52 protein-coding genes and 1 tRNA gene (1 of these 53 running past the window's edge) are annotated in these 57,671 nt (G+C 70.8%); 19 read left to right on the top strand and 34 right to left on the bottom strand.

All coding sequences use genetic code 11. From position 1 onward, the window contains the following. The 3 genes from ACQEUR_RS11055 to ACQEUR_RS11045 form a co-directional block, all read right to left on the bottom strand. A protein-coding gene (locus tag ACQEUR_RS11055; protein WP_433029117.1) for a phage holin family protein crosses the window boundary here: on the bottom strand, window positions 1–38 show its 5' end (the start). The gene continues 394 nt to the left of window position 1, outside the view; 38 of the gene's 432 nt are visible here — the first part of the coding sequence; the start codon lies at window positions 36–38; its stop codon lies off the left edge, out of view. Window positions 39–70: 32 nt separating this feature from the next. Beyond that, on the bottom strand, window positions 71–457 hold the full coding sequence (locus ACQEUR_RS11050; RefSeq protein ID WP_433029115.1) for a hypothetical protein: 387 nt from the start codon (window positions 455–457) through the stop codon (window positions 71–73). Between the two features lie 227 nt (window positions 458–684). Continuing rightward, window positions 685–1,557 carry an LLM class F420-dependent oxidoreductase gene (locus ACQEUR_RS11045; protein WP_433029113.1) on the bottom strand — a complete coding sequence of 291 codons (873 nt, stop codon included), beginning with the start codon at window positions 1,555–1,557 and terminating at the stop codon, window positions 685–687. Window positions 1,558–1,802: 245 nt separating this feature from the next. Here ACQEUR_RS11045 and ACQEUR_RS11040 point away from each other — a divergent pair, with 245 nt between their 5' ends. Next, a complete protein-coding gene (locus ACQEUR_RS11040) occupies window positions 1,803–4,202 on the top strand; it encodes a serine/threonine-protein kinase (RefSeq protein WP_433029111.1) in 2,400 nt (799 codons plus the stop codon). A 63-nt stretch (window positions 4,203–4,265) separates the two neighbouring features. Here ACQEUR_RS11040 and ACQEUR_RS11035 read toward each other — a convergent pair whose 3' ends face one another. Beyond that, window positions 4,266–4,730: a hypothetical protein gene (locus ACQEUR_RS11035; protein WP_433029109.1), complete on the bottom strand. Its 465-nt coding sequence runs from the start codon at window positions 4,728–4,730 to the stop codon at window positions 4,266–4,268. 96 nt (window positions 4,731–4,826) lie between these two features. On the opposite strand from ACQEUR_RS11035, the gene ACQEUR_RS11030 reads away from it, so the two are divergent. Then, window positions 4,827–5,630 (top strand): hypothetical protein, encoded by an 804-nt coding sequence (locus tag ACQEUR_RS11030; protein ID WP_433029107.1) that lies wholly within the window; start codon window positions 4,827–4,829, stop codon window positions 5,628–5,630. Window positions 5,631–5,640: 10 nt separating this feature from the next. Here ACQEUR_RS11030 and ACQEUR_RS11025 read toward each other — a convergent pair whose 3' ends face one another. Both ACQEUR_RS11025 and ACQEUR_RS11020 read right to left on the bottom strand, forming a co-directional pair. After that, window positions 5,641–5,991, bottom strand: coding sequence for a hypothetical protein (locus ACQEUR_RS11025; protein ID WP_433029105.1), 351 nt, complete (start codon window positions 5,989–5,991; stop codon window positions 5,641–5,643). A gap of 110 nt (window positions 5,992–6,101) precedes the next feature. After that, a complete protein-coding gene (locus tag ACQEUR_RS11020; protein ID WP_433029103.1) occupies window positions 6,102–6,704 on the bottom strand; it encodes a TIGR03086 family metal-binding protein in 603 nt (200 codons plus the stop codon). 189 nt (window positions 6,705–6,893) lie between these two features. On the opposite strand from ACQEUR_RS11020, the gene ACQEUR_RS11015 reads away from it, so the two are divergent. Continuing rightward, window positions 6,894–8,360: a cellulose binding domain-containing protein gene (locus ACQEUR_RS11015; RefSeq protein ID WP_433029101.1), complete on the top strand. Its 1,467-nt coding sequence runs from the start codon at window positions 6,894–6,896 to the stop codon at window positions 8,358–8,360. Here ACQEUR_RS11015 and ACQEUR_RS11010 read toward each other — a convergent pair. Further along, window positions 8,350–11,544 carry an NACHT domain-containing protein gene (locus ACQEUR_RS11010; protein WP_433029099.1) on the bottom strand — a complete coding sequence of 1,065 codons (3,195 nt, stop codon included), beginning with the start codon at window positions 11,542–11,544 and terminating at the stop codon, window positions 8,350–8,352. The genes ACQEUR_RS11015 and ACQEUR_RS11010 overlap by 11 nt on opposite strands. Window positions 11,545–11,671: 127 nt before the next feature. On the opposite strand from ACQEUR_RS11010, the gene recQ reads away from it, so the two are divergent. After that, window positions 11,672–13,510: a DNA helicase RecQ gene (gene recQ, locus ACQEUR_RS11005; protein WP_433029097.1), complete on the top strand. Its 1,839-nt coding sequence runs from the start codon at window positions 11,672–11,674 to the stop codon at window positions 13,508–13,510. 4 nt (window positions 13,511–13,514) lie between these two features. Here recQ and ACQEUR_RS11000 read toward each other — a convergent pair whose 3' ends face one another. Next, window positions 13,515–14,915, bottom strand: a complete 1,401-nt coding sequence (locus tag ACQEUR_RS11000; RefSeq protein WP_433029095.1) for an APC family permease — start codon at window positions 14,913–14,915, stop codon at window positions 13,515–13,517. 230 nt (window positions 14,916–15,145) lie between these two features. On the opposite strand from ACQEUR_RS11000, the gene ACQEUR_RS10995 reads away from it, so the two are divergent. Together ACQEUR_RS10995 and ACQEUR_RS10990 are read left to right on the top strand one after the other, a co-directional pair. Beyond that, window positions 15,146–15,565: a universal stress protein gene (locus tag ACQEUR_RS10995; RefSeq protein WP_433029093.1), complete on the top strand. Its 420-nt coding sequence runs from the start codon at window positions 15,146–15,148 to the stop codon at window positions 15,563–15,565. 149 nt (window positions 15,566–15,714) lie between these two features. Continuing rightward, window positions 15,715–16,041 (top strand): hypothetical protein, encoded by a 327-nt coding sequence (locus tag ACQEUR_RS10990; protein WP_433029091.1) that lies wholly within the window; start codon window positions 15,715–15,717, stop codon window positions 16,039–16,041. A 56-nt stretch (window positions 16,042–16,097) separates the two neighbouring features. On the opposite strand, the gene ACQEUR_RS10985 is transcribed toward ACQEUR_RS10990, so the two are convergent. Genes ACQEUR_RS10985 through ACQEUR_RS10975 form a run of 3 tightly spaced genes read right to left on the bottom strand, consistent with a single transcriptional unit; the run spans window position 16,098 to window position 18,229 of the window. Then, on the bottom strand, window positions 16,098–16,556 hold the full coding sequence (locus ACQEUR_RS10985; RefSeq protein ID WP_433029089.1) for an NUDIX domain-containing protein: 459 nt from the start codon (window positions 16,554–16,556) through the stop codon (window positions 16,098–16,100). Further along, a complete protein-coding gene (locus ACQEUR_RS10980) occupies window positions 16,543–17,676 on the bottom strand; it encodes an MAB_1171c family putative transporter (protein ID WP_433029087.1) in 1,134 nt (377 codons plus the stop codon). Before ACQEUR_RS10980 ends, ACQEUR_RS10985 begins: the two co-directional genes overlap by 14 nt. After that, on the bottom strand, window positions 17,666–18,229 hold the full coding sequence (locus tag ACQEUR_RS10975) for a hypothetical protein (protein ID WP_433029085.1): 564 nt from the start codon (window positions 18,227–18,229) through the stop codon (window positions 17,666–17,668). The genes ACQEUR_RS10980 and ACQEUR_RS10975 overlap by 11 nt, the downstream gene beginning before the upstream one ends. 329 nt (window positions 18,230–18,558) lie before the next feature. Between ACQEUR_RS10975 and ACQEUR_RS10970 the strand changes: the two genes are divergently transcribed. Then, window positions 18,559–18,987, top strand: coding sequence for an XRE family transcriptional regulator (locus ACQEUR_RS10970; protein ID WP_433029083.1), 429 nt, complete (start codon window positions 18,559–18,561; stop codon window positions 18,985–18,987). A gap of 61 nt (window positions 18,988–19,048) precedes the next feature. Here ACQEUR_RS10970 and ACQEUR_RS10965 read toward each other — a convergent pair whose 3' ends face one another. From ACQEUR_RS10965 to ACQEUR_RS10935, 7 genes are all read right to left on the bottom strand, one after another. Then, a complete protein-coding gene (locus ACQEUR_RS10965; RefSeq protein ID WP_433029081.1) occupies window positions 19,049–19,201 on the bottom strand; it encodes a hypothetical protein in 153 nt (50 codons plus the stop codon). A gap of 5 nt (window positions 19,202–19,206) precedes the next feature. Next, on the bottom strand, window positions 19,207–21,420 hold the full coding sequence (gene katG / locus ACQEUR_RS10960) for a catalase/peroxidase HPI (RefSeq protein ID WP_433029079.1): 2,214 nt from the start codon (window positions 21,418–21,420) through the stop codon (window positions 19,207–19,209). 58 nt (window positions 21,421–21,478) lie between these two features. Continuing rightward, window positions 21,479–21,940, bottom strand: a complete 462-nt coding sequence (locus ACQEUR_RS10955) for a Fur family transcriptional regulator (protein WP_433029515.1) — start codon at window positions 21,938–21,940, stop codon at window positions 21,479–21,481. Between the two features lie 427 nt (window positions 21,941–22,367). Next, window positions 22,368–22,793 (bottom strand): hypothetical protein, encoded by a 426-nt coding sequence (locus ACQEUR_RS10950; protein WP_433029077.1) that lies wholly within the window; start codon window positions 22,791–22,793, stop codon window positions 22,368–22,370. Between the two features lie 47 nt (window positions 22,794–22,840). Next, window positions 22,841–24,232: an alpha/beta hydrolase gene (locus ACQEUR_RS10945; protein WP_433029075.1), complete on the bottom strand. Its 1,392-nt coding sequence runs from the start codon at window positions 24,230–24,232 to the stop codon at window positions 22,841–22,843. Beyond that, on the bottom strand, window positions 24,225–25,082 hold the full coding sequence (locus ACQEUR_RS10940; RefSeq protein WP_433029073.1) for a hypothetical protein: 858 nt from the start codon (window positions 25,080–25,082) through the stop codon (window positions 24,225–24,227). Before ACQEUR_RS10940 ends, ACQEUR_RS10945 begins: the two co-directional genes overlap by 8 nt. Beyond that, on the bottom strand, window positions 25,083–25,556 hold the full coding sequence (locus tag ACQEUR_RS10935; RefSeq protein WP_433029071.1) for a WXG100 family type VII secretion target: 474 nt from the start codon (window positions 25,554–25,556) through the stop codon (window positions 25,083–25,085). A gap of 487 nt (window positions 25,557–26,043) precedes the next feature. Here ACQEUR_RS10935 and ACQEUR_RS10930 point away from each other — a divergent pair, with 487 nt between their 5' ends. The 8 genes from ACQEUR_RS10930 (at window position 26,044) to ACQEUR_RS10895 (ending at window position 36,770) form a co-directional block, all read left to right on the top strand. Continuing rightward, window positions 26,044–27,057 carry an ABC transporter permease gene (locus ACQEUR_RS10930; RefSeq protein ID WP_433029069.1) on the top strand — a complete coding sequence of 338 codons (1,014 nt, stop codon included), beginning with the start codon at window positions 26,044–26,046 and terminating at the stop codon, window positions 27,055–27,057. Next, window positions 27,054–27,977, top strand: a complete 924-nt coding sequence (locus ACQEUR_RS10925; protein ID WP_433029067.1) for a carbohydrate ABC transporter permease — start codon at window positions 27,054–27,056, stop codon at window positions 27,975–27,977. The genes ACQEUR_RS10930 and ACQEUR_RS10925 overlap by 4 nt, the downstream gene beginning before the upstream one ends. 60 nt (window positions 27,978–28,037) lie before the next feature. Next, window positions 28,038–29,675 (top strand): ABC transporter substrate-binding protein, encoded by a 1,638-nt coding sequence (locus tag ACQEUR_RS10920; RefSeq protein WP_433029065.1) that lies wholly within the window; start codon window positions 28,038–28,040, stop codon window positions 29,673–29,675. A gap of 73 nt (window positions 29,676–29,748) precedes the next feature. After that, complete coding sequence (locus tag ACQEUR_RS10915; RefSeq protein ID WP_433029063.1) at window positions 29,749–30,435, top strand: DUF624 domain-containing protein; 687 nt, start codon at window positions 29,749–29,751, stop codon at window positions 30,433–30,435. Then, complete coding sequence (locus tag ACQEUR_RS10910) at window positions 30,432–32,489, top strand: beta-galactosidase (RefSeq protein ID WP_433029061.1); 2,058 nt, start codon at window positions 30,432–30,434, stop codon at window positions 32,487–32,489. Before ACQEUR_RS10915 ends, ACQEUR_RS10910 begins: the two co-directional genes overlap by 4 nt. A 99-nt stretch (window positions 32,490–32,588) precedes the next feature. Continuing rightward, entirely contained in the window at window positions 32,589–33,602 is a 1,014-nt protein-coding gene (locus tag ACQEUR_RS10905; protein WP_433029059.1) for a DUF5937 family protein, read from the top strand. 191 nt (window positions 33,603–33,793) lie between these two features. Further along, window positions 33,794–35,080, top strand: a complete 1,287-nt coding sequence (locus ACQEUR_RS10900) for an epoxide hydrolase family protein (protein ID WP_433029057.1) — start codon at window positions 33,794–33,796, stop codon at window positions 35,078–35,080. 199 nt (window positions 35,081–35,279) lie between these two features. Then, on the top strand, window positions 35,280–36,770 hold the full coding sequence (locus ACQEUR_RS10895; protein WP_433029055.1) for a glycosyl hydrolase: 1,491 nt from the start codon (window positions 35,280–35,282) through the stop codon (window positions 36,768–36,770). A gap of 201 nt (window positions 36,771–36,971) precedes the next feature. Here ACQEUR_RS10895 and bioB read toward each other — a convergent pair whose 3' ends face one another. After that, window positions 36,972–38,081: a biotin synthase BioB gene (gene bioB / locus ACQEUR_RS10890; protein ID WP_433029053.1), complete on the bottom strand. Its 1,110-nt coding sequence runs from the start codon at window positions 38,079–38,081 to the stop codon at window positions 36,972–36,974. Window positions 38,082–38,457: 376 nt separating this feature from the next. Between bioB and ACQEUR_RS10885 the strand changes: the two genes are divergently transcribed. After that, window positions 38,458–39,189 carry an alpha/beta hydrolase gene (locus tag ACQEUR_RS10885; protein ID WP_433029051.1) on the top strand — a complete coding sequence of 244 codons (732 nt, stop codon included), beginning with the start codon at window positions 38,458–38,460 and terminating at the stop codon, window positions 39,187–39,189. 231 nt (window positions 39,190–39,420) lie between these two features. Then, complete coding sequence (locus ACQEUR_RS10880) at window positions 39,421–40,329, top strand: hypothetical protein (protein ID WP_433029049.1); 909 nt, start codon at window positions 39,421–39,423, stop codon at window positions 40,327–40,329. Between the two features lie 59 nt (window positions 40,330–40,388). On the opposite strand, the gene ACQEUR_RS10875 is transcribed toward ACQEUR_RS10880, so the two are convergent. The 11 genes from ACQEUR_RS10875 to ACQEUR_RS10825 all read right to left on the bottom strand — a co-directional run bounded on the left by ACQEUR_RS10875 (window position 40,389) and on the right by ACQEUR_RS10825 (window position 49,554). After that, window positions 40,389–41,126 (bottom strand): YoaK family protein, encoded by a 738-nt coding sequence (locus ACQEUR_RS10875; RefSeq protein WP_433029047.1) that lies wholly within the window; start codon window positions 41,124–41,126, stop codon window positions 40,389–40,391. Between the two features lie 183 nt (window positions 41,127–41,309). Next, the gene (ptsP, locus tag ACQEUR_RS10870) at window positions 41,310–43,001 is read right to left on the bottom strand and encodes a phosphoenolpyruvate--protein phosphotransferase (RefSeq protein WP_433029045.1); all 1,692 of its coding nucleotides are present in this window, start codon (window positions 42,999–43,001) and stop codon (window positions 41,310–41,312) included. After that, window positions 42,998–43,255, bottom strand: a complete 258-nt coding sequence (locus ACQEUR_RS10865) for an HPr family phosphocarrier protein (protein ID WP_433029043.1) — start codon at window positions 43,253–43,255, stop codon at window positions 42,998–43,000. Before ACQEUR_RS10865 ends, ptsP begins: the two co-directional genes overlap by 4 nt. Window positions 43,256–43,398: 143 nt before the next feature. Next, window positions 43,399–44,073: a GntR family transcriptional regulator gene (locus ACQEUR_RS10860; protein WP_433029041.1), complete on the bottom strand. Its 675-nt coding sequence runs from the start codon at window positions 44,071–44,073 to the stop codon at window positions 43,399–43,401. After that, window positions 44,070–44,552, bottom strand: coding sequence for a PTS system mannose/fructose/N-acetylgalactosamine-transporter subunit IIB (locus ACQEUR_RS10855; protein WP_433029039.1), 483 nt, complete (start codon window positions 44,550–44,552; stop codon window positions 44,070–44,072). The genes ACQEUR_RS10860 and ACQEUR_RS10855 overlap by 4 nt, the downstream gene beginning before the upstream one ends. Continuing rightward, a complete protein-coding gene (gene nagA, locus ACQEUR_RS10850) occupies window positions 44,549–45,757 on the bottom strand; it encodes an N-acetylglucosamine-6-phosphate deacetylase (protein ID WP_433029037.1) in 1,209 nt (402 codons plus the stop codon). The genes ACQEUR_RS10855 and nagA overlap by 4 nt, the downstream gene beginning before the upstream one ends. Next, window positions 45,754–47,019 (bottom strand): neutral/alkaline non-lysosomal ceramidase N-terminal domain-containing protein, encoded by a 1,266-nt coding sequence (locus ACQEUR_RS10845; protein WP_433029035.1) that lies wholly within the window; start codon window positions 47,017–47,019, stop codon window positions 45,754–45,756. The genes nagA and ACQEUR_RS10845 overlap by 4 nt, the downstream gene beginning before the upstream one ends. After that, complete coding sequence (locus ACQEUR_RS10840) at window positions 47,010–47,741, bottom strand: sugar isomerase domain-containing protein (RefSeq protein WP_433029033.1); 732 nt, start codon at window positions 47,739–47,741, stop codon at window positions 47,010–47,012. Before ACQEUR_RS10840 ends, ACQEUR_RS10845 begins: the two co-directional genes overlap by 10 nt. Next, window positions 47,738–48,568: a PTS system mannose/fructose/sorbose family transporter subunit IID gene (locus ACQEUR_RS10835; protein WP_433029031.1), complete on the bottom strand. Its 831-nt coding sequence runs from the start codon at window positions 48,566–48,568 to the stop codon at window positions 47,738–47,740. Before ACQEUR_RS10835 ends, ACQEUR_RS10840 begins: the two co-directional genes overlap by 4 nt. Window positions 48,569–48,584: 16 nt before the next feature. Beyond that, window positions 48,585–49,304 carry a PTS sugar transporter subunit IIC gene (locus tag ACQEUR_RS10830; RefSeq protein WP_433029029.1) on the bottom strand — a complete coding sequence of 240 codons (720 nt, stop codon included), beginning with the start codon at window positions 49,302–49,304 and terminating at the stop codon, window positions 48,585–48,587. A 22-nt stretch (window positions 49,305–49,326) separates the two neighbouring features. Further along, a complete protein-coding gene (locus ACQEUR_RS10825; RefSeq protein WP_433029513.1) occupies window positions 49,327–49,554 on the bottom strand; it encodes a hypothetical protein in 228 nt (75 codons plus the stop codon). Window positions 49,555–49,595: 41 nt separating this feature from the next. Here ACQEUR_RS10825 and ACQEUR_RS10820 point away from each other — a divergent pair, with 41 nt between their 5' ends. Then, a complete protein-coding gene (locus ACQEUR_RS10820; protein WP_433029027.1) occupies window positions 49,596–49,778 on the top strand; it encodes a hypothetical protein in 183 nt (60 codons plus the stop codon). 582 nt (window positions 49,779–50,360) lie between these two features. On the opposite strand, the gene ACQEUR_RS10815 is transcribed toward ACQEUR_RS10820, so the two are convergent. Next, window positions 50,361–50,957: a hypothetical protein gene (locus ACQEUR_RS10815; RefSeq protein WP_433029025.1), complete on the bottom strand. Its 597-nt coding sequence runs from the start codon at window positions 50,955–50,957 to the stop codon at window positions 50,361–50,363. A gap of 391 nt (window positions 50,958–51,348) precedes the next feature. Here ACQEUR_RS10815 and ACQEUR_RS10810 point away from each other — a divergent pair, with 391 nt between their 5' ends. Next, entirely contained in the window at window positions 51,349–54,759 is a 3,411-nt protein-coding gene (locus tag ACQEUR_RS10810) for a S8 family serine peptidase (protein ID WP_433029023.1), read from the top strand. A 119-nt stretch (window positions 54,760–54,878) separates the two neighbouring features. On the opposite strand, the gene ACQEUR_RS10805 is transcribed toward ACQEUR_RS10810, so the two are convergent. The 3 genes from ACQEUR_RS10805 to ACQEUR_RS10795 form a co-directional block, all read right to left on the bottom strand. Next, window positions 54,879–54,955: transfer RNA gene (locus tag ACQEUR_RS10805), tRNA-Lys, on the bottom strand. Window positions 54,956–55,132: 177 nt separating this feature from the next. After that, the gene (locus ACQEUR_RS10800) at window positions 55,133–56,998 is read right to left on the bottom strand and encodes an exonuclease domain-containing protein (protein ID WP_433029021.1); all 1,866 of its coding nucleotides are present in this window, start codon (window positions 56,996–56,998) and stop codon (window positions 55,133–55,135) included. Window positions 56,999–57,154: 156 nt separating this feature from the next. Then, window positions 57,155–57,671, bottom strand: a 517-nt coding sequence (locus ACQEUR_RS10795; RefSeq protein WP_433029019.1) for a GIY-YIG nuclease family protein, incomplete at its 5' end; no start/stop codon positions are given.

Here is a 57,671-nt window from a genome sequence, read left to right as displayed (position 1 = left end):
TCCACGCTGGTGGTCCTGCCGGTCGGATGATCTCCCATGGCTCCGCTCCCTCGTTCTCGCACCTGGCTGGTCAGAGCTGGTCCCGCAGATCACCGACCTGCCGCTCCAACCGGTCCGCCGCACCCTCGTTGTTCAGGAATGTGGTGAGTCCGATCGCGAACGCCACCGCGAGCAGCACCGCCAGGATGCTGAGCACCAGGCCGCCGGTGGCCACGCCCCGGCCCGTCACCCCCGGGCGCCGGGTCATCTTGAACGCGACGACGCCGAGGATGATGCCGATGATCCCGAGCACCAGTCCGATGGACGCCAGGATCGCCGTCAGTACGCTGAACAACGCGGCGACGCCGAAGACCAGGGCGAAGGTGGCCGCCGCGCTCGTCTTGGCCGACGTACGGGCCGGTGCCGCGCCGGCCCGCGAGCCGGACATCGCCCCCGCGGGTTGGTCAGCAGCAGACATCCCGTTCCCTCCTCGTCACGCCGGTACTCGCCGGCCGTGTCCCCGTTCTGCCCACGGTTACGCCTCGGGGCGGCCAGGTTCGTCGGAACGGGTGGACCGGGGGCCGAACGGCGCGAGCGGGGGCTGTTCCGGGCACGCCGGGCCGGCCGGGGAACTCTGCCGGGGGCGAGGGCCTGATCGGGGCCGGCGCTGGCGCCGCCGCGCTGCTGGGCCCGGGCCTGGGTGGGTCAGAACGCCCTGACGACCGGGATGACCTCGGTGCCGATCCGCTCCAGCAGGTCCAGCCGGGGCGCCTGCGGCAGTTGGCCGATCGCCATGTCGAAGCCGAGCCCGTGCAGCCGGCGCAGTTCGTCGATCAGCTCGCCGGTCCTCTCCCCGTCCTCACCGATGTCGAGCGACTGGTAGACGGTCTTGGTGATCTCGTCGTAGTCGCGGCCCACGCTCTCGCAGTGCCGCCGCAGTACGTCGAGCTTGTGCGCCAGCTCCGGGATGTTGAACAGGTTGCAGGCGTCGGCGTACGTCGCGACGAGCCGCAGCGTCTTCTTCTCGCCGCCTCCACCGACCATGATCGGCGGGCGGGGCCTGGTCAGCGGCTGCGGGGAGTTCAGCAGCCGGTCCGCCCGGATGTGCCGACCGGAGAAGGCGCCGTCATCGTCCGACCACATCTGGTGTACGTACCGCAGCGTCTCTTCGAGGATCTCGAAGCGTTCGGCGACCGGCGGGAACGGGAAACCGAGCCCCCGTGACTCCTCCTCGTTCCATCCGGCCCCGATGCCGAGCAGCGCCCGGCCGCCGGAGAGCACGTCCAGCGTCGTCACGGCCTTCACCAGCAGGCCGGGTTGCCGGTGGTGCGCTCCGGTGATCAGGGTGAACAGCTTGGCGCGCTCGGTGTGCGCGGCGAGGAAGCCCAGCGTGGTGTACGCCTCCAGCATCTCCGCCTCGGCAGGACCGACCGTCTGGATCTGGAAGAAGTGGTCCATCACCGCGAGGTAGCCGAACCCCGCCTGGTCGGCCGTACGCGCTACCGCGGCGAGGTCGGCACCGAGCCCGGCGGGCCCGTTCGACCAGGTGAAGTTGGGAATCTGCAGACCAAGTTCCATGACTCGCGGTGCGCTCCTCCCCGGCCCGGCCCGGCCGAACTGATCCGGGCGCCTCTGACGTCACCCTAGCGGCGCGGGCCGGAAATCTCGGCCGCTCCCGCCGACACCGTCCCGACCGCCCCGCACGGCCGACGCGCCCGAGCCGGACGAGGCCCCCCGTGCGTGCGGACATCGGGCTGACTCGCTACGGTTCAGGCGGTGGCCGGTGAGAGGGCCCGGCCGGGCGCGGGCAGGCGGGGAGGGTCTTGGACACCACATCCGAGCCGTTTCCGGCGCGGCCCGAGCTCATCCGGCAGCTGCCCGGCTACCGGCTCGTCCGGCAGTTGTCGCAGACCGCGATGAGCTCGGTCTACCTCGCCGAGGAGATCGCCCTCGGCCGCCGGGTCGCGCTGAAGATCCTCGGCCCGGAGCTGGCCCGGCAACCGGGCTTCCGGGCACGGTTCCGGCGGGAGACCGAGATGGTCGCCCGGCTCGACCACCCGAACGTCATCCCGGTCTACACCGCCGGCGAGTCGGCCGACCTCTGCTACCTGACCATGCGCTACGTGGAGGGCTCGGACCTGCGCAGGATCCTGCTGGACGAGGGTCCGCTCGACGTCGGGCGGGCGATCGCGATCCTCCGGCAGGTCGCCGCGGCACTCGACGTGGCACACGAGGCGGGGCTGGTGCACCGGGACGTCAAGCCGGGCAACGTGCTGGTGGACCGGCGGACCGGCCAGGTCTACCTCACCGACTTCGGCATCGCCCGGGACGGGGCGACGCAGACCCTGACCCCGGACGGCGAGGTCATCGGCACGCCCGCGTACATCGCGCCGGAGCAGATCCGGAACAGCCGGGTGGACCACCGGGCGGACGTCTACGCGCTGGGCTGTGTGGCGTACGAGTGCCTGACCGGGCAGAAGCCGTTCGTCCGGGCCGATCCGCTCTCCGTACTCTGGGCGCACGCGCAGGACCCGCCTCCCCCGGCGACCGGGCTGCGGCCCGGGTTGCCGGCCGCCGTCGACACGGTCCTCGCCCGGGCCCTGGCGAAGAGCCCGGAGGACCGGCACCCGGACTGCACCACGCTGATCGCCGAACTCGCCGCCGCGACGGCCGCGCCCGTACCCACCGGACCGGTGGCGGCGGCGGCCGGCCGAGCTTCCGTGCCCGTACCGGCGGCGCCGCCCGGTGGTGGCCGGTGGCGCCGCCTGGCGGGCGCGGGCAGCGCGCTGGCGCGGCGGCACCGGACGGTGACGCTGGTCACCGCGCTGCTCCTCGTCGCCGGCACGGTCACCGGCGCGGCCCTGGTCGTCGCGCGCAACGCCGGCACGCCCGGTCCGGACGTCCGCGCGGCGGTGCCGGCGCCGCTGCGGGCCGGCTGCCGCGAGGTCGACGGTACGGGCGGTGGCGCGATCGCGAGCCTGCTCTGCCGCGACGGCGACTACGAGGCCCGGGTACGGGTCTTCGCGGACCGGGCCGGCGTCGACCGGGAGTACCAGCAGGCGGTACGGGAGTCCGGGATCGCCCCCGGCACCGGCGACTGCGCGGCGGCGGTCGGTGCCGAACACCGCTACCCGAGCGCGGGTACGCCGAAGGGGCGGGTGCTCTGTTTCAGCCGGGACGGCCCGACGACGCTGATCTGGACCCATGACGCCGCCCGGACCGTGACCCGGGTCGAGTCCGCGATGGACGGTGCGGCGGTCTACCGGGCCTGGGCCGGCTGGACGGGCTCCGCCCTGCCCTTCCCCACCGCCGACGAGAAGGCGCTGATGGAGCTGGTCGCCGAGGGCGACTGCCGGCGCCCGCCCGCGGGCAGCCTGGACGGGTTCGGCGCGCTGCTGGCCGCGGTGGAGTGCACCCCGAGATACCACGGCGCCCGGACCGTCTCCTACTACCGGTACGCGAACCTCGGCGAACTCCAGCGCACCTTCGACGCCCGGGCGGATGCCGCCGCCGTACCGACCGGGAAGTACTGCGCGGACGGCGAGGCGGAGGGTTTCCGCGGCAACCGCCGGTACGACGTGCGCAGCATCGAGCTGGGCGGTCTGCTCTGCCATCCCGGGCCGCAGAGCACGCTGGTGCTGGAGTGGAGCGTCGAGCCGCTGCTGGTGCTCGGCCGCGCCGTCGGCACCGACGCGGAGGACCTGCCGGCCTGGTGGTCGGCGCGGCGCGGGCCACCGCTGGAGACCGTGCTAGCCGCGGTCAACGCGCAGGCGGATCCGCCGTTCCCCACGGCGGCGGAGCGGGCGCTGCTGGACCGGGTGCCGGCGGCCTCGCGGAGCAACTGCCTGCGCCCGCCGACCGAGCAGGTCCGCAACAACGTGCCGGGCGACACCGAGGTGGTCGGCGTCGTGTGCGGCCCGACCGGGGGCGCCCGCATCGTCTTCTACTACCAGTTCCCGGACGCCGCCGCCATGCGGGCGAACTACCAGGCGGGCGCGGTGCCCGAGTGGCCGGACTGCACCCCGGACGCGCCCGGGTTCCGGGGCGAGCAACCGTATGCGCGCGGCGGGTCGACCGGACGCCTGCTCTGCCACCGCTCCGACGGGGCCGGCTACTACCTCGTCTGGACCGACGAGCGGCGGGCGATCCAGGTGTTCGCGTTCCAGGGCTCGGATCCGGAGGTCCTGCTCGACTGGTGGCGGCACGACGCCGGCCCGCTCTGAGCGCCTGTCCCCGGCCCGCTCCACCGCCGGCCCGCGCCGGCCCGCGCCGGCCCCGCCGACGGGTCAGGCGGCGATCCGGCCGGAGAAGCTCGCCGTACCGGTGCCGGTCCCGCCGCCCCCGCCCTGGGTGACGACCCGGCCGTTGACGCTGACCACGACCTTCAGTCCGCCGCTGCGGTGCTTGATGACCAGGCTCCACTCCTGCGGGGTGCCGGAGGGCAGCTCGATGGTCTTCCGCCACGGCAGTTTCGCCGAGGTCTCCCGCACGGTCCGCCCCTGCACCTCGTAGGTGACGCTCTGCAGCCGGGCCGTACCGGTGGCCGAGAAGAGCAGGATGTTCGGCTCGAAGGACGGCGCCGAGGGCGTACCGGCGGACGGCGACGGCGTGCCGGGCGGGGTGACGGACGACGAGGCGGTGGGCGCGGAGCCGTCACCGGCCTCCGGCGCTCCCGCCCCGTTGCCCGCACAGCCGGCGAGGAGCGCGGCGAGCAGGACGGGACCGACGACCCGGACAGCGCGTGCGTTCATGAGGGTCTCCATCGGATCGATAGCATGGCGTCGTCCGGAGTGACGGTATCCCGCCGGGGCCGGGACCGGTCCCGGCACGGATCCAGGGGAGGCGACGTGGCCCACGAGCAGCTCCCGAAGCACCAACGCACCCTGGCCTCGGGAGTGCCGTCCGCCCCGCCCGGGACCATCTTCGTGCTCGCGGTCACCGGCGGCGTCACGGTACGACCGCAGGACGGGCGGACGGTGCGGTTCGGCCGGAACCTGCCGGACGTGGACGTCTGCGTCGGCGTGGACGACATCCGGGTGAGCCGGCAGCAGGGCGTGCTGCGCCACCGGCAGGGGTTCTGGTGGATCAGCAACACCGGCCGGTCCCCGATCCGGCTGCCCAGCTCCCGATGGCTGTTCAGCAACGACGAGCCCATCCCGTTGCAGCCCGGATACACCCCGGTCTTCGTACGCGGCTCGCGGCACCGGGAGCACCTGCTGGAGGTGTACGTCGCCGGGCCGGACGGCGGCCGCCCGGCACTGCGCCCCGGTGACGTGACCGAACCACCGAGGACGTGGCGACTCAGCCCGGACGAACGGCTGGCCCTGGTGGTCCTCGGTCAGCGCTACCTGCTGCACGAGGCGCACCCGCAGCCGCTCTCCCGGCAGCAGGTGGCCGAGCAGCTGGCCGAGCTGCGACCGGCGGCGAACTGGACGGTGAAGCGGGTGGAGCACCTGGTCGCCGACGTGCGGTCCCGGCTCTCCGCCGGTGGGGTGCACGGCCTGGTCCGGGAGGAGGTCAACGAGCCGGTGGGCAACGCGCTGAACGACAACCTGCTCCGTGAGCTGGTGCTCTCCACCACGCTCGTACCGCGCGACCTCGACCTCCTCGACGAGCCGCCGGAACCCCTCGACGAGCCCCCGGGACGCTGAGGGCGGCGGTTCACCGCGCTCCGGCCATCACCGCCACGAACTGCTCCGGGCTGATCTGCCCCTCGAAGAGCCGGCGGAGATTGGCGTTGAGTTCCGCGCCGACGGTGGGGCTCAACGCCTGGTCCCAGACCAGGGTGAAGGAGGGCGCCCGGGTGGCGAGCCGGTAGACGAAGGTGCCGAACTCCGCGTCCGGCGTGCCGGCCAGCCGGGACTCCGCGTCCCGTACCCCGGGCACCTCGCCGCGCTCGGCCAGCTCGTCCAGGTACGGCCCGGAGGCCAGCGTCGTGAGCAGGAAGTCGACCGCCACCTCCGGGTGGGCGGCGGTGGCCGAGACGGAGAAGTAGTTTGCCGGTACCCCCACGATGTTGTCCCGGTCGCCGACGCCGCCGGCCCTCTGGCCGGTAGACGCCGGGAAGGTCCGGAATGGCTGCGGAACCGACTGTCAGCTAGCCGACACCGGCGGCTCGGTGGTCACGACTGCCAGGCGGGATCGCGGCCGGTCAGCCCCACCAGCCGGTCCAGCGTCGCCGCGCCGGCCGGCAGCGGGATCGACGGTCCGAAGAGACCGGGAGTGCCCTCGCTGCTCGCCTGCTGGACCACCAGCCCGTGCACCGCCTCGACCGTCCGGGTGTCGAGGTCGTACGGCTGCCCGGTCGCGCGGGCGAGATCCCAGCCGTGCACGACCAGCTCGTTGAGGCCGAACAGGCCGATGACCTCGGCCGGCAGCGTCACCCCACCGACCGCGGTCTCGCCCGCCCAGGCGGCCGGCTCCCGCCACGCGGCCACCAGGGCGTCCAGCCGTACCGGCAGTTGCGCCCGCCAGTCGGGGTCGAGGTCGAGGGTGGCGGGGTCACCCGGACCGGCCGCCGCCGGATCCGGCCCCTTCTCGGCGCCGACCCGGAACGCGGTCGTCAGCCCCAGCAGATGAACCAACAGATCCCGGACCGTCCACCGTTCGCACGGGGTCGGCCGGGTCAGGTGTTCGTCCCGCACCCCGGGCAGCAGCGTCCGCAGCGCCCGGGACGCCGGCGCGAAGGCCGGCATCGTCGTGCTCTCCGTCGTCGTGTTCTCCATCGTCTGACTCCTCCGCGTCGGTGTCCGTCCCGGAGGCTATGCGCCGGGACCGACAGGATGAGGGCGGCGAAGCCGTGCGGTCGGCCGATCGGACCCCGGCCGGAATCGGCCATCCGCTTGACCCGGGGCACATGGTTAAGTTGACTCACAATTGATCCACGTCGTCACGTCCGGTCGAGGGAGACTCCGGTGACCGCATCCACCGCGCCACGCCCCGTCCTCGCCGCCGGACTGGCGACCCTGCTGGCCGGCCTCACCGTGCTGACCGCCTCGACCGCGTACGCCGCGGCACCACGGCTGACCGCCGCGTACGCCGAGGACTCGACCTGGAGCACCGGCTACGGCGGCGGCTACACGATCACCAACGCCGGGGACGCCGCCGCCGAGGGCTGGACCGTCGAGTTCGACCTGCCCGCCGGCTCCCGGGTGACCAACTCCTGGAGTTCGGTGCGCAGCCAGACCGGGCAGCGGTACCAGTTCACCAACGTCGCCTTCAACGGCGACCTCGCCCCGGGCGGGTCCGCCGACTTCGGATTCAACGTCAGCGGGCTCGGCCGGCCGGTCAACTGCCTCGTCAACGGCCAACCCTGCACCGGCGGGCCGACCGCACCGCCCAGCCCGACCAACCCACCCGGCCCGAGCACGCCGCCGAGCCCCACGGCACCGCCCAGCCCGACACCGGGCCAACCGGGCGGCCCGACGGTCCCGGTGGCCACCGCCGCGCAACTGCGGGCCGCGCTCGCCGGCGCAGCACCCGGCCAGCGGATCCAGCTCGCCCCGGGCACCTACCGCGGCTCGTTCGTGGCCCAGCGCCCCGGCACCGCCGCCGCCCCGATCGTCCTCACCGGCCCGCGCGAGGCCGTACTGGTCAACGACGGTCCGAGCGGCAGCGGACCGTCCTGCCCGGTGCCGACCGCGGGCTGGGACTCCGGCTACGGCCTCTGGCTGTTCGAGGCCGCGCACTGGCGGCTGGAGGGCTTCACCGTCGCCGAGTCGAAGAAGGGCATCGTCCTCGACAACTCGCCACACGTGACGATCGACAACGTGTACGTGCACCACGTCGAGGACGAGGCGGTCCACTTCCGCCGCTCCTCGTCGGACGGGATCCTGCGCAACTCCCGCATCGAGCACACCGGTCTGGAGCAGCCCGGCTACGGCGAGGCGGTCTACCTCGGCTCCGCGAACTCCAACTGGGCCTGTCACGGCAACACCGGCGGGGTGGACCGCTCCGACCGGATACAGGTGATCGGGAACCGCCTCGGCCCGTCGGTGACCGCCGAGCACATCGACGTCAAGGAGGGCACGGTCGACGGCGTGATCCGCGGCAACACCTTCGACGGTCGGGGCCTGTCCGGCCAGAACTCCGCCGACTCGTGGGTCGACATGAAGGGGACCGGCTACGTCGTCGAGGACAACGTCGGCTCGTACGCCCCGCCGGGCACCTTCGCCAACGGGTACGAGACGCACAACCCCGTCGCCGGCTCCGGTTGCGGCAACGTCTGGCGGCGCAACAGTTCCGACCTCGGCGGGGTGGGCCGGTGGGCGATCAACGTCACCTCGACCTCGAAGTGCGCGGGAAACCTCAACGTGGTGTACGCCAGCAACACCGTCAGCAACGCGACCGGCGGGCTGACCAACATCGCGGTCACCCCCTGACCGGGGCCTCGTCCTCCTCCCGGTCCGGCGGCGGCAACGCCGGGTCCGACCACATCGGCGCACTCCGGTCGACGGTCAACCGGAACAGCTCCGGCGTGCCGAGGACGTCGACCAGCCCCCGGGCCACCGCCGTCGCCAGCCCGCCCAGCATCGGGTCGGTGAGCCTGCCCCGGCAGGCCAGCAGTCCGAGTTCGGCCCACTCGCGCCCGGTCAGCCGGACCGCACGCCACCTCGTGCCGTGCCCCGAGCGCCACGCCCCCTCCCGCAGCCGGCGGTACTGCTCGGCCAGCTCGTCCGCCGCCCGTGCCAGCACCGCCACCGACCACCACCAGGATTCGGCGAGCCGGGCGACGTCCCCGGGATGTGGGGAGATCCCGGTGAGCAGCAGCTCCTGCCGGCACCCGGCGATGGCGCGCTCGACATCGCCGTGCTCCAGGGCGATGCGGGTGCGCAGCGCCGCGCCGACCGGTGCGGCGTGGGCCAGCTCCCCGGTGTACTCCCGGTCCAACAGCTCGTCGAGCCGCGCTCCGGCGGTCGCCAGGTCACCCCGGAGGTAGTGCAGGGTGGCCCGGAACTCGCGGGAGGCCGGTTCGGGCCGGCCGGCGGCGACCTCGGCCTCGATCAGCGCCTCGCACGCCGTCAGCAACCGCTCCGGCGTGGCCCCCTGCCGTACCAGCTCGGAGATCTCGCGGCGACGGGCCGTCACCGCCGGGGCGCGCGGGACCTCCGGCGGCGGGTACAGGGCCAGCACCGCCAGCAGGCGCTGCCCGGTACGCCACCACCGGCCGCCGGCGCAACCGACGAAGACGACCTTGCGCAGCACCGCCGCGAGCAGCGGATCGGAGCCGGGCCGGCCGGCCCGCTCGGCGAGCAGCGTGCCGAGGATGGCCAGCGCCTCGTCCCAGTAACCGGCCCCGGCCAGCTCGGTGGCGAACTCCTCCTGGTGGTGCGCCGCCCGGGGCCGGCCGCCGAGCGCCGCCAGCAGGTTCTGCAGACGATCGTGCCGGAACCGGTACGTCCCGCCGAGGTCGCGCAGCAGGCCGGCCGACGCGACCGCGCTCAGGAACTCCAGCAGCCGGTGGGGTAGCTGGCCGGTTACCCCCAGCACCAGCCGGGCCAGCACGAACCGGACCCAGGCGCCGCCGGACCGGGCCAGGATCCACTGGCCGACACCGACGCCCACACCCGCGACGACCTGCGCGTCCAGCGGTACGGCCGGGGCGAGGCCGGACCGGGACAGGGCACCGAGCAGCAGCACCACGACGACCATGGCGTTGGTCACGGTCGGCAGCAGGGCCAGCACGGTCGCCGACCGGTCGTCCCGGAACACCCGCAGCGGATCCGTCACGGCGAACCGGTCGGCCGGGGCGGCGAAGTCGATCCGCAGCGCCCGCCGGACGGCGACGTAACACCACGAGGCCAGCCCGACCGTCACGGCCACCCGGAGGTCGTCCGGCCACGAGTCGACCGGCACCGCGTACGGGGCCAGGAACGTCACGATCCCGCCGACCGGTGCGTACACCAGGGGCAGCCCCCGGAGGAGTCCGACCCAGAAGGCGAAGAAGAGCAGCCCGTAGAGCAGGCCCCTGCCGAGGGCCCGGACCCCGCCGCGGAAGGCGATCCGGGTCGGTGGCACCCCCTGCCGGGCGTCCCGGCCGCCGTTGAGCGACCAGACGGCACCGGCGACGCCGACCAGGACGGCGAGTGAACCGGAGTGCCCGGTGGCGGCTCCGAGCACGTCCCGCAGCACCCGGTTGTCCGCCGCCGCTGCCAGCGGACGCAGTACGTCGCCGGCCAGGACCAGCGTGATCCAGGCGGCCAGCGCGGCGCGCAGCGCGTCGAAGAGCACCCAGAGCGTGCCCGGCACCTCGGTCGGCAGCCGCCACCAGACGAACTCCCGACCCTGCTGGCCCTCCAGGTGCCCGGCCAGGAACGACAGGTACCGCCGGGTGGCCGCCGGCGACCAGCTCGACAGCCAGCTCTCCCGGTACGGCCGGATCGCGCCCTCGACGGCCTCGCTGAGCAGGCTGTCCTCGACCGCCTGCCGCCCTCCGTCGCGGGCCAGCCCGACCAGGATCCCGGGGTCGTTGTCGGGCGGGTCCGCCTCGGCGGGATCGACCCGGGAGGGATCGACCTGGACCGCGCTGGCCCGCTCGTCGAACGCGGTCCGGGCCATCGCCACCATCAGCGGCGTGGAGAGTGCCGCCGTCAGCTCGCTCTCCCCGCCCCGGAGGATCTCCTCGATCACCGGCCGCCACCGGGCGACCTGAGCCAGCGGGGCGGCGTCCAGGAGATAGTCCGCCACCTTCGCCGGGTCCAGCGGTTCGATCGCCACCACCGCCGCGCCGCGCAGCTTCTCACCCTGTTGCAGGTACCGGTTGTAGAAGCCGGTACGGCAGGTCAGCACCAGCCGTCGCGTCGGCAGCTCGTTGAGCCGGCGGAGGCAGAGCGCGGCCCGTTCCTCGGTCGTCTCGTCCAGGCCGTCCAGGATCGGCAGGATCACGTTGGCGTCGAGCAGGTCCCGCAGCGCCTCCGCCCAGCGCGGGTGGGCCGCCGCCAACCGGGGGTACCGGTTGGCGATCTGCGAGACGACCCACCGGTCGAAGTGTGTGCTGGCGGCGTCCCAGGACGCGACGTAGAGCAGGACCGGGATCGGGCCGTCCGCCGACCGCTCGGCGACCAGCCGGCGGGCCAGGCGCATCGCCAGGACCGACTTGCCCGAACCGGCCGGGCCCAGCACCATCATCCGCCCGGACGGGATGCGCCGGAACGAGTCGTGGATGCCGCCGTCCCGGCCACTCAGATCCAGCGGTCCCCCCTCGCTGGAGCGGCAGATCGTCCGCCATGACGGCTGGTGGATCTCCGGCGCGTTCACCCAGGCCACCGGCAGCGGGTACGGCTCGTCGAGGCTCTTCAGCAGCGTCTCGTCGACGGGGTTGCGCCGGACGAGCTCGGCGAGTTCCTCGGCCACGGCGCGCCGTTGCAGGGCCGGCGCACCCCGGTTGGCGTCGCGGTCCCGGACGACCTGGCGGACGACGACGAAGGTGCCGAAGACGCCACCGAGGACGCCCCAGGTCCAGCTGACCTTCTCGAAGTCGTAGCGCAGCCACACCAGCACGGTCACCGCGACCGCGACGGCGGCGGCCGTGCCGGAGAGTGCTCTTCGCCACCACCGCCGGGACACCCCCACGATTGTGTCCGCCGCCGGCAACCGACCTGTCGCGGGTACGGATCGACGGCGTCACCGCGCGGAGGAGGAGACCGGCGAGGCGCGGGTGGGCGTGCGGGCCGGCTCCTCGTAGACTCCCCGGGTGGCTCTCCCGACCGACCAGCGGACCGACGACGCGTTGCGGGTGCTGCGCCGGGTCTTCGGCTACGACAGCTTCCGGGGCAACCAGCGGGAGATCATCGACCAGGTCGTCGGCGGCGGTGACGCCCTGGTGCTCATGCCGACCGGCGGTGGCAAGTCCCTGTGCTACCAGATCCCGGCGCTGGTCCGGGACGGGGTCGCGGTCGTCATCTCGCCGCTCATCGCGCTGATGCAGGACCAGGTCGACGCCCTGACGGCCCTCGGGGTGCGGGCCGGATTCCTCAACTCGACGCAGGATTTCGAGGCCCGCCGCCGGATCGAGTCGGCGTTCGTCGCGGGCGAGCTGGACCTGCTGTACCTCGCCCCGGAGGCGTTGCGGGCCGAGTCGACGCTCCGGCTGCTCGACCGGGGCACGATCGCGCTGTTCGCCATCGACGAGGCACACTGCGTCGCCCAGTGGGGCCACGACTTCCGCCCCGACTACCTGGCGCTGTCCATGCTCCACGAGCGCTGGCCGGCCGTACCCCGGATCGCGCTGACCGCCACCGCGACCGCCGCGACCCACGCCGAGATCGCGTCCCGGCTGAAGCTCCAGGATGCCCGCCATTTCGTCGCCAGCTTCGACCGGCCGAACATCCAGTACCGGATCGCGGCGAAGCGGGAGCCGCGCAAGCAGCTGCTCGACCTGCTGCGCACCGAGCATCCCGGCGATGCCGGCATCGTCTACTGCCTCTCGCGGGCGTCCGTGGACAAGACCGCCGAGTTCCTCGCGCAGAACGGGATCCCGGCGCTGCCGTACCACGCGGGGCTCGACGCGCGGACGCGCGCGGCCAACCAGCAGCGCTTCCTCCGGGAGGACGGCCTGGTGATGGTCGCGACGATCGCCTTCGGGATGGGCATCGACAAGCCGGACGTGCGATTCGTCGCCCACCTCGACCTGCCCAAGTCGATCGAGGGTTACTACCAGGAGACCGGGCGGGCCGGCCGCGACGGGCTACCGTCGACCGCCTGGCTGGCCTACGGGCTCTCCGACGTCGTGCAGCAGCGCAAGATGATCGAGAGTTCGGACGGCGACCTGGCCCGCCGCCGGGTGCTCGCCGCACACCTGGACGCCATGCTGGCGCTCTGCGAGACGGTGCAGTGCCGCCGCGTCCAACTGCTGCGGTACTTCGGCCAGGAGAGCAGCGCGTGCGGCAACTGCGACACCTGCCTGACGCCGCCGGAGTCCTGGGACGGCACCGTCGCGGCGCAGAAGCTGCTCTCGACCGTGCTGCGCCTGCACCAGGAACGCAACCAGAAGTTCGGCGCCGGCCAGTCCATCGACATCCTGCTGGGGCGCGGGACGGACAAGGTCACCCAGTACGGCCACGACAGCCTCAGCGTGTTCGGCATCGGCACCGAACTGAGCGAGGCGGAGTGGCGTGCCGTGGTCCGGCAACTGCTCGCCCAGGGACTGCTCGCCGTCGAGGGCGACTACGGGACGCTGGTGCTCACCGAATCGAGCAGGGACGTCCTGCGCAAGCAGCGGCAGGTGACGATGCGGCGCGAGCAGCGGGTCCCGGCGTCGGCCGGCCGGAGCGCGAAGCCACGCGCCACCGGGGGCGCGTCCGTCGAACTGGCACCGAGCGCCCTACCCGTCTTCGAGCGGCTGCGGGCGTGGCGGGCGGCCACCGCCAAGGAGCAGGGCGTGCCGGCGTACGTCATCTTCCACGACTCGACCCTTCGCCAGATCGCGACCGAGTCCCCGCCGACCCTGGCCGACCTCGGCCGGGTCAACGGCGTCGGAGAGGCCAAGCTGGCCCGGTACGGCCAGCAGATCCTGGACACGCTCGCGGTGTAGCGGGCTACTTCTTGCTCAGGTGGCTCGGGTCCAGCGTGGTGTCCTGGTGCAGGACGAAGCGGTTGATGACATAGGTGATGGCCCACAGCACCACCCCGATGACGAGCAGTACGCCGGCCACCCGGTAGTCGGCGCCCGCCCGGCCCGACAGCGGGCTGGCCAGGTACGCGCACGCGACCGCACCGATCACCGGGATGACGGTCGGCGCCCGGAAGTGCTTGTGCTCCACCGGCTTGCGCCGCAGCACCAGTACGGCGACGTTGACGACGGTGAAGACGCAGAGCAGGAGCAGCGACGTGGTACCGCCCAGCGCGGTCAGGTCGGCGAACCAGATCAGCCCGAAGGCGACCAGCGTGGTGAAGATGATGCCGACCCACGGCGTACGCCTGGTCCGGTGGACCCACCCCAGGATGCGCGGCAGCACGCCCTCGTTGGCCATGCCGTAGAGCAGCCGGCTGGCCATCAGCATGTTGATCAGTGCGGAGTTCGCGACGGCGAACATCGTGATGAACGCGAAGATGGTGATGGGGAAGGCCGGCGCCCCGGCCGCGACGACCTTCAGCAGCGGGGCGTCGCCCTCGCTGAGATCCTCGGGCGAGACCAGGGCGACCGACGAGATCGACACCAGCACGTAGATCAGCCCGGTGACGCAGAGCCCGGTCAGCATGACCTTCGGGAAGATCCGGACGGGGTCCTTGGTCTCCTCGGCCATGTTCACCGAGTCCTCGAAGCCGACCATCGCGAAGAACGCCAGCGCGGTGGCCGCGGTGACCGAGAAGAACGCGTGCTCACCGGGCGGTGAGTCGAACTCCACCAGGCGGGACATGTCACCGTTGCCGCCACCCAACGCCCACGCGCCGATGAAGATGACGATGAGCAGACCGGTCAGCTCGACGCAGGTCAGCAGCACGTTCAGCTTGACGCTCTCCCCCACCCCCCGGAAGTTGACCAGGGCGATGAGCGTCATGAAGGCGATCGCCACCGCGGTCAGCCCGAGGCCCTCGCCGAGCGACAGGTCGAAGGCCTCGGCGAAGTTGCCGGCGAACGCCTTCGACGCGCTGGACGCGGAGGTGAGGCCCGAGCACATCACCGCGAAGGTGACCATGAAGGTCAGGAAGTGGATGCCGAAGGCCTTGTGGGTGTACAGCGCGGCACCCGCCGCCCGCGGGTACTTCGTCACCAGCTCCAGGTAGCTGAAGGCGGTCAGCACCGCCACCGCGAACGCCACCAGGAACGGCAGCCACACCGCGCCACCGACCTCGGCGGCGACCTTGCCGGTGAGGGCGTAGACCCCGGTGCCGAGGATGTCTCCGACGACGAACAGCAGCAGCAGGCCCGGGCCCATCACCCGCTTGAGGGTCGGCTCCCCGCGTTCGGTGGTCCCGTCGCTCGTCCCTGCGTCCACCACAGCCGCGTCCCTCCGACGTTCGCATCCGAGGTGATCATGCCGGCGCAGGCTGGTACACCTCATCGATACGCAGAGCCTCACGCTATGCGAATCGGCGCGCAAGTGCTCCACGGGAACAGTCCTGTATCGACACCCTTGTCTCGGCGCCCCCGGGGGTCGAGCATCAACGCAGGCGCCGCGCGCGGGCGGAAGCCGCTGCCGCGGGTAACCCATCATCGGAGGACGACATGCACATCGTGCTAGCTGCCAACCCGAAGGCCGATCAGCCGTGGGTCGCCGACGCGGTCGCCGACCTGGCCCGGCAGAACGGCGCGTCGGTCGCGGTGGTCGCCGTCGACGAGGTGGAGCTCGAACGGCTGGCCGCGGCGCCGCGCAGCGTCTTCGCGGAGCGGGCGGAGCGGGCCGCCTCGGCGGCGGTGCAGCGGCTGGCGGCGGCCGGGGTCGAGGCGAGCCGGACGGTGCTGCCCGGTCGCCCCCTGCAACGGATCCTGGAGTTCGCCGACGAGCAGCAGGCCAGCCTGATCGTGGTCGGGTCCAGCACCCGGCCGGCGGTGGCGGAGCGGCTGCTCGGCAGCCTGCCGCTCGCGCTGATCGAGAAGTCGCCCCGGCCGGTACTGGTGGTCACGCATCCGCAGCACTCCCGCTGAGCGGGTCCGGGCGGCCCGTTACGGTCCCGGTCTGTCGTCCGGACGCGTCCGGCGAGTCGGTGCCGGCCCTGCCACCCCCGGGCTGGCCCTGATGTGGTCCGCGCCGTTTACCGCCACCGTGGAGCGGACCACTCGACACGGAGGCACCCATGATTGCGATCCTGACCGTCCTCGTCGCCCTGCCGCTCGGGCTCCTCATCCGCAACCGGCTCGCGGCCTACCTCGCATTCGCGATCGCCTTCGGCCACGTCTACACCTTCCAGACCGCCAACCTGGTGATGGAGTGGACCAACGGGGCCACCGCCGCGTTCCCCGCCGACGACTCGACGGCGCTGCTGGACGGCACGCTCAGCTACTTCGCCGTCAGCACGGCCATCTACGCGGCCGGCTTCGGCCTGGTGACCCTCGGCCACTGGCTGCGCAACCGCCGGCGGACCGCTCGGGACGAGGTCCGCCTCGACAGCCACGGCGGCTGACACCCCGGGGTCCGCCCCGATCCGGTACGCCATCGGGCCATCCGGCCTGCCCGGGATCAGACCTGGTCCAACTCGACGTACCGGGTCACGCCGTCGGTGCGGGCCCGCAGCACCTCGGTCATCAGGGCCCACTGCGGCTCGGAGAGCAGCGACCGGGCCCGCTCCACCGGGACGAAGGCGTGCGCGGCGAGTTCCCCGGGATCCAGCACGATCGCCGCCTGCTGCTCCGGGGTGAGTACGCCACCGTCGAAGACGAAGAAGAGCTTCCCGTCCGGACCGTTCACCGTCCAGGCGACCACGAGCAGCGGACCGATCGACGTGTCGAGCCCCAGCTCCTCGCCTACCTCTCTGCGGCACGCCGCCCGGGGTGTCTCGCCGGCGTCGACGCCGCCGCCCGGCAGGTTCCAGAACCTCTTGTACGTCGGGTCCACCAGCAGTACCCGGCCGTCGTGGTCGACGAAGAGCGCCCCGGCGGAGACCCTCGGCCGGGCGGGTGGGTTCTCATGCGTGGTCAAGCTCCCTTGCCCTCATTCCCGCGAACGACCGGCTCACGGCGACGAGCCACGCCAGCTCGTCGCCCCGGACGCCGGGCGGCTGGTCCGGCGGCGCTGTCGCCGGCTGGTACCCGTCCCGGCGGTTCCGGAGGCCTTCGATGATCGCCCTGGCCGCGTCCTCGGACGTCACCGCCGCACCCGGGGTGGAGGCCACCGGCGCCGGCAGGTACGGGCGCAACGCCAGGTACCCGTCCCAGATTTCCACCATGCGCCGGTAGAGGCGGTAGTTCACGTCCCCCACGGCGGCGGAGTCGCCCTCGGCCGGAGAGTGCAGCGCGATCCCGGGAAAGGCGTCATGCAGTGCCGACCACAGCGGTTCGAGCGCGCGGTAGGCGCTGAGTTGGTCGACGCGGGTCTTCGGACCCCAGCCGGGCAGGGTGAGTCCGGTGAAGAAGACGATCTGGCCGACGGTGGCGAAGGGCTGGGCGATGTCGACGAGCGGTTCGACCTGGACACCGGCGTGGACCAGGATCAGGTAGGCACCGCGGCAGACGCAGTACCCGAAGCTGAGGAGCGCGCCGAGGGCGGTGATCCGGAGCCCCCGGCGCAGCCACGGCAGCTGTTCGGTGAGCGTGCCGAACCGCCACGACCGGTACGCGATCGCGAGCAGCCCGGCGCTGAGCGCCACCAGGAACATCACCAGGTACCAGAGCAGCAGGGTCTCTCCGGCGTGGGTCTTCCAGAAGTGGATCGTGTACTCGTCGTGGACCGGTGCGATCACGATCAGCGCCGACATGGCGGCGACGATGGCGAGACCGACCGTCCAGTACACCCGGGCGCGGTGCCGGGCCCGGGCTGCGGGGTACTGCCAGAAGGCCAGCAGGTGCAGGACGCACACGCTGAACAGGACCATGCCGGAGTGGATGAACAGTTTCGTCAGGTTGGGAACGCCCAGGGCGGCGTCGATCGGCCGGTAGACCGGCCCGACGGTGAGGGTGAACGCCACCGCCGAGAACCCGAACGCGGCGACCATGGCGCGCAACGCAGGGTTCGTCCGGTCCTGGCGCAGGTGGTTCAGTTTGTAACCGAAGGCGATCCAGCCTGCGAGCGCCCCGACTCCGTAGATCAGGTCATGCATCATCGGTACGCCGTCCTCGATTGTTCGGGGCCAGGAGGGCCTCTTTCAGCCGGAGGGTGAGCTCGGTGTCTCCGCCGGGGTCCGCCGGGGTCCGGTCCACCCGGCTCAGCAGGAGCGACGCCAGTACCTCCGCCTCCCGCTCCTGTTCGTCGGAGTAGTGGCTACGGCCCAGCAGCGTACGCACGAGCGCCGGGTCCAGGTCGGGGAAGAGCGCACGGGTGTCGAGGCGCCGCTCGTCGCCCAGGACGGAGTGTCCGCAGATGACGTGCGCCAACTCGTGGGCGACGATGTGGTCCTGGTGCATCCGGGTGGTGTTCGCCTCGTAGGCGATGAGATCGGCGTCGGGCAGCGAGAGCCAGATGCCGCACGGCCGCGCCTCGTGCAGGGGCATCGCGAGCAGGCGGATCGGTCGGTTCCGTTGCCGGCCGATCTGGGCGCAGAGGGTGGCCATGCTGGCCGTGTCCGGCAGTCGCAGGGCGGCGAGGCGGGCCGTGCAGCGCCGGCGGAGCCGGCGGAACCGCCAGGCGGCTCTCCAGCGCCGAGCAGGGAGGATCATTCTTGAGCTCTCCCATGGCCTGGCAAGGCTAAAGATCCCGAAAGCGATGTAGCCGGCTCCCACGGGGGAAGGAGTCGGCTACATCGACTAGGAACCATAGGTCATCGCAGCGCGGAGAGCAACGTGACCGGCGCGGGACACCGGCGTTGGCCGGCCAGCATCGGCCACCCCCGTGCTGCCGATGCTGGCCGGCCCGAGTGGACAGCCGATCCACCGTCCACACCAGCTAACGATCAACGCCCACACTATCCGAGACTGCCCACATGTCAACGCGGTGATACGGTGTCCACCATGGCAGATGTTCACACCAGCGAACGCTGGCGATAGCCGTGGCCATTGCGGAGGGTGGTTCGCTGGCCGGCCGGATCGATCATCTGTTCAAGGCGGTGCAGCCGAAGGGGCGCGAGTTCAGCTACGACGAGGTCGCCCGGGGATGCGAGGCCCTGACCGCCGGCACGTTCTCCAAGACGTACGTCTGGCAGCTGCGCACCGGGCAGCGCGACAACCCCACCAAGCGGCACCTGGAGGCGCTGGCCGCCTTCTTCGGCGTACCGGTCGCGTACTTCTTCGACGATCAGGTGGTCGACGACGTCAACTCCCAGCTGGCCCTCGTCACGGCGCTGCGCGACTCCGACGTCCGGGACATCGCGCTGCGCGCCCTGCACATGGACCACGCGACGCGGCAGTCGCTGGCCCGCATCGTGAACGAGATCAGCAACATGCAACGCGGTCGGCCGGACCCGGACGAGCCGGCCTGACCGGTCCCGACTGCCGGATGACCTTCGGCCGGGGGCGGAGGGTGTGTGCGGAGGTACGCGGTCAGGACGCGCCGGTCGCCTGAGGGGCGCCGCCGAAGCCGATCTCGTTGCCGTCGGGATCGCGGTAGATCACCGTGCGCACACCGACGCCGCCGCTGAGCTGGGACGCGCCCGAGGACGTCCGGGCCGGCCGGTGGGCGGCCGACCCGGACACCGGAATCAGACGAGGTCGAACCGGTCGAGGTTCATGACCTTGTTCCACGCCGCCACGAAGTCACGCGCGAACTTCTCGCTCGCGTCGGAGGCCGCGTAGACCTCCGCGTTGGCGCGGAGCTGGGAGTGCGAACCGAAAACGAGGTCGACGGCGGTGGCGGTCCACCTGACCTCGCCGGTGGCGCGGTCCCGGCCCTCGTACACGTTCTCCGCCGACTCGGCGGTCTTCCATTCCGTACGCATGTCGAGCAGGTTCACGAAGAAGTCGTTCGTCAGCGCACCGGGCCGGTCGGTGAAGACGCCGTGCGAGGATCGCCCGGTGTTGACGTCCAGCGCCCGCAGGCCGCCGATCAGCACCGTCATCTCGGGTGCCGTCAGGTTCAACATGAACGCCCGGTCCAGCAGCAGCGTCTCCGGCGACAGCTTCTCCCCGGCGCGCAGGTAGTTGCGGAACCCGTCGGCCCTCGGTTCGAGGACGGCGAACGTCTCCACGTCGGTCTGCTCCTGCGACGCGTCGGTACGACCCGGCGCGAACGGGACCGTGATGTCGTGCCCGGCGTTCCTGGCCGCCTGCTCGACGGCCGCGCACCCGGCCAGGACGATCAGGTCGGCGAGCGATACCTTCTTGCCGCCGGACTGCGCGCCGTTGAAGTCCTGCTGGATCCGTTCGAGCGTCTGCAGCACGGTGGCCAGCTCGGCCGGGTCGTTGACCTCCCAGTCCTTCTGCGGCGCGAGGCGGACCCGCGCCCCGTTGGCCCCGCCGCGCTTGTCGGTGGCGCGGAAGCTGGCCGCCGAGGCCCAGGCCGCGGCGACCAACTGGGAGACGGACAGGCCCGACCCGAGGATCGTGCCCTTGAGCGCGGCGATGTCCTCGGCCGTGATCAGCTCGTGGTCCACCGCGGGCACCGGGTCCTGCCACAGCTGCTGCTCCGGGACCCACGGACCGAGGTAACGCGAAACCGGTCCCATGTCGCGGTGCAACAGCTTGAACCACGCCTTGGCGAACGCCTCCGCGAGCTGGTCCGGGTTCTGCCAGAAGCGCCGCGCGATCGGCTCGTAGATCGGGTCGATCTTCAGCGCCAGGTCCGACGTCAGCATCATCGGGGCGTGCCGCTTCGACGGGTCATGGGCGTCCGGCACGGTGCCGTCGGCCGAGGCGTCCTTCGGCTTCCACTGCTTCGCGCCGGCGGGGCTCTCGGTCAGCTCCCAGTCGTACCCGAACAGGTTGTCCAGGAAGCCGTTGTCCCACCTGGTCGGCTGCTTGGTCCACGCGCCCTCCAACCCGCTGGTGAGCGTGTCGGCGCCCTTGCCGCTGCCGTAGGAGTTCTTCCAGCCGAAGCCCTGCTGCTCGACGGGGGCGCCCTCCGGCTCCGGGCCGAGGTACTGCGGGTCCACCGCGCCGTGTGCCTTGCCGACCGTGTGGCCGCCGACGATCAGCGCCACCGTCTCCTCGTCGTTCATCGCCATCCGGCCGAAGGTGTCCCGGATGTCCCGGGCGGACGCCAACGCGTCCGGGTGGCCGGCCGGCCCCTCCGGGTTCACGTAGATCAGGCCCATCTGTACGGCGCCGAGCGGACCGGAGAGCTCACGGTCGCCGCTGTAGCGCTCGTCGCCGAGCCAGGTGTCCTCCGGTCCCCAGAAGATCTCCTCGGGCTCCCAGATGTCCTCGCGCCCGAACCCGAATCCGAACGTCTTGAACCCCATCGATTCGTACGCGCAGTTGCCGGCGAAGACCAGCAGGTCCGCCCAGGAGATTTTGCGGCCATACTTCTGCTTGATCGGCCAGAGCAGCCGGCGCGCCTTGTCCAGGCTCGCGTTGTCCGGCCAGCTGTTGAGCGGCGCGAACCGCTGGGAACCGCTGCCGCCACCACCCCGGCCGTCGGCGATCCGGTACGTGCCCGCGGCGTGCCAGCTCATCCGGATGAAGAGCGGTCCGTAGTGGCCGTAGTCGGCCGGCCACCAGTCCTGCGACGTCGTCATCAGCTCGAAGAGGTCCCGCCTGAGCGCCTCGACGTCGAGCTTCTTGAACTCCTCCGCGTAGTCGAAGTCCTCGCCCATCGGGTTGGACCGCGACGAGTGCTGGTGGAGAACCGAGAGGTCCAGCTGATTCGGCCACCAGTCCCGGTTCGTCCTGGGCCGGGTCGCCTTGACAGTTGGTGCGGGGATTGCCGGGTTTTCGCTTTCGCTGACGCTCTCGGTCGCGTCTTTCTTGTCAGACACGAGTGTCCTTCCTGTCTTCGTCTGGTGACTGATTGCTCTTGCCGTTGGTCACTTCGGTTCAGGGCTGTGCGGGTCTGTCGTGTCGAGTGCTGGGTGCCGGCGGTCGACCGTCGGGCGCGGCGGGGGTCGCCGCGACACACCTGGGGCACCTGCCCCAGTAGATGACCTCGGCTTCGTCGATCCGGTAGCCCGACTGCCCGGCGGGCGTCAGGCACGCGGTGTAGCCGACCGCGCCGTCGACGTCGGCTATGGCGCCGCAGGATTGGCAGACGAGATGGTGGTGGTTGTCCCCGGTCCGCGCCTCGTAGCGCGCCACGGAGCCCTTCGGCTCGAACCGCCGCACCAGACCCGCGGCGGTCAGCGCGTGCAGCACGTCGTAGACGGCTTGGCGGGAGACCTCGCCAAGATCGTCACGCACGACACCGAGAATCGAATCCGTGTCCGCGTGCGGATGGTGGTGCACCGCGGACAGCACCGCCACGCGGGGACGCGTCACCCGCAGAGCAGCCGCGCGCAGCATGCTCGCGAAGTCCGACGTCGTTGGCACGCCGTGGAGTCTCGTTCATTTTTTGGAACCAATCAAGTATCGACGTCATGTCGGGCGCTACGAGCTACGTAATGTGTATGACACCGGCGTCAGGCGGTCCGAAGCGGTAGCCGGCCACGACCGCGCCAAGGACCGCGGTGGCCACGGGCGCACAGTCGATTCCCGCCCCGCAGATATCATCTCAAATCAACACATCAGCGTTCCCATCGGCCCGTACAGGCTCGATTACGCCGACGTCCGGTATCCCACCACCGGACCAGCCAGACCGGTACCGGCATGTCCCGAACACCAGAGCGGCCCACCCGGCTGACCGGTCGGGCGTACCGCCCAACCGGTCAGCCGCGGTAACCCGGCGCCACCCCCATCGGCCTGGCCCGACAGGGACCGCAGCCCACCGCAGCTATTTCGGAGGGCGTGGTCCGTACCGTTGTTCCAGGTCGGCCTTGTCCTCGTCGGCCGGAGCGACGTAGCGGGTGGTGCCGCGGTGGATGTCGTCGGCATCGGAGACCGAGACGTTGATCGCGCTGAGTGGCTGGAGCCTGCTCAGCCAGAGTAGGCGGACGGCCTCGTCGATGAACGGGTCGAGGTCGGCTCCGGCCTTCAGGAACGCGGTGACGGAGGCGCTGGCGGAGTTGCTTATGTTGTTCTGGTACCCGACCCTCACGCGGACCACGTCCGGCCGTTGCGCCAAAGCTTCCTGTATCTCGGCGGCGATCGCATCTGAATCCGCCTGTTCCTCCGGCGATTCCGCCAGCCCCGAACAGGACGCGACAGCGAAGAGCATGATCATCACCAACCCGAGAACCCGTCCGGTACGGGCCACCACCCGGCATCTCCTCGACCACCCCATCCGCACCCTCCCGTCAACTCGCATCAGTGCATCCTGTGCAGGTCGTAAACCTTCGACTCGACGGCCTCGCCGTTCAGAAACGCGCCGGCGCTGTTCCGGTAGGCCTGCACCGACGGATCCGTGCTCCCGTCCAATGCCTGCGCGGCGGGTAGGTACGCCTGTCTGGTGCCGTGATTGTCACCGATGGAGCCGTTCTGGTCGTCGAAGGTGGCCGTGGTGTGGTTGGGCCGGTCGGGATTTTCGGTGGCGTCAAGGTGCGGCACGATGTCGTGCGCGTTCTCCAGCGCCAGCACCTGCACCCCCGCTGGAATGTCGGTGTTGCCGATCGGGGACCCGGCCGTGACGACGTGGGTGACGTTGTACGGGAAGGCGCCGCTGGCAGTGTCCTGCGCGGCCTGGGCCGCGACCATCCCACCCTGGCTGTGCCCGACCAGCATCACCGGGTCGTCCGCGCTCGCCCCGGCCATCCGCAGCGCCTCAGCGATCGCGTGCTGCCGGGAGGTGGTGTCGCCGCCGAGAACGTGAATGTTGGTACCCATGTCGTTGAGGAACGGGCTGTCGGCGCCCCACGGCATGTTCATCTCCTTGGTGCCGGGAATGTCAACGAGGTACGCCCGGCTGCCGTCCGGATGCATGATCACCCGCACGTCGATCTGATCCGGTTCACCGGCGTCGGCCTCACCGTTGCGGTAGTTGAGCCCGGCGATCAGGTCGCCGAAGCCCCGCGGCGGGTTGACCATCAGGTCCGATGCGTCGGTGTTGCTGCCGGTCCCGTTGATGTCAGGCTCGGTGACCGAGTAGGTGCCGTCGTCGTAGAACTCGCCGAGCAGGTCCGCCGCGCCCGGCACGTCGCCGACCATCGGCGCGCCCGGCAGGCTGCTGATCAGCCCCGGCCCCAGGCCGACGAGGGTGTCGATCATCCCGGGATGGTCGGTGACCAGTTGTTCCCAGTCGACGTCGTCCCCGATGAGCAACCCGGCGGTCAGCGGCGGCACCAACGGCAGCAGCGTCAGCGGGCCAACCGCGGCGGCCTTGATCCCGGTGCCGAGCCCGTAGCCGAGGGCCCAGCGCAGCGTCTCGATCGTCCGGGCTCGCTCCTCGTCGACGGCCTGGTAGGAGGCGACGACGGTGCGCAGTGCGATCGCCCGCTGCCCGAAGCCGACCGACAGCGCGGTCAGCCCCTGCGGGCCGTCCAACGCCCGCAGCAGACCGGCCTCGATCCTCGCGAACCCGTCCGGGTTGAGCACCGCCGAGGCCACCAGGTCCGGATCGGCCAGCATGCCGTGCCCCTGCACGCTGATCCCGGCCAGTTCCCGGGCCAACTCGTCACTGTGCTGGGCCAGCAGGCCGATGTCCTCGTACCGGGCACCGGTCCCGCCGGCGCCGCCGCTGACCTCGAACTCCGGGTCACCCATCGCCGTCCTCCACGAACTGTCCCAGGTACGGGGCCAACCACAGCCCGATCTCCTCCCGGGACACCGGCCGCACCGCCACCATCCGCCGGCCCGAACCATCCGGCTCCGGCCGCAACCCGAGCCAGCCGTCCCCGGTGGCCAGCCAGACCACCTGTGCGACGCCCACCCCGGCACCACGGCGGCCACTCACCACCACCCGCAGCACCCCGGTCGTCCGCGCCTGCACCTGCTCGACCAGCCGCACCTGTGTCGCCGTCAACTCCAACGCCGCCACCGCCTCGGCACGCCCGGCCGCGCCCGCCAGGTCGCCGGAGCGGGCGTACTCGGCCAGCGCCGCCAGCGGCAGCCGCCCGGACACCCGTGAGTCGCTGCCGCCGCCGAGCGCCGGACCGAGCCGTCCCGCCGTGGCCCCGGTCAGGTCCCGTACCGCCGGCACGAGCCGGACCAGCTCCCGCCCGAGCGCCACCGCCTCGAACATCGACAACTCGACCGCGCCGCCGACCAGCCCCACCAGCGCCGCGCCCGCCGGCCCGGCCACCGCCAACACCGCCCGCGCCGACCGTCCCTCGACCGACACCTCCACCCGCAGCACCGCCCGGGCGGCCACGAGGGTCGCGAGGTTCGCCAGCACCGGCCCCACCGGCCGGCACTTCAGGGGATCGTCGTCGATGGTCACCACACCCCGGGCCGCCAACTCCTGCCCGGCGGCGCGCAGGACGTCCGGCTCCGGCTCGTCCAGGACGGCGAACCCGGGCGGCGGAGTCAACCCCGTGCGGCGTACCAGCAACGTCCACTCCGGAGCGGTCAACACCAGCCGGTGTGCCGGTGGCACGGCATTGTCGGCACCCATCTAGAGAACTCCCCTGCCCCGCAGGAAGTCGCCGACCTCCAGCCACCGCCGGTCCCCCGGGGCCGGCAAGTTGCCGGGCTGCACCGGCCAACCCGCCCACGGGGCCTCCACCGCGACCTTCAGCAGCGGCCCGCCGGCCAGTGGCGCCAGGTCCCGCAGCCGCTCCGCAGCCCCGGCGAACCAGTCCCTGACCTGTTCCTCGATCCGGGCGATCAGCGCGATCGTCTCCCGTACCTCCCGGGCGTGCGCCACGATCGCGTTCGCCACCGCGTCCAACTCGTCCGCCACCTGGTCCGCCCGCGCCCGGTCCCGGCTCACCCGATCGCGGTACGCCTGCGCCGACACCGACACCCACCGCGCCGCCCGCCCCCGGCGCTCGTGGTCGGCGGCCTGCTCCCGGACCTCAGCGGCCCGCCGCCGCAGCAGGCCCGCGAGCCGATCCAGCTCGTCCGGATCCCCGTACATCCGAAGCACGCGCCATCCCTCCACCCCAGGGCCACAGCGGGGCCAGTCGACAGACACGCAGGCGCACGATCCATCGCCGTCGGTCGACATGGCAGGGCCAGAGTGCCGCACCCGGTCAACACCCGAAGGCCGGCGCCGCACACGGGCTCGAAAGTTTCGGAACATCCCGTTGGGCTGGGGAACCACGCGGGGGGCTGACGATCCGTCCGCGTCGGCTCCAACGCCGGCTGTCCTCCGGACCGTACTGCACGCGATCAGCGTGGGACCGATTGATCGACCCTTGACACCCCCTGAGGCGGCGCTTAAGTTGCCCGGCACAGGTAGCGCGCTTTTTCCGAAACTTTCGCCGGCATGTTGCCGTGAGCCTTCCGCCGCCGCGAGCATCGACGCGACGTCCGGACCGAGAGGGTGGCATGAGTAGCAAGTTGCCCGCCGACGACGATCCCGCCGCTGGGCAGGCCGCGCCGCTCCCGCGTCCCGCCAAGGAGTTTCAGGGATGAGCACGCCCGACACATTGGATCTGCCACCGGGGACGCGCCCACCGGCGCAGCCGGAGCGTCGCTCCACCGGGCATCCCGGTCCGACGCTCCGCCGCCCCACCCGGCGCCGGAGTTGGCGGCGGGCGCTGCGCCGCGACTGGCAGCTCTACTCGCTGGCGATCCTGCCGCTGCTCTTCTTCCTGATCTTCCGGTACCTGCCGATGCTCGGCAATGTGATCGCCTTCCGGCGCTTCCAGCCGGGCGGCAGCGTGCTCGGCGAGTACTGGGTGGGCCTGCGCTACGTCCGGATGTTCCTCAGTGACCCGACGTTCTGGTCGGTGTTCACCAACACCCTGGTCCTGGGAGCACTGACCCTGCTGGTCTGCTTTCCGCTGCCGGTGGTCCTGGCGCTGCTGCTCAATGAGGTCCGGACCCGCCGGCTCAAGCGGTTCGTCCAGTCGGTGTCGTACCTGCCGCACTTCCTGTCGGTCGTGATCGTGGCCGCCATGGTCATGCAGCTCGTCTCCGTCGACGGGACCGTGAACCAGATCCTCGGCGCCGTCGGCGGCGGCGACCCCATTCCCTTCCTGCAACGGGCGGAGTGGTTCCGGGCGATCTACGTCTCCTCGGAGGTGTGGCAGACCGTCGGCTGGGGCACGATCCTCTACCTCGCCGCCCTCACCGCCGTGGACACCGACCTCTACGAGGCGGCCCGGATCGACGGTGCCAACCGGTGGCGCCAGACCTGGCACATCACGCTGCCCGGCATCCGGCCGACGATGGTGACGCTGTTGATCCTCAACATCGGGACGTTCATGGCGGTCGGGTTCGAGAAGGTCCTGTTGCTCTACAACCCGTTGACGTATCCGACCGCTGACGTGATCTCGACGTACCTGTACCGGATGGGCTTCGAGTCGAGCAACTTCAGCTACGCCGCCGCGATCGGACTGTTCGAGGCCCTGATCGGGCTCACCCTGGTCCTGTCGGCGAACACGATCGCCCGTCGCACAGTGGGGACGAGCCTGTGGTGACCGTCGACCCGACCAGCACCGTGAAGCCGGCCCTCCGGCCGCGGGGACCCCGGGCCACCCGGGGCTACCGGGCGTTCCAGGCGGTCAACGCCGTCATCCTGGTCGCCGTCGTGGTCGTGACGCTGTATCCCATCGTCAACATCGTGGCCCGCTCGTTCAGCGACGAGGCGTACATCATCGCCGGGGAGGTCACCCTCGTCCCCCGCGGGTTCAACCTGACCACGTACCACCTGGTGATGTCGGACTCGATGTTCTGGACCAACTACCGCAACACCGTCGTGTACACCGTCGTCGCCACGTTCATCTCCATCGTGCTGACCACCTGCTACGCCTACGTGCTGTCCAAGAAGCAGCTCCGGGGACGCGGCGCCCTGGTCGGGATCGCGGTGTTCACCATGTTCTTCACCGGCGGGCTGATCCCGAACTACGTGCTGATCAGCAGCCTGGGCATGACGAACACCATCTGGGCCGTCGTCCTGCCCAACGCCATCAACGTCTTCAACCTCCTGGTCATGAAGGCCTTCTTCGAGAACCTGCCGGTCGAGCTGGAGGAGGCCGCCGCCGTCGACGGCCTGAACACGTACATGACCCTGCTCCGGGTCGTGCTGCCGCTGTCGAAGGCCGTGGTCGCCACGATGGTGCTGTTCTACGCGGTGTCCTTCTGGAACTCGTGGTTCACCGCCTTTCTCTACATGGACCAGCAGGATCTTCTCCCGGTCACCGTCTACCTGCGCAATCTCATCGCGGGCGCCACCAGTGCGCAGAACGTCGGCGTCATCGCCGACGCCGACGAGGTCCAGGCAGCCGCCACCCTGCAGGCCGTCACCATCGTGCTCACCACCCTGCCGATCCTGCTGGTCTATCCCTTCATCCAGCGCTACTTCGTGTCCGGGGTCATGCTCGGCGCGGTCAAGGGATAGCCCTGGCAGGCAGGAACGGAACCGCCCGATCCACCGCCTCGCACACCGAAGGGAAGCCCCATGTTTCAACGGATCCACCGCCGAGCAGCGGTGGTCGTCGCCGGTGTACTCACCCTCTCCCTCGCCGCCTGCGGCGGCGACGACTCGACCGACGCCGAGGACCTGTCGGCCAATCGCGCCGGCGCGATGGCCACGTACGGTGTCGGGGACCAGTTCAAGGCCACCGAGCCCGTGAAGTTCTCCGTTCTCTACAACAACCACCCGAACTATCCACTCAAGAACGACTGGCTGTTCTGGTCGGAGCTCAACAAGCGGGCGAACGTCACGCTCGAACCCGTCGCCGTACCGCTGAGCGACTACGAGCAGAAGCGGAGCCTGCTGATCGGTGCCGGTGACGCCCCGTTCATCATCCCGAAGACCTACCCGAACCAGGAGGACGTCTTCGTCTCCTCCGGTGCCATCCTGCCGGTCAGCGACTACCTCGACCTGATGCCCAACCTGAAGGACAAGATCTCGAGGTGGGGCCTCCAGCCCGAGATGAACACGCTCCGCCAGGCGGACGGCAAGTTCTACCTGCTCCCCGGGCTGCACGAGAAGCCGACCCACGACTACTCCCTGGCGGTGCGGACCGACATCCTCGACGAGCTCGACCTCGAGATCCCGAAGACCTGGGACGAGGTGTACAGCATGCTCAAGGCGATGAAGGCGGCCCATCCCGACACGTTTCCGTTCTCGGACCGGTGGCACAAGCCGCAGCCCGGCGGTGCCCTGCTGAACATCCTCGCCCGGTCCTACGGGACTCAGGGCGGCTGGGGATACGTGCACGCGACCTGGGACCCGACCGCCAAGAAGCTGGTCTACACCGGTGCCATGGACCAGTACCGGCAGATGCTGCAGTACCTCAACAAGCTGGTGGCCGAGGGGTTGATGGACCCGGAGAGCTTCACCCAGACCGACGAGCAGGCCCGGCAGAAGCTCGCCAACGGCAAGTCGTTCGTGATCAGCTCCAACGCGCAGAGCCTCGTCAACGACTACCGGGCGGACCTGGCCAAGACCCAGCCGAAGGCGAAGCTCACCAAGATCCCGCTGCCGGTCGGTCCCGCGGGCGAGATCAATCCCACCCTCCGTATCGAGAACGGCGTCATGATCTCGAAGAAGGCCCGGGAGAGCGAGAACTTCGTGGCCATGATGCAGTTCGTCGACTGGCTGTTCTACTCCGACGCGGGGCAGGAGTTCGCCAAGTGGGGCGTCGAGGGCACGACCTACACCAAGGACGCCTCCGGTAAGCGGACCCTGACGCCCGACATCGACGTCGTCGGGCTCAACCCGAAGGGCAGCAAGCACCTCCAGGAGGACTACGGCTTCTTCAACGGCGTGTTCGTCTACGGCGGCACCCCGGAGATCGTGCGGTCGTTCTTCTCCGCCGAGGAGCTGGAGTTCCAGGCGGTGATGGACACCAGGAAGCCGATCGCGGTGGACCCGCCGTACCCGTTCACCGACGAGGAGCGCGAGCAGGCCTCGCTGTGGGAGACGCCGTTGAAGGACTTCGTCACCCAGTCGTCGCTGCAGTTCATCCTCGGCCAGCGCGACCTCGCCGAGTGGGACGCCTACGTGGCCGAGCTGAAGGGCAAGAACATGGACGCCTACATGGACCTGGTCAACAAGGCGCACGAGCGCTACCAGAAGGAACACGGCTGACCGCCCGGTCGGGGTCGGGCCGCTCCAGGCCCGACCCCGGCCGCCGGCACCGGTGGGGCGAACGGGAGGATCGATGAGCAGCGCGGCGGCGTCCCGGCAGTTCGGGGAGGGTCCACTCTCCCGGGCCGTGGCACTGATCTACCGCCTGCTGGTGGTCGAGCTGCTGTTCCTGCTCACCGCCGTGCCCGGCATAGTCCCGCTCGTCCTGCTGGATCGCGACCCCAGCAACCTTCCGCTGGCCGCGGCCTGTGCGCTCCCGCTCGGCCCGGCCATCTCCGCCGCCCTGTACGCGCTGCACCGGCACCGCGGGGATCTCGCGGACCTGCACCCTGCGGCGGAGTTCTGGCGCGGTTACCGCGCCAACTTCCGACCGGTCCTGGGCATCTGGATCCCCTGGCTGGGGTGGCTCACCGTGGCAGGGCTCGGCCTCGCCCACCTCGACGCCGTGGGTCTGCCCGGCTGGTGGGCGGTGCTGCTGGTCCTGGCCGCCGTCTGGGTCACCCTGTGGGCCGCCAACGCGCTGCTGATCACCACGCTGTTCACCTTCCGGGTACGAGACGTCGCCCGGCTGGCCTTCTACTTCCTCGTCCGTACCCGTGGTGTCACGCTGGGCAACGCCTGCCTGCTGGTCGTGGCGACGGGGATCACGGCGCTCACCTCCGAGGCGGTGCTCGCGTTGCTGGGCTCGGTGCTGGCCCTGCTGCTGCTCCGGACCGGCCGCCCGATGACCAACGCCATCCAGGAGGAGTTCACCGCATGAGCGAACGTCGGCGAGGGAACGGGACGGGCCTGCCCGCCACCGCGAAGATCCCGTTCGGCGGGGACTACAACCCGGAGCAGTGGCCGGAGGAGGTGTGGACGGACGACTACCGGCTCTTCGACGCCGCCGGGATCGACACCGTGACGCTCGGGGTCTTCACCTGGGCACTGACCCAGCCGGCTCCGGACGTGTACGACTTCTCGACGCTGGACCGGATCGTCGGGCGGGCCGGCGCGGAGGGACGGAGCATCTGCCTGGCCACCGGCACCGGCGCCCACCCGCCCTGGTTGGCCCGGGCCTTCCCCGAGGTGACCCGCACCGACTTCGAGGGGCGCCGCCACCGGTACGGGCAGCGGCACAACTCCTGCCCCAGCTCGCCGGCCTTCCGCCGGCTCTCCACCGAGGTGGCCCGCCGGATCGCGGCCCGGTACGCCGGCAATTCGGCGGTCGTCGCCTGGCACGTCGGCAACGAGTACGGCGGGGCCTGCTACTGCGACCTCTGCGCCGCCGGCTTCCGCACCTGGCTCCGCCGCCGGTACGGCACCCTGGACGCGCTCAACGCGGCCTGGTACACCACCTTCTGGTCGCACACCTTCACCGCCTGGGAGGAGATCGAGCCGCCGTCGGCGCTCACCGAGCACTGGCGCGGGCCGAACCACACCGCCTTCCAGGGCATCACCCTGGACTACCTGAGGTTCATGTCGGACGCGATGCTCGCCAACTTCCGGGACGAGAAGGCGGCCATCCGGGAGTCCAGCGACCTACCGGTGACGACGAACTTCATGGGCATGTACCGACCGATCGACTACCACCGGTGGGCGGCGCACCTCGACTTCGTCTCGTGGGACAACTACCCGCCGGATGACAGGTCGCCGGCGTGGATGGCGCTGGCGCACGACCTGATGCGCGGGTCGGCGGACGGCCAGCCGTTCTGGCTGATGGAGCAGACGCCGAGCTACACCGCCTCCCGGGACGTGAACCCGCTGAAGCGGCCCGGGGTGATGCGGCTGTGGAGTTGGCAGGCGGTGGCGCACGGCGCGGACTCGGTGCTCTTCTTCCAGATGCGAGCCTCCCGAGGCGCCTGCGAGAAGTACCACGGGGCGGTCATCGGCCACGCGGGTCGCGCCGACACCCGGGTGTTCCGCGAGGTGGCGGCGCTCGGCGCCGAGTTGGCGCGGCTCGGCGGTGCGGTGCTGGGTGCCCGGACGCCGGCCCGGGTCGCGCTGCTCTTCGACTGGGACAGCTGGTGGGCGCTGGAGATCTCCGACGGCCCCTCCCGGTTGGTCCGCTACCAGCAGGTGGTGCTGGCCTACCACCGGGCGCTCTGGGACGCCGGGGCGGACGTCGACGTCGTCGGAGTCACCGCGGAGCTGTCCCGGTACGACGTGGTGGTCGCACCGGCGCTGCACATGCTCAAGGGCGACCTGCCGCAGCGGCTCGAAGCGGTCGCCGCGCGCGGCGGGTCGGTCGTGACGACCTTCCTGTCCGGACGCGTCGACGAGCACGACAACGCCTTCCTGATGGACGTGCCGGGCCCGCTCGCCCCGCTGATGGGCATCCGGATCGACGAGTGGGACGCCCGCGAGCCAGCGGTCGTCAACCCGGTCCGGCTGACCGCCGGGACCGACGAGGTCGAGGTCGGGTCACGGCTGGTGTTCGAGCTGGTGATTCCGCAGGGGGCCGAGGTGGTCGGCACCTACCGGGCCGACTTCTACGCCGGCACCCCGGCCGTCACCCGGCACACCTTCGGCGCCGGCCACGGCTGGTACGTCGCCGCCGGCCTGGACCAGGAGGGTGTCTCCTGGGTCGTCCGGCGGATCCTGGACCAGCACGACCTGCTCGGGCCCTACCCGGACGTGCCCGAGCTCGAAACGGCCGTGCGGGTGGCGCCGGACGGGTCGCGGCTGCGTTTTCTGCTCAACCACGGCGCCCAGCCGGTCACCGTCCCCGCGCATCGCGCCGGGTCCGACCTGCTCTCCGGCGACGGGGTCGAGCACGGCCAGCCGATCACCCTCGACCCGTACGGCGTCATGGTGCTGCGAGAACGCGGCTGACGTGCGACCCTGCCAGACCCCGGGCACGGGGAGCGCGTCGGCCTGACGTCGAGGGTCAAGGGCGGGGGTCTCCGCGTCCGCGACGCCTAGGATGGCGGGGTGATCCGGCTGCGGATGGGGCTGGCCGATGTGGCGAGGATGCGGTTCGCGTTCTCACCTCTTGCCGAGGTGATCGAGAGCCTGTACCAGTTGTCGTCGGGTCGGGTGTCGCCGCTGCACCAGGGCTGGTTGGAGGCGACGCGGGACGGCCTGCGTGGGGTGGACATGGCGCTGCTGGGCGCGGTGGTGCCGGCGCACGCGTACGTTGCCGATTTCCTGTTCGCGGCGGCCACCGACGCCGACACCATCGACGACCAGCTGCGGTTGGTTGCCGGGTCGCCCGTGCCGGCGATCCGCGCCGACCTGGAGATGGTGTGGGGTCGGGGGTCGATGCCGGCGCCGGCGCGGGCGTTGGTCGCCGAAGGGGCGGCGGGTGCCCGGCGGTTGGCGGACGCGCTCTGGCGGTACTGGTCGGTGGCGATCGAACCGCATTGGCGGGAGCTGCGCGCGGTGCTGGACGACGACGTCGCGTATCGGGCTGGCCGGCTGACCGGCGGTGGTGTCGACGCGCTGCTGTCGAGTCTGCACCCGGAGATCAGCGTGCGGGGTGAGATCCTCCGGATCGACAAGCCCCGGCACTCGGTCGACCATGACCTGGCAGGTGACGGGCTGGTGCTGGTCCCGTCGGTGTTCGCGTGGCCGAATCTGCTGGTGGACAAGGCCCCCGGCCGACCCGCGAGCCTCGTCTACGCCTGTCGCGGGATCGGCGCGCTGTGGGGTGGCGATTCCCGGGACGTCGACTACGACGACGACGCGCTGGGTGCGCTGCTGGGCCACAGCCGCGCGGCGATCCTCAGCCGACTGGCGCTGCCGAAGTCGACCACCGACCTCGCCCGTGAACTCGGGCAGAGCGCACCGTCGGTCAGCTTCCACCTGTCGGTGCTGCGCCGTAACGGCCTGGTCACGTCGTGGCGTTCCGGGCGGCGGGTGTTGTACCGGCGCACGTCATTGGCCAGTGGACTGCTCGCCGCCGGTGGTCCGGGGTTCGAGCGGGGCAGCCCGGATCCCGGGTGAGGCAACGACGACGACGGCGGATTCCACCACCGTCGAATCGTTGGTGACCTGCCAGGAGGCCTGCGAGGGTGCGGGGAGGCAAGCATTCGACGTGCCGCGATGCCCGGTCGGGTCGCACCGTGATGTTCATCGCGACCACCGGCGCGGGCCGTCGCTTCTTGTCGACCACTCGGACAAGGAAGGCAGAAATCGTGCGGAACGAAGACACGCTAGGCCTGACCACTCGGCGGACCCTGCTGGCGGCCGCCACGGTCGGCGCCGTCGCGGGCCCGCTCGGGTTGGCGGGACGAACCGCATCGCCGGCGTCCGCCGAACCCGGGGCGACGTTGCCGGCGGCCACGACGGACGTGACACCGTTCCGGCTGTCGGTGCCGGACAGCGCCTTGCGCGACCTGCAACGGCGGTTGGCGACGGTCCGGTTGCCGGAGCGGGAGACCGTTCCGGACGGCTCCCAGGGTGTGCCACTGGAGCGGGTACGCGGCCTGGTCGAGCACTGGCGGACGCGGTACGACTGGCGTCGGGTCGAGGCGCGGCTGAACGGGTTCGGCCAGTTCCGCACCCAGATCGACGGGCTGGGGATCCATTTTCTACACGTACGTTCCCGGCACGCCGGCGCCGTACCGGTGCTGCTGACCCACGGCTGGCCGGGTTCGGTGGTCGAATTCCTCGACGTGATCCGGCCGTTGACCGACCCCACGGCGTTCGGCGGGAGCGCCGCGGACGCGTTCCATGTCGTGGTGCCCTCCCTACCGGGCTTCGGATTCTCCGACCGGCCGGCCACGACCGGATGGAACATCCAGCGCATCGCCAGAGCCTGGGCCGAACTCATGCTCCGTCTCGGTTACCGTCACTGGCTCGCCCAGGGCGGCGACCTGGGCGGCTCCGTAACGCACGAGCTCGCCAAGCTGGGACCCGCCGGACTCGCCGGGATCCACCTCAACTTCCTCCCCGTGTTCCAGCCCCCGGTCAGCGATCCGCCCACGCCCCCGGAACAGGAGGCGCTGGAGAAGCTGCAACGGTTCTTCGACGACGGCGCCGGCTTCATCTACCAGCAGTCCACCCGCCCCCAGACGATCGGGTACGCGTTGACCGACTCCCCGGTGGGGCAGGCAGCGTGGATCTACGAGAAGTTCATGGAGTGGACCGACAGCGACGGCAACCCCGAACGGGTCCTCGGCATCGACCGGATGCTCGACGACATCATGCTGTACTGGCTGCCGGGCACCGCGGCCTCCTCGGCGCGGATCTACTGGGAGGACGCGCGGGCCGCCGGCACACCCGACGACTTCACGGTCCCGGTCGGATTCACGGTCTTTCCCGGCGAGATCATCCCAACTCCGAGGATCTGGGCCGATCGCGTCTACGGGTCCGCGCTCGTCTACTTCCACACGGCTGCCCGGGGCGGCCATTTCGCCGCGTTCGAGCAACCGGAGATCTTCACCGAGGAGCTGCGGCGCTTCGGTCGACTGCTCCGTTGAACCGCCGGCCGGAGGTGGCCCGATTGGCGTGGTTGACCCCGGGTATCCGCCCTGTTACCGTCGCCACGCCACGCTGAGCCGGGACCGGTGGCATGACTCCACCGGGCAGGAGTCGCGATCCCCGATCCGGGCGGCGTGCCGTCGTACCTGGTAATCCTCACCTGAGCGGACGCCGCACAACACTCCTGTGAGGTCATCCATGCCCATCTCCAGAAGACGGGCCGTGCTCGTCACCGGCGCCGCACTGTCCATGCTCGCCGCGACCGTCATCCGATTCAGCCCCGAGGCGTCCGCCGCCGGGACGCTCAGCTACGAGGCCGAGGACGGGGTGCTCAACGGCACCACCGTCGACACCACCGCCGCCGGCTACTCCGGCACCGGCTACGTCAACGGCTTCGACACCGCCACCGACAGCGTCACCATCACAATCCCCGACAGCCCGGGCGGTCTGCACGACCTGTCCGTCCGCTACCGCGCCCCGCACGGGCAGAAGGTCGCCAGCCTGCAGCTCAACGGCGCCGGGTTGGGCGACCTGACGCTGACCGAGACCACGTCGTTCAGCACTGCCGCGGCGGGGAAGGTGCTCCTCGCCGCCGGCGACAACACGGTCACCGTGCTCAACAACTGGGGCTGGTACGAGATCGACGCGATCACCGTCACCCCATCCGACGACCGGCCGCCGCACCAGGTCACCGGCGCGCTCGTCAACGACGCGGCCTCGGCGCAGGCCCGCTCACTGATGCGCTACCTGGCCGACAACTACGGTCGGCACATCCTCTCCGGCCAGCAGGACGCGGCCAGCATCTCCTGGGTCGAGCAGAACATCGGCAAGGCGCCCGCGGTCGGCGGCTTCGACCTGATGGACTACTCCCCCAGCCGCGTCGAGCGCGGCACCACCTCCCGGGAGGTCGAGAACATCATCGACTGGGACGCCCGGGGCGGCATGGCCACCCTGTGCTGGCACTGGAACGCACCCAGCGGCCTGATCGACACCGAGGGCCACGAATGGTGGCGTGGTTTCTACACCGACTCGACGACGTTCGACGTGCAGGCCGCGCTCGCCGACAAGACGTCCGCCGACTACCAGCTACTGATCCGCGACATCGACGCGATCGCCGTACAGCTGCAACGGCTGGAGGACGCCGGGATCCCGATCCTGTGGCGGCCGCTGCACGAGGCGGAGGGCGGCTGGTTCTGGTGGGGCGCGAAGGGTCCCGAGCCCACCAAGGAGTTGTGGCGGATCCTCTACGACCGGATCACCAACATCCACCACATCGACAACCTGATCTGGGTGTGGAACTCCAAGTCCCCGGCCTGGTATCCCGGTGACGACGTGGTCGACGTGGTGAGCATCGACTCCTACCCGCCGCAGGGCGACCACGGCGCGCAGAGCGGCGCGTACGACGAGCTGGTCGGCCTGGGCTCGGACCGGAAGCTGGTCGCGCTCGGCGAGGTCGGCGGCATCCCGGATCCGGATCTGCTGGAGGCCTACCAGGCGCACTGGAGCTGGTTCGTGACCTGGTCCGGCTCGTTCGTGCAGGACGGCACGGTGAATCCGCGCGAGCTGCTGACAAAGATCTACCATCATGAGTACGTCATCACGCTGGACGAGTTGGGCGACTTCAAGAACTATCCCGGCTCCGTACCGTCCCCGACGGCCTCGGCCTCGCCGGTGTCACGGACGGGGTGACCGCCACGAACACGGCCTGGCACGGCTCCCTGTGACACGTCGCCGAGTCCGCGGGACGTCGTCCCGCGGGCCCGGCTCCGGCGTGCACGGCCCTGGCGCCAGCCGAACGAGGCTGAGGTCGCCGGTCCGCGGCGAGTTCCCGGCACGACTCGATGTCAGGTGGCGGGTGTGCGCGACAAGGCGTGAACCGGGCCGGCGGTGTCAGGTGTTCGGCGGCAGGTCGGTACCGGCGCCCCGGCGACGCAGCCGCACCAGGTCGGTAGGCGCAGTCAGGTCCCCGGCGGTGGTCACCGGCATCCCGGCGGCGGCCCGCTGGAGGGGCAGGCTGGGCTCCCCGGCCGCCTCGACGACGAAGCCGGCGTCGTTGATCATGTCGTGGTCGGCGTGGCCAGCCTGGCCCTCGCTGGTCAGGTAGTCGCCGAGGAATATCGCGTTGGCGATGTGCAGGGCCAGTGGTTGCAGCGTGCGCAGGTGTATCTCCCGCCCGCCGGCCAGCCGTACCTCCACGTCGGGGAAGACGAAGCGCACCATGGCCAGGATCCGTAGGCAGCGTTGCGGGGTGAGTTGCCAGCGGCCGGCCATCGGGGTGCCGTCGAAGGGGATCAGGAAGTTCACCGGTACCGAGTCCGGTGCCAGGTCGGTCAGTGCGAAGGCCACCTCGACCAGGTCGTCGTCGCTCTCACCCATCCCGGCGATCAACCCGGAGCAGGCCGACAGCCCGCCGCTCCGGGCCATCTCCACCGTGGACACCCGGTCGGCGTAGGTGTGCGTGGTGCAGATGTCGGGGTAGCGCTCGCCGGCCGTGTTCAGGTTGTGGTTGTACGCGTCGGCGCCGGCTTCGCGCAGCCGGCCGGCCTGTCCGGCGCCGAGCAGGCCCAGGCACGCGCAGACCTCGATGTCGGCGTGCCGGTCCCGGATCGCGGCGATCGTCCGGGCCACCCGGTCGATGTCCCGGTCGGTGGGCCCACGGCCGCTGGCAACCAGGCAGACCCGCTTGGCGCCGGCGGCGACCCCGGCGCTGGCCGCCTCGGCGGCCCGCTCCGGGCTCAGCCAGGTGTAGGAGAGCACCCCGGACTCGGCGCCGAGCCGCTGCGAGCAGTAGCCGCAGTCCTCCGGGCAGCGCCCGCTCTTCAGGTTGACGAGGTAGTTGAGCTTGACCCGGTTGCCGAAGTACCGCCGCCGTACCCGAGCGGCCGCGGCCACCACGTCGAGCAGATCGTCATCGCTGGTGCCCAGTACGGCACGTGCCTCGTCGCGGGTGGCCCGTCCGCCGGCGAGCACGCGTGCGGCGAGCGCGTCGAGAATTCCCATGCCGATCATGCTGCCCAGGTGCACCGTGCGGGTGCGACTGGTCGACCCCCAACATCAGGACGTCGCAGTTGGAGGAAACCTACAAACGAAGTTGTGGGATCTGCTAGGCGGCAGGTCGGATCCGGGTCGAGCCGGTGCGGTGGTACCTGCGTGAGCTGATCGGGGCTGAGCGTGACCACCTTCGCAGCCGGCCTCGGAGCCTCGCGAAAACCTGTTGGCGACCGCGGCGACCCCTGCTACTTTTCCGGAGGCCGTGCGAGAGACCGAGGAGGTGGTACCCGTGAACGTATCGACATGGGTGCTCCCCTGCGGGGTCACGGTCGGGCGATAGGTCGTCCGGGAGCGCCGTTCACGAGCACTCCCGAAAGGCACGACCATGCGATTCACTTCCGAACAGCGCCTCGACGACGGTGTCCTCGAACGCGAATTCACCCTCGGCGAGATCCCCGGCATCCTGTGGACGCCCGGATCCGCATCCGCACCCGCCCCGCTGATCCTGCTCGGCCAGCCCGGCGGACTGCACAAGATGTACCCCCGACTGGTGGCCCGGGCCCGGCACTGCGCGGCGGAAGGCTTCGCCGCGGCCACCATCGAGCTGCCCGGGGGCGGTGACCGGCCCCGTTCCGCCGCCGCCGAGGAGGCCCGCGCCGACCTGCGCCGGGCGGTGGAGGCCGGCGAGCCGGTCGACGACGAGATCGTGGACCGGCTCGTCCTCCCGCTGGTCGAAAAGGCGGTCCCGGAATGGCGGGCCGCCCTGGACGCCCTCCTTTCGCTGCCCGAGATCGGCGGCCCGGTCGGGTACGCGGGAGGGGTGATCGCCATCGGCGTCCGGCTGGCGGTGGTCGAGCCGCGCATCTCGGCCGCCCTTCTGTTCGCCGGGAGTTACGTGCCCCGCACCATGTTCGAGGAGGCCCGGCAGGTCACCATTCCGCTGCAGGTCCTGCTGCAGTGGGACGACGAAGGGAACGACCGGCAGCTGGCCCTGGACCTGTTCGACGCCTTCGGCTCCACGGAGAAGACGCTGCACGCCAACATGGGCGGGCACACCGGCGTCCCGCAGTTCGAGGGGGACGCCGGGAACCGGTTCTTCGCCCGGCACCTGAAGTGAGGCCGGGCCGCCAGGCCGGCAGCTGAAGTGAGGCCGCCGTCAGGCCGGCAGCTGCACAACCGCCCCGACGGCGGCGCGAACCCAGCAGATGGCCCGGCCTGGCGGTCACGCCCTGCCCGTGCGACGTCCATGTCCCCGTACGGGCGGTGATCTGTCCGGAGATCCTTGCCTTCGCCCTCTACAGTGGAACTTCTACCGATAGGCCGACGGTGTGGTCCGACTGCCAAGGACTTGAGCGAGGTGCCGGTGGGTGAACTCTGTGAGTCGGTAGATTGGAACCCGCTCGGCTCGGCCGGGGCACACTCCCAGCTGGCCGGCGTGGTCGCTGGTCTCGTCTTCGCTGGCATAGTCATGCTGATCGACAGGGGGACGCCGAAACGTCCATCGGCCGAGGCATTGACCATGTTCATCGCCGGTCTGGTCACGTTCGCTCTGGACAGCTTTTTCTTCGGCGTCATCGCCGGTGAACGGACCTGCCCCCGGGTCTGGACGCAGACGACGGTGGCGGCTGGGATGCTTGGGGTCGGCTCCCTCACCCTGTTCACCGGCTTGGCGTGGCTGATCGCCGGGCGCAGCGAGTTCGAAGCCCCGCTCCGGTTCATCCGGGTGACCGCGTACGGTCTGTCCCTGGTGATAGTCGGGCAGCTGACGGTGACCGCCCACGACTATCTGCGGGATGTCCGGCCCGAGGGCACGTACCCCTGGCTCGACTGGCTGGTCCGGGCATGGTCGGCACTGGTCGCGCTGGTCGTCGTCGGGCACGTGTTCGCTCCCCGACTTCGTTACGGGGCGCATCGGGCGGTGACCCACGCGGCCTACCTCGGGATTGCCTACGTCCTCAGCTGTGCCGCCATCTTCGGTCTCTTGACCGCCGTCGACCGGAGCTACTGGGCCGACGGGGTCTCGCCAGGCGTATTCATCGCCGCCGCTCTCCTGTCGGTCATGTTGCCTGGGTTGGTGATCGTTGTCCAGCTGATGGCCTTCCCGTCGGCGACGGTGGCGGTCCGACCGCCGGTCGCTCCGGCGGTGCCCGCTTCCCGCCAGCCGTCGCCTCCGTCCGGCGAGCATCCGGCCGTGGAGTCATCGGTTGGCTCCGAGTCGCCGTCTGCGGTTGGCCGACCTGCGGACGACATCAAGTGATCCGCCCGAGCAGCGGCGCCGTGCAATCAGGCGACACTTCGGAGACCAGCAGACAGGGTTCACGGCTCTCCCGCGTCTCGGGGTGACCGGGCACGGGCTCCGCTGCGGTCGCGCATAGTGAAGACGGCCCCAAGTACGACGGTCGCGAGCAGAACGGAGGGGACGAGCGGCGCGAGGAGCCGGACGTGGGTGAGGAGCAGTGCGCCGACGCCTGCTCCGGCCACGAGCCCCAGCAGGATGAAGGCGGGTCGGCGCAACGCTCCGATCGGTCGTCTGGCTGCCAGGCCGGTGACGAGTGTGGTCAGTGTGCCGGTCAGGTAGGTCGTCGACAGGCCGGCGACCCCGAACCGACCGATCGCGGCGCTCTGGATGCCGAGGCCGGCTGCGCTGGTGGCCAGAAGTGCCAGCTGGACTGCTGCCGTCGGGGCGGCTCCAGTGACAAGCCAGACGATTCCGGTCGCGAGGAACAGTCCCAACTCGACGGCGAGTGCGGCGGTCACCCTGGGGGGCCACACCGGGTCGGTCGCAACGTGCTCGCCGGCGATCCGCGCGCCGACGAACGTGCCCGCGACGTATCCGACGATCGCCGTCAGCACGTGGCCCGCGAGCGCGGTCTCCCAGCCGGCCGCCGCCGCTCCCAGCAACACCATGTTGCCGGTCATCACGCTGGTGAACGAGCCACCGAGCCCGAGGAAGCCGAACGCGTCGATGGCGCCGCTGAAGACCGCCAGGATGATGACGTAGATGTCCCGGCGTCGGCGATCCGCTGCCCCGGTTCGGGGATCGCCTGGATCCATTCGTACGTTGGCTGCGCGCAGCTCGCCGACCTGTCGGGCTTCCCCGGGCCGGTGGTGTGTCCGGTCGTCCCGCTGGGCTTCGCGACCGCGTTGCCGATGCAGAGGTGCGGCAGCGGCGGCGTCCCCGTTGGTGATCGTCCTATGGTCATGATTTCCCACTGCGGATCTTTTCTGTCCTCAGGTTCACAGCGCGTCGGCGGCTTCCCGGACCACCGCGCGGGCCTGCGCCGCCGAGCCGGCGGTACGCGCGAGGTCGGCCATCCGGACGCACTCGTCATAGGTGTACCGGCCCAGCGTGGCGCGTACCGCGCCGAGCGCGGTCGGGGCCATCGACAGCGAGCCCACGCCCAGCCCGACCAGCACGCAGGCCAGCAGCGGATCGGCGGCCGACTCACCGCACACGCCGATCGGTTTGCCCGCGCGTGCGGCGGCACCGGCACTGATGCCGATCAGACGCAGCACCGCAGGGTGCCACGGGTCCAGCAGGTGGGCGAGCGTGCCGAGTTGCCGATCGGCTGCCAGCGCGTACTGGGCCAGGTCGTTGGTGCCGAGGCTGACGAAGGCTGCCGAGCTCAGGATCTCCTCGGTGAGCAGCGCCGCGGATGGCACCTCGATCATCACGCCGGCCGTCGCCAGCCCGGCCTGCTGGGCCTGGGCGACGAACCACTCTGATTCGGCCGGTTCGCCGACCATGGGCGCCATCACCCATACCGTGGCGGCCGTGCCGGACTGGGCACGAGCGATGGCGGCGAGCTGGTCGTGCAGGATGTCGGGGTACGCCCGAAGTGCTCGGATGCCGCGCAGACCGAGGGCCGGGTTGGGCTCCTTCCCTACCGGGAGGAAGGCCAGCGGCTTGTCGGCGCCGGCGTCCAGCACCCGCACCACCACCCGCCGATCGCCCAGGTCGGTGAAGATCCTGCGGTAGATCCCCTCCTGTTCCTCGACGGAGGGCGCGCGCTCCGCGTCGAGGTAGAGAAACTCGGTGCGCAGCAAGCCGACTCCCTCGGCACCGGCAGCGAGTGCCCCGGCGACATCGTCGGGACCGCCGATGTTCGCCAACAGGGCCACCGCTTTCCCATCGGCGGTGGCGCCCGCCCCTGCGGCGCCGGTCGACTCGACCGCGGCGGCTGCGGCGGCGCGGGCCGCGCTGACCCTGGCCGGCTCGGGGTTCAGCACGACGACGTCGTGGGCAGGATCGACCAGAACCTGGTCGCCGTCGCGCAGCCGTGCCGCACCGGCACAGCCGACCATCGCCGGAATCCCGCGCGAACGAGCGAGGATCGCGGTGTGGCTGGTTGGTCCGCCCTCCACCGTCACCAGCGCGACGACCTTTGACAGGTCGAGCGTGGCGGTGTCCGCCGGCGCCAGGTCGGTGGCGACGAGCACGTACGGGTGTGACAGTTCAGGCACCCCGGGCGGCGGCAGGCCCAGGCTGGCGGCGATCGCCCGGTTGCGTATGTCGTCGAGGTCGGCGACGCGGGCGGCGAGGTACTCTCCCCCGCCAGCAAGCGCGTCCCGGTAGCCGGCGAAGGCCTCGAAGATCGCCCGGGCGGCGGTCCGGCCGGCCTTCGCGCCCTCGTCCACGGCTGCGGCGAGGCTGAAGTCCTCGGCCATCAGCGCCTGCGCCTCCAGCACCTCCGCCGCATCGCCGCCGGCCTGGGCAGCCCGGTCCCGCAGATCCGCGGCCACCGCGGCGAGCGCCTGCCGGGCTCGTTCCCGTTCCACGTCGGCCGCTTCCTGACTGGCCGCCGCGGACGGCGGTGGCGGCGGATCGGCCATGCGGGCGACCACACCGACTTCGGCGACCTGGCCGATCCCGACACCGGAGAGCTCGGTCTCGGGGCAGGTCCGTTCGATGGTCGGGGACTCGCTCATTCCTGCTCCAGCAGCGTCGCGAGGTCGTCGAGCACGCTGTCGGCCGTCGGTCCCTCGGCGGCAACCACCACCTGGTCGCCCTGTCCGACGTTGAGCGAGAGCACGGCCAGGATGCTGCGGGCGTCGACCGGAGTACTGCCGACCCGCGCCACGGTCACCGGGATCCCGGCGGCCGCGACCGCCTTGACGAAGGCCGCAGCCGGGCGGGCGTGCAGCCCGACCGGCGAGCCGATCGTGACGTTGCGTTCTGACATCGGTAGTGCCTTCCATCTGTTCGTGATCAGTTATCTGTCGGTCGTCAGCGGCCAGGCCGCGCCCGCGCCTCAGCCGGCGCGGCCGGGCGCGGCGTGGCTGCCAGCACAGCGGCCACCGCGAGCACGGTCATCGTCCGGCCGGGTCACGCCTCGGGTCCGAAGCGTTCGGCGAACGCAGCCCCGGTCTGACTGACGTGGTCGGTCATCAGCTCGGCGGCGCGCTGCTCATCCCGATCGGTCAGCGCCTTGAGGATCCTCTCGTGCTGTTCCCAGCTGGCGGGTGCGCGCTTCACGGCGACCACGGCGAAGTACCAGTCGATCCGCTTCTGCAGCCCGGCCAGTACGTCGGTGAGCACGGTGTTCCCGGCGCTTCGGATGATCAGGGCGTGGAACGAGTGGTTGAGGTCGACCAGGACGCGGGTGTCGACGCCACCGGCAGCGGCGGCACCGCGCTCGTACATCTCGTTCAGCTCGCGCAGGGTTGGTTCGGTCATCCGCTGGGCGGCGAGCCGGGCGGCCTGCGCCTCCAGGACCGTACGAACCTGGAACACGTCGTCGATCTCCTGGCGGGTCGGCACGTGCACGTAGGCGCCGCGGCCCTGGCGCAGGTCGACGAAGCCGTCCTGCGCGAGGTGCTGCAAGGCTTCCCGGATCGGTTGACGGCTGACCTGCAGCCGTTCGGCCATGGTCTCCTCCCGCAGGCGTTCGCCCACGCCGAGCACGCCGTGCACGATCATGTCTTCCAGCGTCTCGCGCACCGTTTCACGCAGCGGTCCGGGCCGGCTCACCGGGCGCCAACCGGCGCTCCCGTCGCTCATCCGCGCAGCACGAGGGCGCCGAGGTCGGTACGGCTCTGGTCGGGCAGCCACTGTGCGATCAGGCTCACCCCGGCCTGCGCCAACTCCCGCCACACCACCAGCTCCTCGGGACTGGCATAGACCTCCTTGGTGAGCTTGGTCCGCCCGGGACCGGTGTGCACATTGCCCACGTTCACCGTGTCGAAGGGCAGGCCGGCGCTGCGCAGGCGGGACAGCTCGATCGGCCCGCGGACGATTACCAGTACCTTCGCCCGGTCGAACTCACCGCCGGTGAGGGCGGCCGCCGCCGCCTCGACCGGCATGATGGTGACTCCCACACCGGTCGGCGCCGCCATCCGCATCAGCGTCGACTGCAACGGGTCGGCGCCCACCTTGTCGTCAGCGACAACGATGTGGTCGACACCGAGCGACCGGGTCCAGCCAACGACCACCTGGCCGTGGATGAGCCGGTCGTCCACCCGGATCAGTTGCACAGTCATGTTGTTGTCTCCTCATTGCCAAATAGCGGGATTCCCCGCGCGATCGTGTATCGCAGGGTCAGATCGGCACGCAGCACGACGATGTCGGCGTGCGCGCCGGGGGAGAGAGTGCCGCGGTCGGTCAGGCCGAGCGAGCGGGCCGGGGTCTGCGCGGCCATCCGCAGTGCGTGGGCCGGATCCACCCCGGCGACATCCACCATCAGGCGCACCATGTCGGCGAGGCGGAGCACGCTGCCGGCGAGCCCGCCGGAGAGCGTGTTGGCCCGCCCGTTCTCGACGACCACCTCGGTACCTTCGAACCGGCGGTGCCGCCCGTCGGGCAGCCCGGCCACGTCGGTGCCGTCGCTGACCAGCATCACGCGGTCGGCTCCGGCCACGTCGACGGCGAACCGGAGCATCCGGGGTGCGACATGCAGCCCGTCGGCGACCAGCTCGCAGCTGACCCGCTCGTCGGTGAGCAGTACCGGAATCGGTCCCGGTTCCCGGTGGTGAATCGGCGGTAGCCCGTTGAACAGGTGCGTCACCCGGCGCACGCCCGCGTCGACGGCTTCGGTCGCCTCCCGGTCGGTGGCGGCGGAGTGCCCGAGCGCCACGCGGACGCCGGCATCGGCGAGGCGCCGCACCGCGGCCATGCCGCCAGCGAGTTCCGGGGCGAGGGTCACCACCCGGAGGGTGCCGGCGGCGAGGTCGAGCAGTCGTTCGAGTTCGGCGGTCGTCGGCGCCCGCAGGTACTCGCGGCGGTGCACGCCGCGGAAGGAGTCGTTGAGGAACGGACCCTCCAGATGGATGCCGAGCAGCTCGACGCCGCTGCCGCCGCCGCCGATCGGGCCGGTCAGCGCGGCGAGGCCGGCGATTGCGTCAGCGGTCGTTCGCGGGTCGAGGGTCGCGGTCCCGGCGAGGCAGGAGGTGACCCCGCCGGCCGCCAGGTATTCGGAAATCCGACTGAGGGAGGTGGGGTCGGCGGACATGAAGTTGGCGCCCCGCCCGCCGTGCACGTGCGTGTCGATGAACCCGGGGGCGACGACGCATCCGGTGACGTCCATGATCTGCGCGCCATCGAGCGCGGCGCCGGCCGGCAGGAGCGCCTCGATCCGTCCGCCGCGCACGATCAGCTCGCCCCGGCCGAGGTGGCCGTCCGGCCACAACACCCGGCCGCCGGTCAGCGCCAGCCGGTCGAGCGCTCCGGTACGCCCGTCGTCAATCACCCTTCCTCCAAGGTGCGCAGTTGGTGGGCGAGCGCGGCCGCGACCAGTTCGGCGGCTCCGGGCGCCGCGATCGCGGCCTCGGCTTCGTAGCCGGTCGTCATGTCCGTGGTGGTCAGGTAGCCGATGTAGTCGCCGGCGTACCCGATCGGCAGGGTCACCGGATATCGGCTGGCCGCCCGTACGGTGCGGCCGACCGCGGTGACCGGCTCGCCGGGTAGGGCGGCCAACGCGAGGTCGCCCAACACCATGGTGTGCGCCTCCGCGAGCACCGGTTGCGCCGGCTCGCCGGAGCGCACCCGGTCGAGCCGCCGCCGCAGCCCCTGCACCTCGGTCTCCAGCACCCGCCGCCGGGGCGGGTCGGCCTCGGCCGCCAGCCGTGCCTCGGCAGCGGTCAGCCGCCGCCGCACCGCGGACGGATCGTCGGACGCAGCCGGCAACTCGACCACCTCCCGGCATGTTCTCGGCGGTGCCACCCGCACCGGGCGCCACGGCCCGTGCCATGCCTCGGTGACCAGGCCGGCGAGCCGGCGGAGCTCCTGCGGGGTCTGGGCCCGTCGGGTGAACCGGGTGCTCACGTCACCGGCTGTGCCGTTGACGTACAACACCGGCAGGTCGGTGTCCGCACGCAGCGCGGCCCGGACGTCGCCGGGAAGGTCCGGGGAGATCAGCGTGTTCCGTGCGCCGAGCACCGTGGGATGGCAGGCGAAATTCCACAGGTACCCGAGCGGGTTTCCCCGCCGATCGGCGATCCGGAGCAGGGTGGCGCGCTGGTCCACCGGCCGGGTCGGGTCGTGCCGGTGGGCGGCGACGCCCGATACCTGGCCGGTGCGGACCGACACCTCCGCGGGCCCGACCGAGGCGAGCGCCGCGTCGATTGCGGCCCGGGTGGCGTCGAGGTAACCACCGCGCACCACCGGGTCGACCACCGCCGCCCCCTCGGCACCTCCGGTACGCAACCCGGCCGGCCCGGAGTGGGTGTGCGAGGCGGCGACGAGGACCTGGTCGGCGCCGAAGCCCCGATCGGCCACGGATTCGCGGATCGCGGCGACGAAGCCGCGGTCGACGCCCACCGCGTCCACGGTCAGCAGCAGCACCAGGTGGTCGGCGTACCCGAGGGCCAGGGCGTTGACCTCCAGCGGGCGCAGCACTCCGGAACTGGGTTCGGTGCGCGCCCCGTACCCCGCCATCGGCACCGTCGGCGGCAGCGCCACGACCGCGCTGCCCGCCCCGGCGCGAGCCTCCGGCGAGATGGTCACATCCACCGCAGCTCCGGCAACCGGTCCAGGTACCGGGCGGCGACGGCGGTGTTGTGCTCGTCGCCGCCGGGCAGGTTGCGGCTGCGCCGGATCGGTGGTTGGTGGCCGTGCTCCACCAGCCACCGCGTCGCCTCGACAAGCGTGGCGTGCATCAACGCCGAGCCCGCGACCGTGGAAGCCGGCCCGACCGGTGGGGTGTCGGCCGGGCGGAACAGGGCGTCACCGGCGGGCACTCCGGTGTCGAGGAAGATGTCGACGACCTCCATCAGTCGCTGACCGCTGCTGTGCGTGCTCTCGCCGGCCAGCGAGTGCGCTGCCGAGCCGAGCCCGATCACCGTGGCGCCCCGGGCCTTGCCGCCCAGCGCCACGTCGATCGGCAGCGGGTTGAGGCCGGAGTTGGAGATGACGACGAGGACCTCGCCGGCGCGGATGTCCGAACGCTTCAGCACGATCTCGCCGATGCCTTCGACGCGCTCCACCTCGCAGACCCACTCGTCGGGGCAGATCGCCTCGGAGTTCGTCATGGTCGCCGCGCGTACCGCGGTGTCGATGGCGACGAGCCGGGAGTGTCCGGAGCCGAACAGGTGGATGATGCCGTCGGCGGCGACGCACTCGCCGATCGCCTGCGCCGCCGCCTGGATCTGCTCCGCGCACTGCGTCTGGCGCGACGAGATCACCTCGGCGAGGCGGGTGAGATAGTCCGCGGCCCGTGGTGCCTCGGCGGTCACGCCAGCACTCCGAAGAAGCCGCCGACGAAGCCGACGACGGCTCCGATCAGCACGATGATGGGCGAGACGCGGCGACGCATCAGCATGAAGACGATCAGGGTCGCCGCCAGCGGTAGCGCGAACGGCAGCACCTGGTCCAGCGACTCCTGCAGCTTCAGGGTCGCCTCCCCGTTGTGGTAGCTCAGCGGGGTGGAGACCTTCAACAGCGTGGCGACCAGGGCTCCGGTCACGGCCAGGCCGAGGATGGTCGCGCTGGACTTGAGCCGGTCGATCTGGGCCGGGTCCAGGTGTTCGAAGAACCGGATGCCGTGCCGGTAGCCCAGCGATGTGCCGTAGATGCGGAATGCGAACTGAATGACGAGCAGACCCAGGAAGAAGATGATCGGTCCGGCGATGTTGCCGTTGACCGCGAGCGCCGCGCAGACACCACCCATGATCGGCCGGATGGTGCCGAAGACCATCGAGTCACCGATCCCGGCCATGGCCATCATCCCGACCTTCACCGAGCTGATGGTCTCGTCGGTGAGTTCTTCGGCGCCCGCGGCGCGCTTGCGCTCCATGCCGGCCACCACGCCGAGGACCGGTCCCACGGTCCACGGGTGGGTGTTGAAGTAGACAAGGTGCCGCTTGTAGGCGGCAATCCGCTCGGTGCGGTCGGGGTAGAGCCGGTCGAGCATCGGGCGCAGGACCCACCACAGGCCCAGGTTCTGGAACCGCTCGTAGTTGAACGCTCCCTGCAGAAGCAGCGACCGTCGGACGAGCTGGCGGACTTCTTTGCGATCGGACTGGGCGATAGGCTCGCTCGCCTGCTCCGTTGTTGTCGTCATCGGGGAGGCCTTTCAGTCAGGACGTCTGTGGGGTCGACGGGGTGCGCGGCTGGATCACGAGCAGCAGGGCCAGCGCGAGCAGGGCTACGCCGATCACGGTGAAGTCGGTGTACGCGGCCAGCGCGAAGCCGACCAGGAAGATCGGGAACAGTTTCTTGGTGTAGAGCACCGAGAGCAGGATGCCGAAGCCGACCGCGGGGAGGAGCGCCGCCGCCGCGTTGAGTCCCTTGCCGGTGTCGCCACCCAACGCGTGGCTGATCGAGCTGATCGCGCCGGAGCCGAAGTACAGGGCGATGAACGTCGGTATCGCGTAGGCGAAGAAATGAATGGCGTTGCCAATCCAGACGGTCGTCATGATGCGGCGTGCCGACCCTTTCTCCGCAGCCGCGTCGGCGTGGTGGACCAGGAACGAGCAGCTGCCCTTGGCGAACAACTCGAAGAGGGTGCCCACCACGGCGGCGGGTACGGCGGCCACCAGCGCGCCCTGGACACCCTGACCGCTCACGATGGCGAACTGGGTGCCGACGGCGGTGGCGATCGCGACGTTCGGCGGCACGGTTCCGCCAATAGCCGCGGCACCGATGAAAATCAGCTCCAGTGTGCCGCCGACGACGATTCCGCTGTGCAGGTCGCCGAGGATCAAACCGATGATCGGGCCGAGAATGATGGGGCGCTCCAGCTGCGGATCGCCGCCGATGCGCCGGGCGAGATAGGCGAGGCCGACGCTCCAGGCCACCGGGTCAGTGCCTGAAGCAGGCTCATGGGACAACTCCCTGATCACGGAGGGTTTGGCCGAGGTCCCGTACGCCGTCCTGACCGGCTCGTACGGCGACAGCGGCCAACTGTGAAGTGGGCTGTGCCGGGTCGGCGAGAAGCACCTCGACGAGCATCGGCAGGTTGACGCCGGTGACGACCTCGGCGCGTCCGGCCGCGGCGAGAGTGGCCGCGACCCGGGCGGGGGTGCCGCCGGCCAGGTCGGTGAGGATCAGCGGCCTGGCGGCTCCTTGACCGCAGCGCCAGCTTCTCGATGGCCGCGGAATGCTCGGCCCATGCCGGGCGTGAAGGCGACGGGTACGGCATCACCTACATCGCCGACGATCATTCGAGCGGTGTCAACGAGCGCGGTGGCGAGGCCACCATGGCATGGACGAGCAGCAACGTCATGGAGCTTGGATACAGGATACTTTATAAAAGACGCTTCATGATTTAGAACACATAATCGGCATAATCCAATGCCCCGAAGCCACGTTCACCGATGGCTGGGACGGGGTTCCACGCTCACCTGGGGCCCCGGCTCGCAGGTTCGGGCGGGACGTCGTCGGACGCGAGGCGTCGCAGTATGGACAGCGGCCTGCGGCGGGCTCGTAGACGTTAAGTAATGAGGGCGACACGGTACGTGACGTACGCTACCGGCGGCTCGCCTACCGCGCGGCCTACCGGCTGCCGCGCGGGCACCTGGCCTGAGGGCTACCCGCGGAACAGGCTGGAACTCATCTCAGGTAGCACCGAGCATCTGATGGCCCGCATGGATGCAGTTGCTGACGGGCCAACAGGAAGGTGCAGCTGCACGCGAAGCCGTCCCGCGCTGGTGGATTCAGCGATCATGTCGCGGTCGCCCTCGTCGACGTCCGCGGGCGGCTCGGGATCGCGCGCAGCGCGACCCATCGTTACGCTGGAACGGCTCACTGACCGGTGAGGTGCTCGGCCTGGTGCATCCCGGAGAACTGGACACTGTTCCAGCCCTGAACCTTCGACCGCCACACCGACCGACCGCCGCGCAGCCGTTTCCGCTTCAGCCGCCAATGCCCTGCGTCTCCAGCAACGCCCTTCGGCCCGCCACGAGGCCCAACAACAGCAGCACCTGCGCGCCGACCGGAATCCAGATGAACCAGAGCGCTGGCGCGCCGAGGTCCTCGTAGACCGTCTCCTCCGACGTGGAGGCATCGAGCCACCAGATCATCGGCCACATCACGCACATGGTGCCGAGCATCAGGATGAGCCCGGCGATGAGGAACCCGAGCACGCCCCGATCTCCGCGCAGCACCGTGTACGCGATGCCGTGCCAGAGACCCTGACCGAGCACCGCCAGCATCAGGATGACGACGACCGTCGCGACGTATATGCCGACCTCCGTGAGCCGCAACGTCCCAGCGGACAGCTTGAAATACGCCGCCAGCTCCAACACGATGACGGCGCCGAATGGCAGGATGTGGCGGAGCAGAAGGCATCGCGTGGCGCACCAACCGCAGATGGCGGCACCGTCGGATGTGATGCCCTCATACCCGTAGGTGACCTGGTTGTATCCCGGCTGAGCGGTGACGAGCGTGCCGTGATGAAACCGATACCAGGACCGGGTGCGCCGTCGGTGACAACTGTCGCAGATGGTCACTCGCCAAGTTTACTTGACGTTTCGCCGTCGGGGTCCGGCTGTTCAGGGTGGGGCAAGGCCGGTGGCGGGCCGTCCCAGACGAGCACGATCGGCCCGCCCGACCATTGGTACGCGGCGTCGAGCAGGGCGGCGAAGTGCTCCTCGCCGAAGCCCTTCGGCTCACCCTCCCGTCCTGGGTGGATGATCAGCCGGTACAGCAGCCGGGATCGTCGACCGCGCCGATACGCGCAACTCCTTGGTCGAAGATCTCAACGGCGCATCGATACGGATCGTTCACCCACCACCCCTCACGAGGGACTACCTTGGCAGGATCGGGAGGCCGGCCACCTTCGCATCGCTTCCGTTCCGGTAACCACGGGCGAAGGCATGTGCATGGCGTACGGGAGGATTCATGCGCACTCGACGAGGGCCGTCGCACGGGCTGCTCGCGGCCGTTCTGGTCGGCTCGCTGTTCCCCGCCGGTCTCGGCCCGGGAGCCGGCACGGCCTCGCCGATTGGTGCGGCCGGCCCCCGCACGGCCGGCGCTGGCTCGGTGGGCGCCGGCGTGGCCAGGGCTGGCGACGTGGCCCAGGACCTGGTGCTCATCACCGGCGACCGGGTGACCCTCAACCCCACCGGCGCGGTCGGGATCGAGCCGGGCGAGGGCCGGGACGGCATCAACTTCGCCACCTACCGCGACGCCGACGGGCACGTCCACGTCGTACCGTCCGACACGGAGGATCTGCTGGCGCGGGGCGACCTCGACCGGAACCTGTTCGACGTGACGACGCTCGCCGCGTACGGCTACGACAGCCGGCGCGGGGGCACTCCGCTGATCGTGACGTACGGCAGGAACGGCGACAGTCCCGCGGCGCGCGGGCGGTTCGCCAAGGGCGGCGCGCGGCTCGCCCGGGAGCTGCGCAGCGTGGGCGGCGCCGCGGTGGAGTCGCCATCCGCCACGGCGGTGAAGCTCTGGAACGAGATCACCACCGAGATCACCACCGGCGCCGGCCGGCGGAAACTGCGCGCCGAGATCGGCCAGGTGTGGCTGGACCGCATGTTGAACCTGCACCTGGACAGCAGCGTGCCACAGGTTGGAGCGCCCACGGCCTGGGCCGCCGGCTATGACGGGACCGGCGCGAAGATCGCCGTACTCGACTCGGGCGTCGACGCCGCCCACCCCGACCTGGCGGGCAAGGTCGTCGCCGCGCAGAACTTCACCTCGGAGGCCGACGCCAGGGACCTGCTCGGCCACGGGACGCACGTGGCCTCGATCGCGGCCGGCACCGGCGTGGCGTCCGGCGGCACCCACCGGGGCGTGGCACCCGGCGCGTCGCTGCTCAACGGCAAGGTCTGCACCGCTGGGGCCTCGAACAACTGCTCCGAATCGGCGATCATCGCCGGCATGCAGTGGGCCGCGCAGCAGGGCGCGGACGTGGTCAACCTCAGCCTCGGCGGGCTCGACACCGTCGGCGTCGACCCCATGGAGCAGGCCGTCAACACCCTCACCGCGCAGCACGGCACGCTCTTCGTGGTCTCGGCCGGCAACCGCGGTCCCGGCGAGATGACGGTGGAGAGCCCCAGCACCGCCGACGCGGCACTGTCGGTCGGTGCCGTCGGCGACGACAACCACCTGCCCTACTTCACCGCCCGCGGTCCGCGCGTCGGCGACACCGCGATCAAGCCGGACCTGACCGCACCCGGGCTGAGCATCACCGCGGCGGCCAGCTCCACCGCACCCTCGACGCCACCCGGCGAGTTCTACGTGGCGAACGAGGGTACGTCGATGGCCGCGCCACACGTGGCCGGCGCGGCCGCGATCCTCGCCCAGCGCAACCCGGGGTGGACCGGAACACAGCTCAAGTCGGCGTTGCTGGGCTCGGCGCAACCCCACGACCCGACGCCGATCTTCGAACAGGGCGCCGGTCGGCTCGACGTCGCCCGCGGGTACGACCAGCGGCTGCTCGCCGACCCGCCGAGCCTCAGCCTGGGCCGTCAGCAGCACCCGCACCACGACGACCCGGTGCTCAACCACACCGTGACCTACACAAACACCGGCACCTCCGCCATCACCGTGAGCCTGGAGCTGACGACCCGAGACCCGAATGGCTCAGCCGCGCCGGCCGGGATGTTCTCACTCAGCGCCTCCTCGGTAACCGTGCCCGCGGGTGGCAGCACCGCCGTGCGGTTCACCACCGACACCGCGCTGGACGGCCCGGAGGGGCACTACGGCGGGACCATCACGGCGACGGCCGGCGGCGACGTACGCGTCGTCACCCCGTACGCGGTCGACCGCGCCGTCGCCGGCGGGGAGGTCACCTTCCGGCACCTCAACAGCGTCGGCGAGCCGACCAGCGAACGCAGCACGATCCTGTTCTCCCTGGACGGCGGGGAGGACTACTTCCTCGGCACCGAGAGCGAGCCGATCACCCGGTACATCCGGGCGGGGACGTACTTCCTGCAGTCCTGGATCACCGACTCGGCCGACTTCGAATCCCGGCAGACGATCCTGGTCAACCCGAGCGTACGCATCGACCGCGACCAGACCATCACCCTCGATGCGCGGATGGGGCGACCAGTCGACGTCGACGTCACCGACGACCCGAACGAGCGGACGCTCGGTGTGGAGCTGGGATACTGGTGGCGCGACAACGCCGGCAACATACGGTCGTACAGCAACCTGCTCGACGGCGGTCGGCCGCTCGCCTTCGGCCAGGTCGACCCCGAGCAACGCATCCCCGGGCTGACCAGCTTCCTGAACGTCACCCTTGCCGTGCCGGGGCCGGACGACGACTTCGTCAACTCGCCCCGCAGCTACCACCTGGTGCAGCGGTTCGAACAGCACGTACCCACCGGGTTCATCCAGACCTACCCGACCGCGTCGTTGGCACGGGTGGACGCGCGACTCGCCGAGAGCACCCCGAACACGCGGGGAAACAAGACGTCGTACCCGTCCTTCGGGGAGCAGCGCTGGACCGGCCAGTTCGCGATCCAGTTCGACCTGCCCTTCACCCACACCGAGTACTACAGCGCCGCCACCGGTCTGCGCTGGTTCTCGACGTTCGGGGACCGTCACCCGGCGTCGCGCACCTCAACGATCTCGTTGCAGAGCGCACCACGCGCCTACCCCGCCGGGACCACGGTCACCGAGGGATGGAACGAGCCCGTGCTCGGCCCGTCGTACTCCGCGTTGCTGGTGCCGTCCGACGGCGTGCACCGTACCGGCAACACCATCCACCTGGACCCGACGCTCATCGGCGACGGTTTCGGCCACTCCGGATGGGCCGACGCCACGCCGCGGTACACGTTCCGTCGTAACGGGACCGTCATCGCCGACAGCGCCATCGGCCCCTGGCCCGACGTGACGGTACCGGCCAGCCGGTCGACCTTCCGCCTGGAGGGCCAGGTGGAACGGATGGCGCGGGCCGAGCTCTCCACCCGGGTCACCGCCGTCTGGACGTTCCGCTCGCGCACCACGAGCGGCAGCACGCCCGTACGACTTCCGCTCTGGACGGTATCTTTCCGCCCGGCCCTGGACGACAGCAACGTCGCGAGGGCGGGTACGACCCTCACGTTCCCGGCGACGCTCGCGGCCCAGCCCGGCTCGACGCCCGGCAGCGTGCGGAAAGTGACCGTGCAGTATTCGACCAACGACGGGACGTCGTGGAGCAACGCCACGGTCTCCGGATCCGGCACCACGCGGACCGTTTCGGTGCCGCATCCGAACACGTCCGGGTTCGTCTCCCTGCGGGCAACGGTGACGGACTCCGCGAACAACTCCGTGGATCAGACCGTCATCCGCGCGTACAAGATCGCTCCCTAGCCCGAGTCCCCGGACCGGTCGATCATCGACAAGCCTGGTTGTCTGTTCGATGCCTGACGCTGGGGTCAGAGAAAGGGGTCAGGGGCGGTCGCAGCCGACCGCCCCTGGGTCATTCTCGTTGGTGCGCCGCCAGGGGATCGAACCCCGAACCCGCGGGTTAAGAGCCGGCGTTGAGCGATCTGCCTGTGTCTCCCGCAGTCCCGAGAGTCCACGCCTCGCCAAATTTCGGCTGGTTCTACGGCCCGCGCGTACCGCGCGATCCAAGCCGAAGGTGTCCATAGCGGCCGAGCACCCGTCGAGCGCACGTCTGTCGCCGATCCCAGGTCTCAACGTCCGCAGCCAGCAGGCTGGGCCCGGAACGGGCACCGCCCAATCAAGGACCTGTGGACATGATCGCTCTCGTTGATGGTTGGTCACTGCTACGCGCCGGGGTGGCCTGGCGCAGTCTGCGGAGGCGATCGAGGAGCTGAGGCCGCTTGGCCCCGGGCGCATGTCTCTGCCGTGCGAATCGTTCAAGCGCCGCGACCTCGGCGGCGGAATCGCCCAGTCGGGCGAACATGATGGCGGCCCTTTCGTAGAACCAAGGAGCCACCCCGTATCCGTTGACTCGTGCGTCGTTCTCTACCGCGTCGATGCATCGGACGGTCAGGAGTAGCGCCGCGTGGACATCATTCTTCTGCATCGTCATGATCCGGTCCACGAGGGTGTGCGGCTGGTGACCGTCGACCAAGCCGTCTGCCGTGGGCGCACACCACAGTGGGAGGCCGGTGCTGTCCGACCACGTGCGGCCGTCTCCGGCGCTGACCTTCTCGGTCCAGCCCTGGCCGTCCCAAAATCGGTAGGTCCACCGCCCGGACGGGTCCAGGTACCAGCCAGCGATGACCTGCGGTACGCGTTGGGCGGGCACGGGCGCCGCAGCGGCCGGTGTCGGCTCGGTACGGAACCCGGTCCGTTCGAGGCCCACGGCGGTCGCATGACCGGGCTGCTGGGGTGCCGAAGGCGTGGCGGCGGTCCCCAGCATGTCATCGAGAATCGAATCGGAGCGAATAGGTATGGCGAGTTCGCGTGCTCGTGCGACCTTCGTGCTGTCCTGGTCAATGGCGGCGACAACGGCGGTGACGACGTTGCGGGTCAGGTTCAGCGCCAGGACGAAGCCGGCCTGGGTGAGGCGATCACGGACGTCGGCGGACACGGACGGGCTGCACCAGACGCGCTGTCCCTTCTGCGGGGCGGCCCGGGTGCGGTCCGTGGTCTCTACCTCGGGCGCGGTGAGGTCCGCGAAGTAGTCCGGTTCGCCGAGAAGTCGTGCGGCAGCGACGAGCTGCCGGTACTCGGTGCTGGTCAGGATGTCGTCGGCGAGTGCCGCATCCCGCAGTCCGTCGAGGTAGCGGTGGTGCAGGACCCGTACCTGTTGGGCGCCAATGCCGGACTGTCCGGCCAGTCGTGCCAGCGCCTTGGCTTCGACGCCGGTCAGTTTACCGTCGCTGAGTGCGCTCCCGACGGCGGCGAGGTACGCATCGGTGGACGCGGGGTCGGCGTCGCCGGTGGAGTAGGGCAATTTTCCAAGGAGCGACTGCATCCAACCGTCCGCGCCCTTACGCAGGCCAGTGACCCGGGTACGGGGCTGGGCGTGGCGCGGGTACCGCGGCAGCGGGATGGGGGCGGACGGGAACCGCAGGGCGGGCGCCTGGGCCAGAAGTCTGGTGAGGAGCTGGGCAGTTGCCCGGGTGTCACCGAGAGCGGTGTGGGCGTCGTGCAGCTCGATGCCGTACACGGTGCAGCAGGACGCAAGCTGGAAGTTCGGCGCGGCCAGGATCTGTCGGGCCAGCCGCAGGGCGCACACCGCGGGCAGGGGCGCGGTGCTGATGCCGGCCCGGGCGAACTCCTGCGCGATGAACCCCTCCTCGAAGCGGGCGTTGTGCGCCACCGCCACGGCGCCGTCGAGCCTGGACAAGATCTCCCCCGCCACGTCCGCGAACGTCGGCGCTCCGGACAGCATGTCGGCAGTGATGTGGTGGATGAACGTCGGACCTGGGTCTCGGCCGGGATCGACGAGGGTGGCCCACTCGTCGACCACCCGACCTCCTTCGACGCGAACCAAGGCGATCTCCACGATCCGGTCGGACGTCGACGACAGCCCGGTCGTCTCCACGTCCACCATCACGAACGGCACCTCACCCAGGTCGACACCTTTCCTTCCGCCCGCTGACCCGTAGGCGAACAGTCCGACCGACGACATCCGAACCTCTCCTCGACAATTCCGATTGATCATGCCCAAAGCAGCCGGTCCACAGCCGACGGCTGCTCATGACAATCGTCATGAATGGCTCGTGCACGAGTGATCAGGCATACCTGCCGGCTCGGCGGATGCCGGTCGCCCCAGGGCCTCTGCATGTCATGTGCTTGCGACTGATTGCTCCTGCGCCTGGGTAAGGCTCTGCCGGTACTCCAAGGCCTCCGGGACCTCCTCGTACTGCAGCAGGCTGCCGGTCAACGCCAGCAGGTGCCCCTTGGCCTCCTCCGGCGTGGCGTAGAAAAACTCGCGACGGTGGTTGACCAGGTTGACTCGCCGGTCGGCCAGCCGTGCGTGCATTTGCGCCTCGATGCCGACGGCATCTTCTGAGAAGAACAGGGCGTGGACGTCGAAGTTGAAGGGCACCGAGGCGTCACTGAGTTCGCGTATCCGGTCCAGCGGGTCCAGGCGACGAGTCATGCCGACCTTGACCGTCTTCCCGCCAAACGCGCCGAGGTTGGAGATCACGTACACGTAGCCGGCCCGGACGTTGGCGGCCCGGTGGTCGACGTCCTGGATCGCGGTATCGATTTGAGCCAACCGGTCCTGCATCTGGGCGGCACCGTCGGCATCGCCCTTGGCCTGCAACGCGATTAGGGCGTTGGCATAGTGCTGGCGT

This window comes from Plantactinospora sp. CA-290183 (assembly GCF_050936375.1).
Taxonomy (GTDB): domain Bacteria; phylum Actinomycetota; class Actinomycetes; order Mycobacteriales; family Micromonosporaceae; genus Plantactinospora.
This window is presented reverse-complemented; position numbering and strand designations above follow the sequence as displayed.

Excerpts from the sequence above, each read along its gene's own strand:
- ACQEUR_RS10865 (WP_433029043.1), bottom strand. The coding sequence starts at position 43,255 with ATGTCAGAACGCAACGTCACGATCGGCTCGCCGGTCGGGCTGCACGCC.
- ACQEUR_RS10800 (WP_433029021.1), bottom strand. The coding sequence starts at position 56,998 with ATGTCGTCGGTCGGACTGTTCGCCTACGGGTCAGCGGGCGGAAGGAAA.
- ACQEUR_RS10955 (WP_433029515.1), bottom strand. The coding sequence starts at position 21,940 with ATGCTGCGCGCGGCTGCTCTGCGGGTGACGCGTCCCCGCGTGGCGGTG.
- ACQEUR_RS10945 (WP_433029075.1), bottom strand. The coding sequence starts at position 24,232 with ATGGGTGACCCGGAGTTCGAGGTCAGCGGCGGCGCCGGCGGGACCGGT.
- ACQEUR_RS10915 (WP_433029063.1), top strand. The coding sequence starts at position 29,749 with ATGAGCAGCGCGGCGGCGTCCCGGCAGTTCGGGGAGGGTCCACTCTCC.
- ACQEUR_RS10855 (WP_433029039.1), bottom strand. The coding sequence starts at position 44,552 with ATGACTGTGCAACTGATCCGGGTGGACGACCGGCTCATCCACGGCCAG.
- ACQEUR_RS10930 (WP_433029069.1), top strand. The coding sequence starts at position 26,044 with ATGAGCACGCCCGACACATTGGATCTGCCACCGGGGACGCGCCCACCG.
- bioB (WP_433029053.1), bottom strand. The coding sequence starts at position 38,081 with ATGGGAATTCTCGACGCGCTCGCCGCACGCGTGCTCGCCGGCGGACGG.
- ACQEUR_RS10990 (WP_433029091.1), top strand. The coding sequence starts at position 15,715 with ATGATTGCGATCCTGACCGTCCTCGTCGCCCTGCCGCTCGGGCTCCTC.
- ACQEUR_RS11050 (WP_433029115.1), bottom strand. The coding sequence starts at position 457 with ATGTCTGCTGCTGACCAACCCGCGGGGGCGATGTCCGGCTCGCGGGCC.
- ACQEUR_RS10975 (WP_433029085.1), bottom strand. The coding sequence starts at position 18,229 with ATGATCCTCCCTGCTCGGCGCTGGAGAGCCGCCTGGCGGTTCCGCCGG.
- ACQEUR_RS10820 (WP_433029027.1), top strand. The coding sequence starts at position 49,596 with ATGGCCGCGGAATGCTCGGCCCATGCCGGGCGTGAAGGCGACGGGTAC.
- ACQEUR_RS10885 (WP_433029051.1), top strand. The coding sequence starts at position 38,458 with ATGCGATTCACTTCCGAACAGCGCCTCGACGACGGTGTCCTCGAACGC.
- ACQEUR_RS10980 (WP_433029087.1), bottom strand. The coding sequence starts at position 17,676 with ATGATGCATGACCTGATCTACGGAGTCGGGGCGCTCGCAGGCTGGATC.
- ACQEUR_RS10995 (WP_433029093.1), top strand. The coding sequence starts at position 15,146 with ATGCACATCGTGCTAGCTGCCAACCCGAAGGCCGATCAGCCGTGGGTC.
- ACQEUR_RS11020 (WP_433029103.1), bottom strand. The coding sequence starts at position 6,704 with ATGGAGAACACGACGACGGAGAGCACGACGATGCCGGCCTTCGCGCCG.
- ACQEUR_RS10940 (WP_433029073.1), bottom strand. The coding sequence starts at position 25,082 with ATGGGTGCCGACAATGCCGTGCCACCGGCACACCGGCTGGTGTTGACC.
- ACQEUR_RS11035 (WP_433029109.1), bottom strand. The coding sequence starts at position 4,730 with ATGAACGCACGCGCTGTCCGGGTCGTCGGTCCCGTCCTGCTCGCCGCG.
- ACQEUR_RS11045 (WP_433029113.1), bottom strand. The coding sequence starts at position 1,557 with ATGGAACTTGGTCTGCAGATTCCCAACTTCACCTGGTCGAACGGGCCC.
- ACQEUR_RS10895 (WP_433029055.1), top strand. The coding sequence starts at position 35,280 with ATGCCCATCTCCAGAAGACGGGCCGTGCTCGTCACCGGCGCCGCACTG.
- ACQEUR_RS10875 (WP_433029047.1), bottom strand. The coding sequence starts at position 41,126 with ATGGATCCAGGCGATCCCCGAACCGGGGCAGCGGATCGCCGACGCCGG.
- ptsP (WP_433029045.1), bottom strand. The coding sequence starts at position 43,001 with ATGAGCGAGTCCCCGACCATCGAACGGACCTGCCCCGAGACCGAGCTC.
- ACQEUR_RS10860 (WP_433029041.1), bottom strand. The coding sequence starts at position 44,073 with ATGAGCGACGGGAGCGCCGGTTGGCGCCCGGTGAGCCGGCCCGGACCG.
- ACQEUR_RS10810 (WP_433029023.1), top strand. The coding sequence starts at position 51,349 with ATGCGCACTCGACGAGGGCCGTCGCACGGGCTGCTCGCGGCCGTTCTG.
- ACQEUR_RS10910 (WP_433029061.1), top strand. The coding sequence starts at position 30,432 with ATGAGCGAACGTCGGCGAGGGAACGGGACGGGCCTGCCCGCCACCGCG.
- ACQEUR_RS10920 (WP_433029065.1), top strand. The coding sequence starts at position 28,038 with ATGTTTCAACGGATCCACCGCCGAGCAGCGGTGGTCGTCGCCGGTGTA.
- ACQEUR_RS10835 (WP_433029031.1), bottom strand. The coding sequence starts at position 48,568 with ATGACGACAACAACGGAGCAGGCGAGCGAGCCTATCGCCCAGTCCGAT.